Consider the following 57399-nt stretch of genomic DNA (forward strand, 5'->3'; position numbering starts at 1 on the left):
CGGCACTGGTCTCCACGCCCCCGCGCTTGCCCGATCCGGAGCTCTCCGAGCGGGCCCCCGTGCACCGCGAAGCGGCTTAGCGCCCTCGCGCGGCAGGCCCTAGCGGACGACCACGACCGTGCGGCCGATCGTCGCGAACGTCCACATCGCGTCGCCGTCCGCGCGGGACTCGCGGATGCCACCCGTACGGACCTTCGGGTCGGGTGCGGGGGCGGTCGGGCCGCCCACGGCCGCGCTGAAGCCGATGACCACGCCGTTCACGGCGGCGAAGCGCACCACGTGCTCGACGGGGACGCCGTCGGAGCCGGTGACCGCGTTCGAGCGGGACGTCACCGAGTAGCTGCCCGGCGCCGGGTCCACCGCGCTCGGCTCGACCTTGAACGTGCGGCTGACCGCCCCGTCCCCGGCGACCAGCCACACCCGGTCACCGCGCAGCGAGTACACGACCCGGGCGCCCTTGCCGGAGCCGTCGGGCAGCGCGGCGGGGTCCTTCGCGGCCCGGGGCGCCTTCGACGCACCGGCCGCCGGCGTGGCGCCCGCCTGCGCCGTCCGTCCCAGCCCGGCCGGGACGGTCTCGGCCGCCTGGTGGGCGAGGTAGCCGACCGTGGCGAGGGCCGCGGCGGTGAGCCCGGCCACGATTCCCGAGCTGCTAGCTGCCACCTGCGTCCACCTCACGTCGTACATCCCTGTCGTGACGGTAGGTGACGGTAGCAGCACGTGACGACCCGGCCGCCGCGACCGTGCCGGGCCCCGGGGAGCCGTAGGCTGTTTGCGTGCTCTTGCTCGCTCTGGATACCGCCACGCCCGCTGTCACCGTCGCGCTGCACGACGGACGCGATGTCATCGCCTCGTCCAGTCAGGTGGACGCGCGCCGGCACGGGGAACTGCTGCTGCCGGCGATCGACCGGGTGCTCGCCGAGGCCGGTCTGCGGCTCGACGCCGTCACCGGGGTCGTCGCCGGGATCGGTCCGGGACCGTACACCGGGCTGCGCGTCGGACTGATGACCGCGGACACCTTCGGGCTCGCGCTCGGTGTCCCCGTGCACGGCGTGTGCACGCTGGACGGCCTCGCCTACGCCGCCGACCTGGAGGGCCCGTTCGTCGTCGCGACCGACGCCCGCCGCAAGGAGGTGTACTGGGCCCGCTACGCCGACTCCCGCACCCGGGTCACCGACCCGGCCGTCGACCGGCCCGCCGACATCGCCGAGCAGGTCGAGGGGCTGCCCGCGGTCGGCGCGGGCGCGCTGCTGTACCCCGGCACCTTCCCCAAGGCGCACGAGCCGGAGCACGTGTCCGCCGCCGCCCTCGCCCGGCTGGCCGCGGAGAAGCTGGCGGCCGGCGAGGAACTCCCCGCGCCCAGGCCGCTGTACCTGCGCCGCCCGGACGCCCAGGTCCCCAAGAACTACAAGGTGGTCACCCCCAAGTGACCGAACCCGTGACGTGCACGCTGCGCGAGATGCGCTGGTGGGACATCGACTCCGTGCTGGCACTGGAGCGGGACCTGTTCCCCGAGGACGCCTGGTCCCGGGGCATGTTCTGGTCCGAACTCGCCCATGCACGGGGGCCCGAGGCCAACCGGCGGTACGTGGTCGCCGAGGCCGGCTCCCGGATCGTCGGCTACGCCGGCCTGGTCGCCACCGGTGAGCAGGCCGACGTCCAGACCATCGCCGTGTCCCGCGAGCTGTGGGGAACCGGTCTCGGCGGACGGCTGCTGGCCGAACTGCTGCGGGCGGCCACCACCTTCGAGTGCGCCGAGGTGATGCTGGAGTGCCGGGTCGACAACGTCCGCGCACAGAAGCTGTACGAGCGCTTCGGCTTCGAGCCCATCGGTTTCCGGCGTGGCTACTACCAGCCGGGAAACGTGGACGCCCTGGTGATGCGCCTGACCACCCCCGAGAACTCCGTACAAGGAACCGAGATCAATGGCTGACGAACCCCTCGTACTGGGAATCGAGACCTCCTGCGACGAGACCGGCGTCGGCATCGTGCGGGGCACCACCCTGCTGGCCGACGCCGTCGCCTCCAGCGTCGACGAGCACGCCCGCTTCGGCGGTGTCGTACCGGAGGTGGCGAGCCGCGCCCACCTGGAGGCGATGGTCCCCACCATCGACCGCGCCCTGAAGGAGGCGGGCGTCAGCGCCCGCGACCTCGACGGCATCGCCGTCACCGCCGGTCCCGGTCTCGCCGGTGCCCTGCTGGTCGGCGTCTCCGCGGCGAAGGCCTACGCGTACGCGCTCGGCAAGCCCCTCTACGGCGTCAACCACCTCGCCTCGCACATCTGCGTGGACCAGCTGGAACACGGCGCGCTGCCCGAGCCGACGATGGCCCTGCTGGTCTCCGGCGGCCACTCCTCGCTGCTGCTGTCCTCGGACATCACCTCCGACGTCCGCCCGATGGGCGCCACCATCGACGACGCGGCCGGCGAGGCCTTCGACAAGATCGCCCGCGTGCTGAACCTCGGCTTCCCGGGCGGCCCGGTCATCGACCGGTACGCGAAGGAGGGCGACCCGAACGCGATCGCCTTCCCCCGGGGCCTGACCGGCCCGCGCGACCCGGTCTACGACTTCTCCTTCTCGGGGCTGAAGACCGCCGTGGCGCGCTGGATCGAGGCCAAGCGGGCGGCGGGGGAGGAGGTCCCGGTGCGGGACGTGGCGGCCTCCTTCCAGGAGGCGGTCGTGGACGTGCTGACCCGCAAGGCCGTCCGGGCCTGCAAGGACGAGGGCGTCGACCACCTGATGATCGGCGGCGGCGTGGCCGCCAACTCCCGCCTGCGCGTCCTCGCCCAGGAGCGCTGCGAGGCCGCGGGGATCCGGCTGCGGGTGCCGCGGCCCAAGCTGTGCACGGACAACGGCGCGATGGTCGCCGCCCTCGGCGCCGAGATGGTCGCCCGGGGCCGGGCGGCGTCGTCCTGGGACCTGTCGGCGGACTCGTCCCTGCCGGTCACCGAACCGCACGTGCCCGGGCACGACCACGACCACGACCACGTGCACGAGGTCAGCAAGGAGAACCTCTACTCGTGACGGTCGCGTTGATGTGGGAGGCCCGGGCGCCCGAGGGACGGGGCGAGGAGCTGCTGGCCTGGGCGCGCGCCCAGGAGCTCCCCCGAAAGCCCCTGCGCCGGGAGACCTTCCGGGCGCCTCGGGACCGGGTCCTCGTCATCACCTGGTGGGACGCGGCCCACGACGCCGAGCTGCCCGAACTGCCGGAGCCGGAGGGGGGCCTGGTCACGCGGGCGGTGCACCGGTGGCGGTTCGAGTCGGTGGACGCCGGCTGACCGACAGCCGCCAGGGCTCGTCCGGGATGTGGCCCCGCCACAGCACCAGGCCGTTCCCGCGCTCCCAGCGGGCGGCCACCAGGGCATGGGCCAGCCAGTCCGATGCCAGCCACGGCGGGACGACGAGCAGCGAAGGCTCCGCGAGGAGGGCCACCAGCAGCGCGAAGACCAGGCTGAAGGCGAGGATCCCCGGGCTGAACGGGCGGCGCCGCAGGGAGACCGCTGCGGGCGGTGTCGCGCCCGTGTCCTCCACGAACGGCGCGGTGTCGAACTCGCGGACGACACCGAAGCCCTTGAGCCGGGACCTCCTCAGGAGCGCGGACGCGGCCACGAACGCGAGCCCGATGCCGATGACCAGCGGCAGTCCGTGCGGCCTGATCGGCAGGTGGCCGCGCACGCCGGTGAACACCGCGGCGGCGATCGCGGTGCCCGTGAACGCCGAGACGGCGCCCCGCAGTTCCACGTGGACGTACCTGTCCATCCCACCCCCGTGCTCCCGGCACGGGTCTCACGCCACCCCCGACACCTCCGTCTCGCACCGGAGCCGCCGATCGGGGCCGAGGACCCTGAGCGGGCCGGTGAGGGTGAGCCGTGCCGTGTGGCGTACGTCCGCGCTGGACGCCGCCAACCGTAGTTCCAGCGCGCCCGGTTCGACCACCCTTCGGCCCGAACGGTCGGTGAACGCCGAAAGGTCCGTGTGGAAACGGAACGTGACCCGGGCGGCCTCGCCCGGGGCCAGCTCCACCCGCTGGTAGCCGATCAGCCGGACGTCGGGGCGGGTCACCGAGGCCACCGGGTCGTGCAGGTACAGCTGCACGACCTCCGCACCCTCGCGCCCGCCCGTGTTCCGGACGGTCACCGACACGTCGTGGGAGCCGTCCGTGCCGAGCTCGGCCGGTTCGGTCGCGGAGCAGTCCTCCCAGGCGAACGCCGTGTACGAGCGGCCGTGTCCGAAGGCGTACAAGGGGGTCGGGTCGAGGTTGCTGACCTCGCCCGCGAGGCCCAGGGGCGGCTGGAGGTAGGTCCAGGGCTGGCCGCCCGGGACCTGCGGGACGCTCACGGGCAGGCGGCCCGAGGGGTTCACGCGGCCCGACAGGACACCCGCGACGGCCGGGCCGCCCTCCTCGCCGGGGAAGAACGCCTGGACGACCGCGCCGAGGCGGTGATGCCAGCGGCCCAGGGCGTAGGGGCGGCCGGTCAGCAGCACCAGCACCACGGGGACGCCGGTGGCGACCAGGGCGTCCAGCAGGTCGCCCTGGGCGCCCGGCAGGCCGAGGTCCGTCGCGTCGCAGCCCTCGCCCGAGGTGCCGCGGCCGAACAGGCCCGCCCGGTCGCCGAGGACCGCCACGCACACGTCGGCCTCGGCGGTGCGGGCGATCGCCTCCTCGAAGCCCGCGGTGTCCGGGTCGGTCACGTCACAGCCCTGCGCGAACGTCACCTTGGCGTCGGGGAGTTCGGTGCGCAGGGCGTCCAGGACCGTCGGGATCTCGATGCCGGCCGGCACCCCGGGGTGGTGGGTGAGGACGTGGGACGGGAAGGAGTAGCAGCCCAGCATGGCCAGGGCGTCGGCCGCCCGGGGCCCGACGACAGCGATCCGGGTGTCGGGGGCCAGCGGCAGCAGGCCGTCGGGGTTGTCCAGCAGGACCACCGACTCCTCGGCCAGGCGGCGGGCCAGGATGCGGTTGCCCGTCGAGTCGAGGTTGATCCCGGTGGCCGGCTCGGGGGTCCAGTCCTCGTCCAGCAGGCCCAGTTCGCACTTCTGGAGCAGGACGTGGCGGGCCGCCCGGTCGACGAGCTCCTCGGGGACCTCGCCCGAGCGGACCGCCTCCAGCAGCGGCGGGCCGTAGCAGCTGACGGTGGGGAGTTCGACGTCGATGCCGGCGGTGAGGGCCGCGTGGGCCGCCTCGGCGGGGGTGCCCGCGACCCGGTGGAGGGTCTGGAGGAATCCGATGCCGAAGTAGTCGGCCACGACCGTGCCGGTGAAGCCCCACTCCTCGCGCAGGAGACGGGTCAGCAGCCCGGGGTCCGCGGAGGCCGGGACACCGTCCGTCTCGGTGTAGGCGGCCATCACCGAGCGGGCGCCGCCCTCGCGCAGGGCCATCTCGAAGGGCGGGAGGGTGACGTCGGCGAACTCGCGGACGCCGGCCCGGACCGGTGCGAGGTTGCGGGCACCGGCCGAGGAGGCGTACCCGGCGAAGTGCTTGAGCGTGGCGATGACACCGGCCGACTCCAGGCCCCGCACATACGCGGTGCCGACCGTGCCGACCAGGTACGGGTCCTCGCCGATCGTCTCCTCCACCCGGCCCCAGCGCGGATCGCGTACGACGTCCAGCACGGGCGCGAGGCCCTGGTGGACACCGGCCGAGCGCAGGTCGGCGCCGATGCGCCGGGCCATCTCCTCGACCAGCGGCGGATCCCAGGTCGCCCCCCAGGCGAGCGGGACCGGGTAGGCCGTGGCCTGCCAGGCGGTGAAGCCGGCCAGGCATTCCTCGTGCGCGATCGCCGGGATGCCGAAGCGGCCGGCCCCGGTGATACGGCGCTGGGCGCGGGCCAGTGCCTGCGCGCCGAGCGCCGGGTCCACGGGCGCGGTGCCGAAGGAGCGGGTGAGCTGGCCCAGGCCGTGGGTGATCAGCTCGTCCCATTCCTCGTCGGAGCGCTCGACGGTCATGTCGTGCTGGTGCGGAGCGACTCCGCCGCCGTCCGTCGCGGCGCCCACCCACACGCCGTACAACTGGGCGGTCTTCTCCTCCAGGGTCATCCGCGCGAGCAGGTCGTCGACGCGGGCGGCGGCGGGCAGCGCGGGATCACGCCAGGGCGCGGTGGTCATGAAGCTCCTGTCGGGTGGACGGGACGGCCCTCTCACGAGCGCGTGGAGGCTCCTGCCGATCGTGTCCCGCGCCCGCTTCTACGAATGTTTCGATGTGTATGTCGAATGTTCCGGGAACCTATGGCGCCCTGAGGACTTCGTCAAGGGGGCCCGCAGGGTTACGATCGCCGCCATGACATCCCCGGAGCCCGTTGAAAGCCGGACGCAGAACCGGACGCAGGGGCGCACCGCGCAGACCGCGACGCTCGCCGAGATCGCCCGTGAGGCGGGCGTGTCGGCGCCGACTGTTTCGAAGGTCCTCAACGGCCGGGCCGACGTCGCCCCGGCCACCCGGTCCCGCGTCGAGGACCTGCTGCGCGCCCACGGCTACCGGCGCCGCCGCGCCGAGGCGACCCGTTCGCCCCTGATCGACCTGGTCTTCCACGAACTGGAGAGCGCCTGGGCGATGGAGGTCATCCGGGGCGTGGAGAACGTGGCGCGGGACGCCGGGCTCAGTGTCGTGCTGTCCGAGAGCGCGGGGCGGCTCACCCCCGGCCGGACCTGGGCCGACCAGGTCGCCGCCCGTCGGCCGCACGGCGTGATCCTGGTCCTGTCCGGCCTCGACGAGTCGCAGCGGGCCCTGCTGACCAGCCGCTCCATCCCGTTCGTGGTGATGGACCCGGCCGGCGACCCCGGCGCCGACGTGCCGTCGATCGGCGCGACCAACTGGCAGGGCGGCCTCGCGGCCACCCGGCATCTGGTCGAGCTGGGGCACCGCAGGATCGGCGCGATCAGCGGACCCTCGCAGATGATGTGCAGCCGGGCCAGGATCGACGGGTACCGGGCCGCGCTGGAGACGGCCGGGCTGCCCGTGGATCCCGAGCTGATCGCGACCGGAGACTTCCACCACGAGGCCGGCTACCGGCGGGGCCTGGAGCTGCTGCGCCGCCCGGACCGGCCGACCGCCGTCTTCGCCGGGAACGACCTGCAGGCGCTCGGACTGTACGAGGCCGCGCGCGAGCTGGGGCTGCGCATCCCCGAGGACCTGAGCGTGGTCGGGTTCGACGATCTGCCGGTGGCGCCCTGGGTCGGGCCGCCGCTGACGACCGTGCGGCAGCCGCTGACGGAGATGGCCGAGGCCGCGGCCAAGCTGGTCCTCGACCTCGGGCGGGACGAGGGGACCCCGGCGACCCGGGTCGAGCTGGCGACGAGCCTGGTGGTGCGCAGCAGCACGGCGGGGCCCGCGGAGGCGTAGCCGCTGCGTTGACGGGGTGTTCCGGACGTCCCCACACCGCACCGAAGCCAATCGGCTGCACCACCGAAACTTTCGGAGGTGCCCCGAACCCTGAGATCGGGCTGACCGGCATCCCTGCTGGCCGGAGTGGTCGCGGCCCGCTCCCCGCTGTTCGCGGCCCCCGCGTCGCACGCCGCCGACACGCCCCTGCGTGAACTCGGTGAAGCCCCCGACGGGAGCGCCGGGCCGGACGACGACCCCGCCACCGACGGGCGCCTGCCCGGCGACGTACGGCTTCAACGGCTCGTGGAACGGGAGCAATCCGGTGCCGGTGGTGACCCTGGGGTGAGTCCGGGCCCCGAAATCTGAGAATTTCCGAAGAAAGGGCGCCCTGAACTCCCTGCCCGTAATAATTCGGACTTATGTTCCTGCCCGTGACGGGACACCACGGGGACGAGGGCACGACAACGGGCCGGCGGTCGAGAGCGCTGAAGATCGCCGGCCTCACCCTGGCGGGGACACTGGTGCTGGGCGCGGGAGCGGCGGGCTGGGCCTACTGGCATCTCAGCGACAACATCACCGGCGTCGACATCGACAACGCGCTGGGCGACGACCGGCCGCAGAAGCCGGTGACCACGCCGTCGCCCTCGGCCCCCGCCCTGCCGAGCGAGCCCCTCAACATCCTGGTGCTCGGGTCGGACTCGCGCAGCGGCGAGGAGAACCGCAGGCTCGGCGGCGGCGACAGCTCCGGCGCCCGCTCCGACACGGCGATGGTCGTCCATCTCGACGCCGGGCGGACGAGTGCGACGGTGGTGAGCATCCCGCGCGACACCCTGGTCACCCGCCCGTCCTGCCCGCGCCCGTCCGGCGGCTCCACGGCGGTCGCCCACTTCTCCATGTTCAACAGCGCGTACGAGGTGGGCGGTCCGGTGTGCGCGGTGAAGACGGTCGAATCGCTCACCGGCATCCGCATGGACCACTACCTGGAGATCGACTTCTCCGGATTCGCCGAGCTCGTGGACGCGCTCGGCGGCGTCACCGTCACCACGGACGAGGACATCGCCGACGAGGACAGCCACCTGCGGCTGAAGGCGGGCACCCACCACCTGGACGGCACCCGGGCCCTCGCCCTGGCCCGCACCCGGCACGGCATAGGCGACGGCAGCGACCTCGGCCGCATAGGCCTCCAGCAGAAGCTGGTGAAGGCGCTGCTGGAGCAGATCGCCTCCGAGGACCTGCTGACCGACCCGGCCAAGCTGTACCGCGTCGCGGACGCGGTGACCGCCGGCCTCACCACCGACACGGGCCTGGACTCCCTCGCCGAACTGACCCGGCTCGGGCAGAGCCTGAGGGGCCTCTCGGCGAGCGGGGTGCGGACGGTGATGATGCCCGTGGTGCGGGCTCCGTCGGACCCCAACCGGGTGGTGGCCGAGGAACCCGAGGCGGGCAGGCTGTGGGAGTCACTGCGCTGACCTGCGCCGACGCGTCCCGGAAAAAATCTTCGAGGAAATCCGGCGAGCATGTCGATCCGGCGATCTCCCGATCGACGCAGGGGTGAGAGCGGGGAGAAGCCCCGCTCCGCACAGGCCGAGGAGTCACCATGCCGCGCTTTCTCACCCTGATCCGCGTCGACGAGAAGAACGCCCCCGCCGAGGGCCCGAGCCCCGAACTCATGGAGCGGATGGGCAAGCTGCTGGAGGAGATCACCAAGGCCGGGGTCATGCTCGACACGGCCGGGCTCACGCCCACCTCGGACGGCAGCCGGGTGACCTGGGAGGGCGGGCAGCTGTCCGTCACCGACGGGCCGTTCACCGAGTCCAAGGAGGTCATCGGCGGCTATTCGATCAGCCAGTGCAAGGACAAGGCCGAGGCGATCGAGTGGACCAAGCGGTTCCTGTCCACGCACGAGGACTACTGGACGATCACCGCCGAGGTCCGGCAGATCGCCGAGGACTGACCGGTCCCGCTTGGCCGGGCGGCACCACGGGTGTCTGATGGTGGGCTGTGACCCCGCAGCCCACCCCGGCATCCCGGCCCGACCCGACCGCCGAAGCCATCGAGACCGTCTTCCGCATGGAGTCGCCCCGGATCATCGCCGGTGTCACCCGGGTCGTCCGGGACGTCGGCATCGCCGAGGAACTCGCGCAGGACGCGCTGGTCGCGGCCCTGGAACAGTGGCCGCGGGACGGGGTGCCCGACAACCCGGGTGCCTGGCTCATGACCACCGCCCGCCACCGCGCCGTCGACCTGGTCCGGCGCCGCGAGAACTACGCCCGCAAGCTGGCGGAGATCGGCCGGGACCTGCCGGCCGCGGCTCCCCCGGAGGAACCCGCCGACCCGGACGGCATCGACGACGACCTGCTGCGCCTGGTCTTCACCGCCTGCCACCCGGTGCTGTCCACCGAGGCCCGCACCGCCCTCACCCTGCGCCTGCTCGGCGGCCTGACCACGGCCGAGATCGCCCGCGCCTTCCTGGTCCCCGAGCCGACGATCGCGCAGCGCATCGTCCGCGCCAAACGCACCCTCGCGACCAGGAACATCGCCTTCGAGGTGCCCCACGGCCCCGACCGCGAGGCGCGCCTCGGCTCGGTCCTCGACGTCATCTACCTGATCTTCAACGAGGGGTACGCCGCCACGGCCGGCGACGACTGGCTCCGCCCGTCCCTGTGCGAGGACGCCCTGCGCCTGGCCCGGGTGCTCTCGGCGCTCATGCCGAAGGAACCCGAGGTGCACGGCCTCACCGCACTCCTGGAGCTCCAGGCCTCCCGTACGACGGCCCGCACCGGCCCCTCGGGCGAGCCGGTCCTCCTGAAGGACCAGAACCGCTCCCGCTGGAACCGCATGCTCATCGCCCGGGGTATCGCCGCACTGGGCCGGGCCGAGGCCACCTCCTCCGGCGCCCCGGGCCCGTACACCCTCCAGGCGGCCATCGCCGCCTGCCACGCGCACGCGTACACCTACGAGGAGACCGACTGGTCCCGCATCGCCACCCTCTACGGCCTCCTGGCCGCCCGTTCCCCGTCCCCGGTCGTGGAGCTGAACCGCGCGGTGGCCGTCTCGATGTCCGAGGGCCCGGCTGCGGCCCTCACCCTCGTCGACGCCCTGGCCGGCGACCCGGCCCTGCGGGACTACCACCTGCTGCCCAGCGTCCGAGGCGACCTCCTCGCCCGCCTGGGCCGTCCAGGGGAAGCCCGGGCCGAGTTCGAACGGGCGGCGTCCCTCACCCGGAACGAGCGGGAGCGGGAGCTGCTGCTGCGCCGGGCCGCCGAACAGCCGTGACGGTCAGGCGGGGTGCCCGATGAGCATCGCCGGTGCCCCCGCGACCCGGGTCAGGAACACGGTGGCCGCGTGCGGGCCCTGCGGCTTGACCTTCCTGCGGAGCTCCTCCGGCTCCACCGCCGAGCCCCGCTTCTTGACGGTCAGCGTGCCGACCCGCCGCTCCCGCAGCAGCGCCTTCAGCCTCTTGAGGTTGAAGGGCAGATGGTCGGTGATCTCGTAGGCCGTGGCGTACGGGGTGGGGTGCAGGGCGTCGGCCGTGACGTACGCGATGGTCGCGTCGAGCAGCCCGCCATCAACCTCGTCGGCCACCTCGGCGACCAGGTGGGCGCGGATGACGGCGCCGTCGGGCTCGTACAGGTAGCGGCCGGGCGGGCGGACCTCCGGGTCGGGCAGGCCGCGGGAGAGCAGCGTCCGGGGGCCCGGCAGGAGGGTGGCCCGGACCGCCGCGGGCTCGGTGCCGAACCACAGCACCGCCTCCTTGACGTCCCCGCCGTCGGAGATCCACTCGGCCTCCGCGTCCTCGGGGACCGCCTCGTGCGGGATGCCGGGGGCGACCTTCAGCGCGGCGGCCCGGGGCGCCCGGCGGGCGGCGGAGACCGCCCAGGACAGGGGCGGTGAGTAGGCCTCGGGGTCGAAGATCCGGCCCCGGCCGCCGCGCCGGGCGGGGTCGACGAACACGGCGTCGAAACCGGCCGTGTCCACGTCCCTGACGTCCCCCTCGCGCACCTCGATGAGGCCGGCCAGGCCCAGCGCGTCGGCGTTGGCCCGGGCCGTCGCGGCCGTCTGCGGGTCCCGGTCCACGGCCAGCACCCGGATCCCGGCGCGGGCCAGCGCGATCGCGTCACCGCCGATGCCGCAGCACAGGTCGGCGACCGAGGTGACGCCCAGGCCGGCCATGCGCCGGGCCCGGTAGGCCGCCACGCTCGCCCGGGTCGACTGCTCGACCCCGTTCGGCGTGAAGAACATCCGGCCCGCGTCCTCGGCCCCGAACTTCACCGCCGCCCGCTGCCGCAGCCGCGCCTGGCCCAGCGCCGCCGACACCAGCTCGGCGGGATGCTCGCGGCGCAGCCGGGTCGCGACGGCCAGCTCCTGCGCCGGGTCGGTGTCCCGCACCTCGTCGAGGAGGGCGCGGCCTTCGGGGCTGAGGAGGGGAGCGAGGTCGTTCACCGGATCATTGTCGGCCACGGCGGCGGCCGGGGGGCGTGTGGGCCAGTCGGTGGATGGTGGGCCACCGGCCGCGGTGTCGGGGCGGGATCGGCCGGAGGGGGCTGCGAGGATCCGGCACCATGCGAGCAGTCGTACAAAATGACAAAAGCCGGGCATCGGGGCGGGCGTCCGCCGGCGCGCGGATCGTCCTGGGCGTGCTCGTCCTCGCCGCCATCGCCTCCGGCTGCGCGCAGGGCGGCGGCAGCGACCGGGTCACCCCGGCCGGCGGCCAGCAGCCCCTCGACGCGCCCCCGGCCCGCGCGCTCGACTCCTACGCCACCAAGCTGCGCGCCGCGCACGCCGCCCGGGTCGCCGCCGCACACCGCTGGAACCTGCGCAAGGTCCCCCTGGCCGCCCCGCCGCCTCCCGCGACGAAGCCCAGGATCAGGACCCGCAAGGGCTTCGAGGTGGACGGCCACCGGGAGCTGGACCTCCCGCCCGTCTTCACCGCGGTCCCCACCCGGGACAAGGTCGTCTTCCTCACCATCGACGACGGCGCTGAGAAGGACCCGGCGTTCCTGCGGATGACGAGCGACCTGGACCTCCCGTACACGGCCTTCCTCAGCGGCTACCTGATCAAGGACGACCCCCGTTACTTCCGGAGGATGCAGTCCCAGGGCGTGGTCCTGAACAACCACACCCTCCACCACCCCGACCTGCGGGGCCAGTCGTACCGGGCGCAGAAGCGCGAGATCTGCGGCATGCAGCGCTACATGGAGCGGCGGTTCGGCCACCGGCCCGCCCTCTTCCGCCCACCCTTCGGCAGCTACGACCGGGCGACCCTGCGCGCCGCCAAGGCCTGCGGCATCGCCTACGCGCCCCTGTGGAACGAAGAGGTCTTCGCCGACCACTGGGAGTACCGCGAGGCGGACCGGAAGCTGCGCCCGGGCGACATCGTCCTCACGCACTTCCGGGGTCGCGACCAGTGGAAGGGCACGATGGCCGACATGGTCCGCCGCTTCCTGAACAAGGTCACGGCCCAGGGCTACGCGGTCGGGCGGCTGGAGGACTACCTGTGAGGCGGCCGGCCGCCGCCCTGCTGTGCGCCGTCCTGCTCGCCGGCTGCGCCGGGGCGGGGCAGCGGCCGGGCACCGCCGACGGGCGGGCCCGGGACCCGGCCGGTGCGGTGGGCGGCACCCGCCGGCTGCCGCCCGTCGTGGACCACGTCGCCACCCGCGACCCGGTCGTCTTCCTCACCTACGACGACGGGGCCGAACGCGACCCCCGCTTCGTCGGCCTCGTGCGCGAACGGCGGCTCCCGGTCAGCATGTTCCTCACGGACAGCGTCGTGGGACCCGGCTACGGCCACTTCGCCCGGCTGCGCGCGGTCGGCGCGTCCATCCAGAACCACACGCTCGACCACCCCGCCCTGCGCGGCCTGCCCTATGCCGGCCAGCGCGCCGAGATCTGCGGCCAGCAGCACAAACTGCGCTCCCGCTTCGGCATCAGCCCCCGCCTCTTCCGCCCGCCCTACGGCACCTACGACACGACGACCCTGCGCGCCGCGGCCGACTGCGGCATCACGGCGGTCGTCCTGTGGCGGGCGTCCCTGAACGCCGAGGGCGAACTGACGTACACCCGCGGCCGCTCCGGGCTGCGGCCCGGGGACATCGTCTCGGTCCCGTCGGGCGAGACGGCCTCCCCGACCCTGACGGAACGGACCGTGCGGCTGCTGCGGGAGATCGAGCGGAGAGGGCTGCGGGTGGGGCGGCTGGAGGACCACCTGGAGAGAACACCCGGCCGACGCGCCGCGGGCAATTAGCAGTCCGCTTGACCGAGTGCTAATCGCAGTCATAGTCTCGGGTCTGGCACTCCCCCTAGGAGAGTGCCAACACAGCGACGGGCAGGTCCGGCACCCGCGACGACGGATCCACCTGGTCGCCACCTCAGACAGTTAACCCCGTGAGATCTCCGAAGGGGGAGGTCGGATCGTGACGACCACCAGCTCCAAGGTTGCCATCAAGCCGCTCGAGGACCGCATTGTGGTCCAGCCGCTCGACGCCGAGCAGACCACCGCCTCTGGCCTGGTCATCCCGGACACCGCCAAGGAGAAGCCCCAGGAGGGCGTCGTCCTGGCCGTGGGCCCGGGCCGGTTCGAGGACGGCAACCGTCTTCCGCTCGACGTCTCCGTCGGTGACGTCGTGCTCTACAGCAAGTACGGCGGCACCGAGGTGAAGTACAACGGCGAGGAGTACCTCGTCCTCTCGGCCCGCGACGTGCTCGCGATCGTCGAGAAGTAATTCACCCCAAGCACATTGCTTTGAACTGCGCCCCTGGCCCCCGCGATCGCTATGAAGCCGGGCGCCCGGGGCGCAGTGCCGTAACCCCTGATTCCGGAAGAGGGCTCACGCTCCCATGGCGAAGATCCTGAAGTTCGACGAGGACGCCCGTCGCGCCCTCGAGCGCGGCGTCAACAAGCTTGCCGACACGGTCAAGGTGACGATCGGCCCCAAGGGCCGCAACGTCGTCATCGACAAGAAGTTCGGCGCTCCCACCATCACCAACGACGGTGTCACGATCGCCCGCGAGGTCGAGATCGAGGACCCGTACGAGAACCTCGGTGCCCAGCTGGTCAAGGAGGTGGCGACCAAGACCAACGACATCGCGGGTGACGGTACGACCACCGCGACCGTGCTCGCCCAGGCGCTCGTGCGCGAGGGCCTGAAGAACGTCGCCGCCGGTGCTTCCCCGGCCGCCCTGAAGAAGGGCATCGACGCCGCCGTCGCCGCTGTCTCCGAGGAACTGCTCGCGTCGGCCCGCCCGATCGACGAGAAGTCCGACATCGCCGCCGTCGCCGCCCTGTCCGCCCAGGACAGCCAGGTCGGCGAGCTCATCGCCGAGGCGATGGACAAGGTCGGCAAGGACGGTGTCATCACCGTCGAGGAGTCCAACACCTTCGGTCTGGAGCTGGACTTCACCGAGGGCATGGCCTTCGACAAGGGCTACCTGTCGCCGTACTTCGTGACGGACCAGGAGCGCATGGAAGCCGTCCTGGACGACCCGTACATCCTCATCACGCAGGGCAAGATCTCCGCCATCGCGGACCTCCTGCCGCTGCTGGAGAAGGTCATCCAGTCCAACGCCTCCAAGCCGCTGCTGATCATCGCCGAGGACGTCGAGGGCGAGGCCCTGTCGACCCTCGTCGTGAACAAGATCCGCGGCACCTTCAACGCCGTCGCCGTGAAGGCCCCCGGCTTCGGCGACCGCCGCAAGGCGATGCTGCAGGACCTGGCCGTCCTCACCGGCGCCACGGTCGTCTCCGAGGAGGTCGGCCTCAAGCTCGACCAGGTCGGCCTGGACGTGCTCGGCTCCGCCCGCCGCGTCACCGTCACCAAGGACGACACCACGGTCGTCGACGGCGCCGGCAACAAGGACGACGTGCAGGGCCGCGTCGCCCAGATCAAGGCCGAGATCGAGTCCACCGACTCCGACTGGGACCGCGAGAAGCTCCAGGAGCGCCTCGCGAAGCTGGCCGGCGGCGTGTGCGTCATCCGTGTGGGTGCCGCCACCGAGGTCGAGCTCAAGGAGCGCAAGCACCGTCTGGAGGACGCCATCTCCGCGACCCGCGCCGCGGTCGAGGAGGGCATCGTCTCCGGTGGTGGCTCCGCGCTGGTCCACGCCGTCAAGGTCCTCGAGGGCAACCTCGGCAAGACCGGCGACGAGGCCACGGGCGTCGCGGTCGTCCGCAAGGCCGCCGTCGAGCCGCTGCGCTGGATCGCCGAGAACGCCGGCCTCGAGGGTTACGTCATCACCTCCAAGGTCGCCGAGCTCGACAAGGGCCAGGGCTTCAACGCCGCCACCGGCGAGTACGGCGACCTGGTCAAGGCCGGCGTCATCGACCCGGTCAAGGTCACCCGCTCCGCCCTGGAGAACGCCGCCTCCATCGCCTCCCTCCTCCTCACGACCGAGACCCTGGTCGTCGAGAAGAAGGAAGAGGAGGAGCCGGCCGCCGGTGGTCACAGCCACGGCCACTCCCACTGAGGCATGACGGCTGAGGGCTGACGACGTCGGTCCGCCCGAGCCCGAGCGAAGGCCCGGCACCCCGGAGACGGGGCCGCCGGGCCTTCGCCGTGCCGTCCTCCGCCGGTCGGGGAACCGCGCCGGGGCCGGCGACGGTCTACCCACAGGGCAGTCGGATCATGAGGGGGTAGGGATGAACCAGGTGCTCTACGGGGAACGGTCCCGCAACCCGCTGGCGCGGACGGTGCGGCTCACCGAGGACGGACTGCGCAGGGGCGGCAGGACGACCCCGCTGGACGAGCTGAACCTCGCCGCCATGGCAGAAGCGTTCCTGCGGGGCTGCTGGCTCGGCGGCGGGGGCACCGAACGCCCCTTGGGCGCGTTGCCGCAGGGCCCCGGCGTCGTCCCGGTCACCCGCGTGACCGGCACCACCACTCCCCTGAAGACCCGTCACGCTGCCGACTTCGCCCGCGCGCTGGGCGAACTGGCGGTACGCAGGTGCGGCGGGCCGGACCACGTGGCCGACCTCGCCGCACGGGCGCAGGCGGAAGGCGTACCGCTGTGGATCGCCCGCCGCCACGCGCCCGGCCCCGCCGGACGGGTGACCGTCGCCGTGGACCGGCGCTCGGTACGCGTGGACGTCTGGGGCCCGCACGCCCCCGCCGTGCGCCTGTGGGCACCGTACGGCTACCGCCCCGACACCGCCGACCGGGCCAACGGCCTGGTCATGGCCGTCGGTGACGTCACCGCACGGCTCGAACTCCGCAAGAAGGTGCGCAAGTCCAAGAGCAAGGTCGAGATCGGCCTGCCGGACCGGCTCTGGACCCTGCGCCGCGAGAACGCCGTGAGCTCGTGGCTGCTGCGCGACGACCAGCGGGTCGCGCTGCTGACCCGCCCCTCACGGCGATCCGGCCCCCCGCCGGGCTCGGTGCTGCTGCCGTTGGCCGACGTGCACCACGAGAGCCCCGACCCCCTGGACGCCGTGATGGCCCACGCGGTCGCGGTGTCCTTCGGCCTCGGCGACACCACGGGCCTGGCCAGGTTCCGCGCCGTGGGCTCCCGCCGGAACACGGGCGACGACATCTGGGAGCGCCCCTGGTTCAGCAACCTCGGCAGGGACCGCGACGACAACGAACCCGGCGGCGGCGACGGCTGGGGCAGCGACGGCGGGGACGGGGGCGACGGGGGCGGCGGTGACGGCGGCGGTGACGGCGGCGGTGGGGACGGAGGGGGCGGCGGCGGAGGCGACTAGCCGTCCGGCGGCGGCACCCTGCACATCTCCTGACACCCGCGGCTCACCGAGATGTGCTGCGGCCGAACTCCGTGATGTTGACCGGGCGCGGCTCGATCCGACCGGCCCCGTCTCCGAACCGGATGCCGACGACGGCCGACCGGTAGGGGGCATCGACCGCAAGATCTCATGATCCGGGCCTCGAAGCATGCGGATGGTGGCCATGCCATTGGCTTCAAGCCCTTGGGGACGAAGATGGTGGAGAAGGACCGGCAACCGGGACGACGGTCCCCATCCTGTCGAGGTGACGGGTTCGCGGGTGGCTGCTTGACCCTGATCGTGCTGCTCATGCAGCTGCCCACCGCGTTCTTGCTGGTCCTGGCGTTGGTGATACGGGGATGGGGCCGCACGGACGAGCATGCCGGGCCGCCCGCGATGGACTGGGCGCCCGTCCTGTGGCTCGGTGCCTTCACCCTGGTCACTCTCGTGATCGCCTGGGCGTTCCTGCGCTCGGCACACCCGTTCGCAGGGACGCTCCAACTGCTCATCGCGACCGTCGCACTGATCGCCACGCTCACCGTTTGGCACGAGGAGTACGAGCGCACGCATCCGCCTGCGCTGCCGCCGTGTCCGACGAAGGCCGGGATTCTGTGCGCCCCATCGGACGATGCGGACACCACACACCCCTGGTCTCCGGTGTGTGCGCACCGTCGCCCGCCGGGCCGGGCTGACCCATGGAGCGCCGAGGGGTCAGAGCTCCGTAGGCTCCAGCGCCCCCAGCTGCTGCATCAGCCCCAGCCGGTCGTACTGCCACCAGCCCTCGGCGATCTTCCCGTCGGGTGTGCAGCGGTGGATGGTGGTGCCGGTCATGGTGACGTCCTGCCCGGTCGGCGGGATCCCCAGGAAATCGCCGGTGTGGCGCCCACGGAAGGTCCACCGGGTGCACACCCGGTCGCCCTGCGCCATCTGGTCCTCGATGGTGAACGAGAAGTCGAACCCGCCCCGCCACACCTCCACCTCGCGCCGCATCGCGTCCAGCCCGATGGTGTCCTGCACATTGGCGGGATCGTGGTCGTGGTAGTCCTCGATGAACACGTCGTTCATCGGCGGCGCGTCCCCCTGGCCGGCCGCGAGCTCGAAGAACCTGCGCGCGGTGGCCGCGTACAACTGCTCGTCCCGCACCACGTCCAGGTCCGTGAAGGTCGGCGTCCCGTCGCAGAGCGCCACCATGTCCTGGAAGATCCGGTCGGTCTCCGGCAGCCCGGAGTTGCGCATCGCGTCCTCGTACGACGGGAACTCCACGATCTCCACGATGTGCGAGGCGTCGGACCGGTCCTTCGCCACCACGCTGTGCGACGCGGTCCGCTTCCCCTTGGTCTGCTCGACCCACCGGTCCATCAGCCGGTTCATCTCGTCGAGCCGGCTGGTCCTGCATTCGATGAGCTGTACGAAGGTCATGGCCTCGCCTCCGGCCCCCCTGGGTCCGGCTGGAACAGCCTCATTGTCCCAAGGGGAAGGCCCGGATGCCTCCCGGCCCACACGGGAGCGGAGCCGGCCGGGCCGGCCGGGCGGCACGCGGCCGACCGGCCGGGTGCGCCTACTGCGGCCCGTACTTCCGCCCCGTCCTGGACGACACCGCCCCGAGCATCCCCCGCGGCACCAGCTTCGCCGCCCCCATCAGCGCCTTGTAGCGCGGGTCCGGAACGGACAGCGTCTTGCCGCGCGCCAGGTCGTGCAGCGCCGCCGCCACCAGCTTGTCCGCGTCGAGCCACATCCAGCCCGGGATGTTGTCCGTGCCCATCCCGGCCCGGTCGTGGAACTCGGTGCGCACGAACCCCGGGCACAGCGCCATCAGCCGTACGCCGCTGCCCGCCAGGTCGCGCGCCGCGCCCTGGGTGAACTGCACGACCCAGGCCTTGGACGCGCCGTAGGTGCCCCGGGGGACGAACGCGGCCACCGACGCGACGTTGACGACGCCGCCGCGGCCGCGCTCGCGCATGGCCTCGGTCGCCGCCGACGTCAGCCGCAGCACCGCCTCGCAGTGCACCTTCAGCATCCGCAGCTCGTCGGCCATCGACACGTCGAGATAGCGGCCCTTGTTGCCGAAGCCGGCGTTGTTGATCAGCAGGTCGACGGGGCTCTTGCGGTCGCCCAGGCGTGCGGCCACCGCCTCGATGCCCGTGTCCTCGGCCAGGTCGGCCGTCAGCACCTCCGCCTCGATGCCGTGCCGGTCGTGCAGCTCGGTCGCCTGTTCCCGGAGCCGCTTGGTGTCGCGGGCCACCAGCACCAGGTTGTGCCCGTCCGCCGCCAGTCGCCGCGCGAACGCGGCCCCGATGCCTGCCGTCGATCCCGTAATCAGAGCCGTTGTCATGGCAGAAGGTTAGTGACCTGGAGCGTGTGCATCCGCTTCCCCGTAGGGCCGTCCGTGGTGAAGGGTCGGTGGAGACGGGCGTGGTGAGCGGCCGTCAGCCCCCGTACTTCTCCTCGTACTCCCGCGCCGTCCTCAGCAGCTCCGGGTGCAGCGCCTCGCCCGCCGCCAGCAGGCGCGGCAGCAGCGTCCGCTCGGTCGTCACCGCCCGGAACTGCAGGGCCACGGTCACGTCGTGGTCGGGCCGGTGCACGATCTCGACGGCATCGCCCGCCCGGATCTCCCCGGGCACGATCACCCGCAGATACGCCCCGGGTGCCCCCCGCTGCGTGAACCGCTTCACCCAGCCCTTCTCGTCCATATGGCCCTGGAACGTACGGCACGGAATCCGCCCGGAGGTGATCTCCAGCACCACCTCGGGCCCCACGCGCCAGCGCTCCCCGATCAGGGCCCCGGACACGTCCAGGCCCTGGGTCGTGAGGTTCTCGCCGAACGCGCCGTCGGCCAGCGTCCGGCCCAGCTCGCGCTCCCATGCGTCCATGTCCTCGCGGGCCATGGCGTACACCGCCTGGTCGTCGCCGCCGTGGTGCTCCAGCTTGCACACCGCGTCGCCGGCCAGCCCGCTGCCGCCGATGCCCTTGGGCCCGGGCGCGGACACCCGCACCGGCCCGTCCACCGGCCGCTTGTCGATCCCGGTCACGCCCTCCGGGTTGTCCGTGTACGGCACGGCCGCGGCACGGCCCAGATTCACTGACAGAAGCCTCATGCCCGCACGGTAGGCGACCGGCCCCCAAAGCGTCGACGCATTATCGGCAGCGGCGTCAAAGGGTCGCTTATCCTCGAAGAGTGATCGAAGCTCGTCATCTCCGTGTCCTGCGCGCCGTCGCGTCCACCGGTTCCTTCTCCGCCGCGGGCCGCGAACTGGGCTGCACCCAGCCCGCCGTCAGCCAGCAGATGAAGGCCCTGGAAGCCTCCGTCGGCACGCCGCTGCTGATCCGCACCGGCCGGGAGATGCGCCTGACCCAGGCCGGTGAGGCCCTGGTGCGGCACGCCGCCGGGATTCTCGCCGGACTCACGGCCGCCGAGGAGGAGGTCGCCGCCATCGCCGGGCTGCGCGCGGGCCGGGTCCGGCTCGTCTCCTTCCCCAGTGGCAGCTCCACCCTCGTCCCCACGGCCCTCGCCGCGCTCCGCGAGGCACACCCCGGCACCCGCGTCTCGCTGGAGGAGGCCGAACCGCCCGCGTCCGTCGGCCTGCTGCGCGAGGGCGACTGCGACGTGGCACTCGCCTTCCGCTACGAGGGGGCGGCGGGCGCCGAGGAATGGGACGACCTGGTGGTACGGCCGCTGCTGTCCGACCGGCTCGTCGCGCTCGTACCGGAGCGGCACCGGCTGGCCGGCGCGGAGTCCGTCGCCATCGGCGAGCTCACCGGGGAGCCGTGGATCGCGGGCTGCCCCCGCTGCCGCGGACAGTTGATCGAGGTGTGCGCGGCGGCCGGCTTCGCCCCGCGCATCGACTTCGCGACCGACGACTACCCGGCCGTCGTCGGCCTCGTCGGCGCCGGCCTGGGCGTGGCCGTGCTGCCCCAGCTGGCCGTCGAGTCGGTACGGCCCCGGGGGGTGCGCACCGTGCGGCTCGAACCGGCGGTGCGGCGGGAGATCGTCGCGCTCACGCTGCCCGACCTCGCACAGGTCCCGGCGGTGGCCGCGACGCTCGACCAGCTGGCCCGGGCCGCCCGCCGCTAGCGACCGCCCAGCGGCGTCAAAAACCAACGGCACGCGTGCGCGTGCCTGTTTGCAGAAACGTTCCTTCAGTTGTTCGAGGCGGAGTGTCCGCCCGATGCCGACGCCGACACCAGCCGGTTGCGCGCCCGCCCCATGAGCTCTTCGCGCTCGTCCTCGGTCAGCCCGCCCCACACGCCGTACGGCTCGCGGACCGCCAGGGCGTGGGCGGCGCACTCGGCACGTACCGGGCACCTCATGCAGACCTCTTTGGCCGAGTTCTCACGAGCGCTCCTCGCCGCACCGCGCTCGCCCTCCGGATGGAAGAAGAGCGAGCTGTCCACCCCGCGACAGGCAGCCAGCAGCTGCCAGTCCCACAGGTCCGCGTTCGGTCCGGGAAGGCGGGAGAAATCTGCCATTACGTGACCCCTTGTAGCCGTTCTGGGCGGATCCGGTGTCTACGACCGTACAACTACGATCTAAGGAGATGAAAATATGACTCATTGCGAATCTAGCTCCAGACACTGGCAAAGCGGAAGAAATGGGTCTGAATGGGGCATAGGTTGTGATGAAAGTTCGAGGGTCTGCTGCGCATATCTGCACCGTGTCCGCCCCCTCACGTAGAGTGCCGAAGATGGCAGCCACCCCCGTAACTCTTTCGAGTGACCGTCGTTGAGAGTGCGAGGCGGTTGAAGGAACAAGCGCTCGGGCGGGCGTCCGAGACGGTCGACCGCACAGGTGACGATTTCGTACCAGCCTGGAGGCTCAAGGTGACGTGCATCAGCTGCGGAGGGCGGTCATGACATCCGTCCTCGTCTGCGACGACTCCCCGCTTGCCCGAGAGGCGCTCCGTCGTGCGGTCGCGACCGTGCCCGGCGTAGAGCGCGTGACGACGGCGGCCAACGGCGAGGAAGTCCTCCGCCGCTGGGGGGCCGACCGCTCGGACCTGATTCTGATGGACGTGCGCATGCCCGGACTGGGCGGCGTGGAGACGGTCCGTCGGCTGCTGTCCGCCGACCCCGGTGCGCGCATCATCATGCTCACCGTCGCCGAGGACCTGGACGGTGTGGCCCTCGCGGTCGCCGCCGGTGCCCGCGGCTATCTGCACAAGGACGCCTCCCGCGCGGAACTGCGCGCGACGGTGACCCAGGCCCTGGCCGACCCGACCTGGCGGCTCGCCCCGCGCAGGCTGCGGTCGGCCGAGATGGGCGCCGCGCCCACGCTCACAGCGCGTGAGATCCAGGTCCTCGAAGGCATGAGCCACGGCCGCTCCAACGCGGAGATCGGCCGCGAGCTGTTCCTCTCCGAGGACACCGTCAAGACCCACGCCCGGCGCCTGTTCAAGAAGCTCGGCGCCTCGGACCGGGCCCACGCGGTGGCGCTCGGCTTCCGGTGGGGTCTGGTGCGCTAGGGCCTGTCCTTCGGATCGGGCCGGCTTCGACGCCGCGCGGCCTCCGGCCAGGGCCGGAGAGCGGGGGCACACGGATGCCCCCGCGCGAGCCGCACACGCGCGGACCGGAGCCGGCGGCCGACGGCAGCGCCGGCGGGGATCTGCCCCTGCCCGAGCGAGGTCGAGAGCTCGGGAGGGCGCAGGCGAGGGCCCACGTCCCCGGGATGATCCGAACGGCAGGCCCCAGCGGTCGTGGTGAGGGCACGGAACGCCAGGTGGGCGCGGGTGGACCGGGGGTCCGCCGGAGGCCCGATGCTCGTTTCGCCGCGGATGCCGCATCCTTGAGGGTGTGGAGTTCCTCGGGGACGAGTCGGTCGAGCGGAAGGGGAGGGCGCAGGGGATGAGTGCCGGCGCACCTGCTCATAACGCTTCGGTGCACAACAACGGGCGCGGTGCCACGGACCCGGTGGCCGCAAGGCACCATGGACCGATGCGCGACGACGAGGCGGCCCATGCCCAGGGCGCGATCGGTGCGCTCGTCCACCGCGCCGTCGACGGGGACGAGCAGGCGACGCACGACCTGCTCGCCCATGTCCACCCGCTGGCCCTGCGCTACTGCCGCACTCGTCTGTCCCGCCTCCCGGGCGATGCCCGGCACTTCGTGGAGGACCTCGCCCAGGAGGTCTGCGTGGCGGTGCTCCTCGCACTGCCCCGCTACCGGGACACCGGGCGCCCCTTCGAGGCGTTCGTCTTCGCCATCGCCGCCCACAAGGTCGCCGACCTGCAACGCGCGGCCATGCGTCACCCCGGCTCGACGGCCGTCCCCTCCGACGAGATGCCCGAGCGCCCGGACGACTCCCTCGGCCCGGAGGAGCGCGCCCTGCTCAGCAGTGACGCGGAATGGGCCAAGAAACTCCTGGCCAACCTGCCCGAGAACCAGCGGGAACTGCTGCTGCTGCGGATCGCGGTGGGGCTGACGGCCGAGGAGACCGGCCAGATGTTGGGAATGTCACCCGGTGCGGTCCGGGTGGCCCAGCACAGGGCGCTGAGCCGGCTGCGGGCGCTGGCCGAGCAGTAGCCCTGCTGCAACGACCCCTCTGTTGAACAGGCGGTGCGTCGCTTCCGTACGAACATACGAAGCCCGGAGCCAGACGGAACCGTGGAATGAGACAGCCGCGCTTCCCGTTAGCATGGACATCCGCACCGATCAAGGCCATTTGGGGAAGGTGTCATGACTGCCAACGTCGACGGAGTGCCCGGTAAATTCGCGACACTCGGGCTGACCTACGACGACGTGCTGCTGCTGCCGGGTGCATCCGAGGTGCTCCCCAACGCGGTCGACACCTCGTCCCGCATCTCCCGCAACGTCCGGGTGAACATCCCGCTGCTCTCCGCGGCGATGGACAAGGTGACCGAGTCCCGCATGGCGATCGCGATGGCCCGCCAGGGCGGCGTCGGCGTGCTGCACCGCAACCTCTCCATCGAGGACCAGGTCAACCAGGTCGACCTCGTCAAGCGCTCCGAGTCCGGCATGGTCACCGACCCGATCACGGTGCACCCGGACGCGACGCTGGGCGAGGCCGACGCCCTGTGCGCCAAGTTCCGCATCAGCGGCGTCCCGGTCACCGACGGCAACAAGAAGCTGCTCGGCATCGTCACCAACCGCGACATGGCCTTCGAGACCGACCGCACGCGTCAGGTGCGCGAGGTCATGACGCCGATGCCGCTGGTCACCGGCAAGGTCGGCATCTCCGGTGCCGACGCCATGGAGCTGCTGCGCCGTCACAAGATCGAGAAGCTTCCGCTGGTCGACGACGCGGGTGTCCTCAAGGGCCTGATCACGGTCAAGGACTTCGTCAAGGCCGAGCAGTACCCCAACGCGGCGAAGGACGGCGAGGGCCGGCTGCTCGTCGGCGCGGCCGTGGGCGCCAGCCCCGAGGCCCTGGAGCGCGCCCAGGCGCTCGCCGGCGCGGGCGTGGACTTCCTGGTCGTCGACACCTCGCACGGCCACAACAGCAACGCGCTCAGCTGGATGGCGAAGATCAAGTCGAGCGTGGGCGTCGACGTGATCGGCGGCAACGTCGCCACGCGTGACGGCGCCCAGGCGCTGATCGACGCCGGCGTCGACGGCATCAAGGTCGGAGTGGGCCCCGGCTCGATCTGCACCACCCGCGTGGTCGCCGGCATCGGCGTCCCGCAGGTCACCGCCATCTACGAGGCGTCCCTCGCGGCCCGTCCGGCGGGCATCCCGCTGATCGGCGACGGCGGCCTGCAGTACTCCGGCGACATCGGCAAGGCCCTGGCCGCCGGCGCCGACACCGTGATGCTGGGCAGCCTCCTCGCCGGCTGTGAGGAGTCCCCGGGCGAGCTGCAGTTCATCAACGGCAAGCAGTTCAAGTCGTACCGCGGCATGGGCTCGCTCGGTGCGATGCAGTCCCGCGGCCAGGCCAAGTCGTACTCCAAGGACCGCTACTTCCAGGCCGAGGTCGGCTCCGACGACAAGCTCGTGCCCGAGGGCATCGAGGGCCAGGTGCCCTACCGCGGTCCGCTGGCCAACGTCCTGCACCAGCTCGTCGGCGGCCTGCGCCAGACGATGGGCTACGTGGGCGCCGCCTCCATCGAGGAGATGGAGACCAAGGGCCGCTTCGTCAGGATCACCTCCGCGGGTCTCAAGGAGAGCCACCCGCACGACATCCAGATGACGGTCGAGGCACCGAACTACAGCCGCAACAAGTAGCGGCCCGGCCTTCCGAGGGCGGCTCCGGAGCATCCGGGGCCGCCCTCGCCGTGCCCGTCGGCGATACTGGAAGACGCTGCAACGCATCAGGGAAAGGCCACAGACGTGACTGAGATCGAGATCGGGCGCGGCAAGCGCGGCCGCCGGGCGTACGCCTTCGACGACATCGCCGTCGTCCCCAGCCGCCGTACGCGGGACCCGAAGGAGGTCTCGATCGCCTGGCAGATCGACGCCTACCGCTTCGAGCTCCCCTTCCTGGCCGCCCCCATGGACTCGGTCGTCTCCCCGGCCACCGCGATCCGCATCGGCGAGCTCGGCGGCCTCGGCGTGCTGAACCTCGAAGGTCTGTGGACGCGCTACGAGGACCCGCAGCCGCTGCTCGACGAGATCGCCGAGCTGGATTCGGAGACCGCGACCCGCCGTCTGCAGGAGATCTACGCGGCTCCCATCAAGGAGGAGCTGATCGGGCAGCGCATCAAGGAGGTGCGCGACTCCGGCGTCGTCACCGCCGCCGCGCTTTCCCCGCAGCGCACCGCCCAGTTCTCCAAGGCCGTCGTGGACGCGGGCGTGGACATCTTCGTCATCCGCGGTACGACGGTCTCGGCGGAGCACGTCTCCGGGGCGTCCGAGCCGCTGAACCTGAAGCAGTTCATCTACGAGCTGGACGTCCCGGTGATCGTCGGCGGCTGCGCCACGTACACGGCGGCCCTGCACCTGATGCGCACCGGCGCGGCCGGTGTGCTGGTCGGCTTCGGCGGCGGCGCCGCGCACACCACGCGCAACGTCCTCGGCATCCAGGTCCCCATGGCGACGGCGGTCGCCGACGTGGCCGCCGCCCGCCGCGACTACATGGACGAGTCGGGCGGCCGGTACGTGCACGTGATCGCCGACGGCGGTGTCGGCTGGTCCGGCGACCTGCCCAAGGCGATCGCCTGCGGCGCCGACGCGGTCATGATGGGCTCCCCGCTGGCCCGTGCGACCGACGGCCCGGGCAAGGGCCACCACTGGGGCATGGAGGCGGTGAACGAGGAACTGCCGCGCGGCAAGAAGGTCGCCCTCGGCACGGTCGGCACCCTGGAGGAGATCCTCACGGGCCCGTCCCACACCCCGGACGGCTCGATGAACCTCTTCGGCGCGCTGCGCCGGGCCATGTCCACGACCGGTTACAGCGAGCTGAAGGAGTTCCAGCGCGTCGAGGTGACGGTGGCGGACTCGCAGCACCGGCGGTAGGCCGGGAGAACGCGGAAGGGCCGGTCACCCGGGTGGGGTGACCGGCCCTTTTCGGTGCTCCGGACCACCTGGCCCGGCCCCGTCACAACCGGTGCGCCGCCCCCGTGGGTGCCGCGCCCCGTGTGTCGAGCAGGAGCTGGGCCTTCACCGACAGGCCCTGGAGGTCGTACGTGCGGTGCTGCTGGAGCAGGATGGTCAGGTCCGCGTCGGCGGCTGCCTCGTAGAGGGAGTCCGCGCGGGGGATGGGGCGGTCGAGGACGCTCCAGGCGGGGACGTGGGGGTCGTGGTAGCTGACCGAGGCACCCAGTTCCAGCAGGCGCAGGGCGATCTCCTGGGCCGGGGTGCCCTGGAGGTCGGCGAGGTCGGGCTTGTAGGTGACGCCGAGGAGGAGCACCCGGGCGCCGCGGGCCGACTTGCCGTGTTCGTTGAGGAGTGTGGCGGCGCGCTGGACGACGTAGCCGGGCATACGGCGGTTGACCTGCTGGGCCAGTTCCACCATGCGCAGGCCGCGGCCACCGGCGGCGGTCATGTCCTGGGGTACGGAGTGGCCGCCGACGCCGGGGCCCGGGCGGAAGGCCTGGAAGCCGAACGGCTTGGTCTCCGCGCAGCGGACGACGTCCCAGAGGTCGACGCCCAGGTCGTTGCAGAGGACGGCCATCTCGTTCACGAGGGCGATGTTCACGTGCCGGTAGTTGGTCTCCAGCAGCTGCACGGTCTCCGCCTCGCGGGGACCACGCGCGCGTACCACCTTGTCGGTCAGCCGTCCGTAGAACGCGGCGGCCGACTCGGTGCAGGCCGGGGTGAGGCCGCCGATGACCTTGGGGGTGGTGGCGGGCGTGACGTCGCGGTTGCCGGGGTCGACCCGGCTGGGGGAGTACGCGAGGTGGAAGTCGCGGCCCGCGCGCAGACCGGAGCCCTCTTCGAGAAGCGGACGCAGGAATCCCTCCGTCGCCCCCGGGTGCACGGGTGACTCCAGGATCACCGTGGTGTGCGGGCGCAGACGGGCGGCCAGGGTCCGGGCGGCCGCCTCCAGCTGGCTCAGGTCTAGCCCGCCGTCCGCCCCGCGCGGCGTCGGCGCGCAGATGACCGCGGTGCGCACCCGGCCGAGCTCGGCCGGGTCGGTGGTCGGCCGGAAGCCCCCCGAGAGCATCCGGCGCAGTTCGGCGGGGCTGAGCGAGCCCGCCTCGGGTCCGGTCCGGTAGCCGATGGTGGGGATGCCGGCGGCGACGGCGGCCTGGGCCAGGGGCAGGCCGTACGGGCCGAGTCCGATGACGGCGAGATCTGCGGGCATGGCGTGGCCGTCCTTCCCGATAGCCGAAGTGGGACAGGTACGCAAGCCCTGTGGACAGGACGGGCGAGCGCAATGTCAGACTAGGAGTAAATATGACCGATATGCGGGATTGCCCGGCCGAGTTTCGGTGAGTGTTCCGTGAGCGTTGTCCACAGGCTGCGGGCCCGTGGTGGCTGAAGTCGGGCAACGCGGTCAGAATTTGGGCAGGGGGATACGGACGGGGTCTCACCCGACGGGTGCGGCCGGCGCGACCGATGAGCGGGAGGCAGCGGTGAGGACAGCGACACTCGGACCGGCGCAGCGCGCCGAGTCACTCGCATCCATGGCCGAGCGCGAGCTGGACGTGCTGGTCGTGGGCGCAGGCGTGGTCGGTGCGGGCACCGCGCTCGACGCCGTGACCCGGGGTTTGTCCACAGGTCTGGTCGAGGCGCGGGACTGGGCGTCCGGCACCTCCAGCCGGTCCAGCAAACTCATCCACGGCGGCCTGCGCTATCTGGAGATGCTCGACTTCGCGCTCGTCCGCGAGGCCCTGAAGGAGCGCGGCCTGCTGCTGGAGCGGCTCGCCCCGCATCTGGTGAAACCGGTGCCGTTCCTGTACCCGTTGCAGCACAAGGGCTGGGAGCGGCTGTACGCCGGATCGGGCGTCGCGATGTACGACGCCATGTCCATGGCCCGCGGGCACGGCCGGGGCCTGCCGATGCACCGCCACCTGACGCGCTCTCACGCCCTGCGCGTCGCCCCCTGTTTGAAGAAGGACGCGCTGGTCGGCGCGCTGCAGTACTACGACGCGCAGATGGACGACGCCCGGTACGTGACGAACCTGGTGCGCACGGCGGTGGCGTACGGCGCGAAGGCCGCCAACCGCGCGCGGGTGACGGGCTTCCTCCGTGAGGGCGAGCGGGTCGTCGGCGCCCGGGTGCAGGACGTCGAGGCGGGCGGCGAGTACGAGATCCGCGCCAAGCAGGTGGTCAACGCGACCGGTGTGTGGACGGACGACACCCAGGCGATGGTCGGGGAGCGCGGCCAGTTCCACGTCCGCGCGTCCAAGGGCATCCACCTGGTCGTGCCGCGCGACCGGATCCACTCCACGACCGGGCTGATCCTGCGCACGGAGAAGTCCGTGCTGTTCGTCATCCCCTGGGGCCGGCACTGGATCGTCGGCACCACGGACACCGACTGGGACCTCGACAAGGCCCACCCGGCCGCCTCCAGCGCGGACATCGACTACCTGCTGGACCATGTGAACTCGGTGCTCGCGGTGCCGCTCACCAGGGACGACGTCCAGGGCGTGTACGCGGGCCTGCGGCCGCTGCTCGCGGGCGAGTCGGACGCCACCAGCAAGCTGTCGCGCGAGCACACCGTGGCGCATCCGGTGCCCGGGCTGGTCGTCGTGGCGGGCGGCAAGTACACGACGTACCGGGTCATGGCCAAGGACGCGGTGGACGCGGCGGTGCACGGACTCGACATGCGCGTCGCCGAGTGCGTCACCGAAGAGGTGCCGCTGCTGGGCGCCGAGGGCTACCGGGCGCTGTGGAACGCGCGGGCGCGGATCGCCGCCCGCACCGGTCTCCACGTGGTCCGGGTCGAGCATCTGCTGAACCGCTACGGGGCGATGACCGAGGAGCTTCTCGAGCTCATCGCCGAGGACCCGTCCCTGGGCGAACCCCTGGTGGCGGCCGACGACTATCTGCGCGCCGAGATCGTCTACGCGGCCTCCCACGAGGGGGCGCGGCACCTGGACGACGTGCTGACCCGGCGGACGCGCATCTCGATCGAGACCTTCGACCGGGGCGCCCGCAGCGCCCGCGACGCCGCGGAGCTGATGGCGCCCGTGCTCGGCTGGGACAAGGACCAGATCGAGCGCGAGATCGAGCACTACCAGAAGCGGGTGGAGGCCGAGCGGGAGTCGCAGCGCCAGCCGGACGACCTGACGGCGGACGCGGCGCGACTGGGAGCGCCGGACATCGTGCCGCTGGGCCCCTGACAGGTCCTGCCGGACACATCACCCGAACGAGTGTCGGGAAACGGGATCTCTGTTCGGAACCGGGTCGTTCTACGAGGTGCGGGGGCAGAACTCGGTTGCGAGCACCGCGGGTTCGAGACCGGGGTCTGCGATCGCGTCCGTGTTCACGCGGAAGGTGAGGACCCGCCGGCCGTCGACGGTGGCCGCGGTGCGCACATAGCTGCCGGATATGTGCCCGCTGTGCCCCCACACCGTGGTGCCGCACGGAAGTCTCTCGGGGAACAGGCCCATGCCGTACGCGCCGTGTGCGGCACGGGTGTCGAGCATCTCGCGCAGCCAGTGCGGGGGCAGCAGGCGGCCGCCGAGCAGGGCCGTGTAGAAGCGGTCCAGATCGGCGAGCGTGGTCACCAGCTCGCCCGCGGCACCGGCCACCCGCGGGTCGAGCTCGGTGACGTCGGTTCCGTCGGCGGCGTAGGCGCGGCCGTGCGGAGAGGGCAGCGAGGAGCGGGATCCGGGGAAGGAGGTGCCCGTCAGACGCAGGGGAGTGATGATGCGGCGCTCGGCCTCCGCGGCGTACGAGTGGCCGGTCACCTGCTGGACGACCAGGCCGAGCAGGACGTAGTTGGTGTTCGAGTAGGAGAAGCGGCCGCGTTCGGCTGGAGGGTGGGTGAGAGCGAGGTTCAGGGCCTGACGGGGGGTGACGGGCACGGTTCCGTCGGTGTCCGCGGTGAAGTCGTACAGACCGCTGGTGTGGGTGAGCAGGGAGCGCAGGGTCAGCGCCCGGCCGTCGTTGCCGGCTCCTCGCACCAGACCGGGCAGGTGCCGCTCCACCGTGTCGGACAGTGACAGCCGGTGCTCGGAGGCCAGTTGCAGCACGACCGTCGCGATGAACGTCTTGGTGATGCTGCCGGCGCGGAAATGGTCCGACCGGGCGATTCCCGAACCGGCGGCGGCGTAGCGGGAGGTGGTCCCCTCCCGGGCCAGCAGGGCCGCGGCCGGGGCTCGGCCCTGCGTCACCAGCAGCGGCAGCACCGCGTCGGTGGGCGGCATCGAGAGGGCCGACGAGTCGGCCGGGGGCAGACCGAACAGGGCGGCGGCCACCGGCAGGGCCAGCAATGTCCGAATCGGCGGCATACGGTTTCCTCCCTGGTGAGGGCCCATCATGCAAGGCCGCGCGGGGCGTGGCGCACCCGGGTTCCCGGGGGGCGGGGCCGCGGGTGTTCGCCAGGGGGCCCCTGGGCGCCGGGCACTTGTCGGGTGAGAGACAATGGAGGCTCTGTCAGGGCGGGTTGTATGAGGGGACGCATGTCGGAGGCGGAGCGGGCGGGCACATCTCGTCAGGACACTCGTCAGGACAACAGGGAGCGTCTCCTCGCGGGGCGTTACCGACTGGGCAAGGTGCTGGGCCGCGGAGGCATGGGCACGGTCTGGCGGGCGCAGGACGAGACCCTCGGGCGGACGGTCGCCGTCAAGGAGCTGCGGTTCCCGTCGAACATCGACGAGGAGGAGAAGCGGCGGCTGATCACGCGGACGCTGCGCGAGGCCAAGGCGATCGCGCGCATCCGCAACAACAGCGCCGTGACGGTCTTCGACGTCGTCCAGGAGGACGACCGGCCCTGGATCGTGATGGAGCTCGTCGAGGGCAAGTCGCTCGCCGAGGTCATCCGGGAGGACGGCCTCCTCGAACCCAAGCGCGCCGCGGAGGTCGGGCTCGCCGTCCTCGACGTGCTGCGGTCCGCCCACCGCGAGGGCATCCTGCACCGTGACGTGAAGCCGTCCAACGTGCTGATCGCCGAGGACGGCCGGGTCGTGCTCACCGACTTCGGCATCGCCCAGGTCGAGGGCGACCCGTCCATCACCTCGACCGGCATGCTCGTCGGCGCACCCTCCTACATCTCCCCGGAGCGGGCTCGCGGTCACAAGCCGGGCCCGGCGGCCGACCTGTGGTCCCTCGGCGGGCTGCTGTACGCGGCGGTGGAGGGTGCGCCGCCGTACGACAAGGGGTCGGCCATAGCGACCCTCACGGCCGTGATGACGGAGCCGCTGGAGGAGCCGAAGAACGCGGGTCCGCTGAAGGACGTCATCTACGGGCTGCTCACCAAGGACCCCGCGCAGCGGCTCGACGACGCGGGCGCCCGGGCGATGCTGAACTCGGTTCTGCGCGCGCCGGACAAGGCCGAGCCTGAGCCCATGGACGCGACGAAGGTCGTGCCGCTGCCGGCGCAGCCGGACAGGTCCTCGGGCAAGGGGAGTTCGGCGGGGGCCGGAGGCAAGCGGGGCGAGGAGGCCGGGGAGCGGCTGCGCGGAGCGCTGCGTTCCGTGCGCAAGGCCGCTGCGGGACCGGCCGCCCTCTCCGCCAAGTCCGGTACCGCCGCCGCCTCTTCCGGGGCGGCGGGCGAGGCCTCCTCCGAGCCGGACAGCGGTGCGGGCCGGACCGGGGACGCGGGTGCGTCCGTGGCGCGGTCGGGCTCGGGTGCGGCCGCCGGCGGCGCCGAGCGGGGCGTGACGGAATCGAAGACCGCTTCCGGGGGGCGGAGTTCGGGATGGCCCGTCGTGCCGCCGCCGGACCTGCCGCCGAGGCCCGTGCCCCGGGCGCCGCTCACCGACGTGGTGCCGCGGCGGACCCTGATGATCATCGCCGTGGTCGTGGTGCTGGCCGTGATCGGCACCATCCTCGCCCTCGCCCTCGGCGGTGACGACGAGGGCTCGAAGGGAGCCTCCGGCACGGGTGGCGGGAAGCCCGCCGCCACCGCGTCGGGCAGTTCCGACACCAAGGGCGACGAGAGCGACGGCACGCGCACGGACGGTGCGGAGACCCAGCCCGCGTCGTCCGGGTCCGCCTCGAACAGCACGCCGAGCGGCCGGACGAGCGGCTCGGCGGACGAGGGCGGCTCCGGCGGCGGGAAGGGCACCGCGGCGGAGTCGACTCACCAGGGGAACCAGGGGTACTCGATCGGTCTGCCGAAGGGCTGGAAGTACCAGTCCACGGGTGCGGCGGGCGACCGCTTCACCGGGCCCGACGGGCAGAAGCTGCTCATCGCCTGGACGTCCACGCCCAAGGGCGACCCGGTGGCGGACTGGAAGAGCCAGGAGCGCTACATGCAGCGCGCGCAGTACAAGAAGATCCGTATAGAGAAGGTGGACTACCGCGACTGGAACACGGCCGACTGGGAGTTCACCTACACGGACGGCGGCACCCGGTACCGGACGATCGACCGGGGTTTCGTGGTCGACGACCGGCAGGGGTACGCCCTGATGTACACGGCCAAGGCGGCACGCTGGGACGGCGAGTTGCGCAAGGAGACGTGGCGGACGCTCACGAAGACCTTCGAACCCAAGTCCTGAGCATGAGGCGCCCCGGGTTTGGGGAGTGAGATCTGGCATCCCCGCATTGCGGGTTGCCTGCGGCACGTATCGTAAATGTTTGCGGACCGTGCGCAGCCGAATCGGACCGCGGGGCGAACGGATGTGACCGACCGGGCTGCCGGGGGAGGCAACGTGGACGACTATGCGGGCCGGGTACTCGCCGACCGCTACCGCCTGCCGCTGCCGCCGTCCGACGAGTACGAACTCACCGAGACCCGGGCCTTCGACACCTACAGCGGACAGGAAGTCCTGGTCCGGCAGGTGCCGTTGCCGGAGGTGGTCGAGGCGGAGGTCCTGGACGCGGAGGGGCTGCCCGACGGCTTCACGGCACGTGACGGTGGTGCGCGGCGGCCCGGGGGGCGTGTGGGCGCACGTCCGGGCGTGCGGCGGCCCACGGATCCGGTGGTGCGGCGCGCGGTCGAGGCGGCGCAGGCCGCGGCGGCCATTCCCGATCATCCGCGACTCGACCAGGTCTTCGACGTGTTCGCCGAGGGCGGCTCGCTCTGGATCGTCAGTGAGCTGGTGGCGGCGCGTCCGCTGGCGGCGCTGCTCGCCGAGAAGCCGCTGACGCCGTACCGGGCGGCGGAGGTCGCCTCCGACGTGCTGATGGCCCTTCGGGTGCTGCACGCGCACGGCTGGGTGCACCGGAACATCACCGCGCGGACGGTGCTCGTCTGCGATGACGGCCGGGTGATGCTGACCGGGCTCGCGGTGGGCGCCGCCGAGGAGGCGCTGTGCGGTTACGACCCGGTGCCGGAACCGCCCTTCGAGGAGTCCGGACCGGTCCATGGCGTCGGGGGTCCGGGAGGTCCCGGGCCGGCCGGAGACATCGGTGGCGCGGGCGATCCCGAGGCCGCGCGGCGCGCTGCCATAGAGGCCCGGGAGTCCAGGGGACTGCCCTCGGCCGGGGGCGAGGGCCCCGGTGGTGGATCGGTGGTGCCGGCGCGCAGGGCGGTGGAGGAGAGCGGGGACCCGCGGGCGGCGCGTGCCGGGGCGATCGCGGCCTACCGAGCCGGTGCCCGGGCAGCGGCACGGGTGCAGGAGGCGCAGCAGGGCGAGCGGGCGGCACTGCCCGGCGCCCGGCCGGCCTCCGACGGCGGGGCCGCGCCCTACGGCAACGGATCGGCGCAGTCGCCCTACATCCCCGGGCAGGGCACGGCCCCCGGGGCCCAGCCGCCCGGGCGGATCGCTGACCCCTACGGCGTGGGCGGCGGCCCGCGGACGACCGGCTGGCACGGTGCGACGCCCCGTGGAGCGACCGGTGGCGGGCCCGCACCGCAGGACCGGGAGCAGGCGGCACTCCCGCCGGTCCCGGACACCGGAACCCACGGCGAGTCCACGCGATGGGACGACCTGGTCGCCGACACCCCCGCCCCCCGGCGCGGTCCCGCGACGGCGCTGGCCGCCGAGCGGGCGCGGCAGGCGCGGATGGCCGTGGTCGGGCCCGTCACCGAGCGCTGGGCGCCGGAGCAGGCCGGACCCGTGCACGAGAACTGGCAGTTGGCCGCGCCGATCGGCCCCGCGACCGACCTGTGGGCGCTCGGCGCGCTGCTCTTCAGGTCCGTGCAGGGACATGCGCCCTACCCGGAGGAGTCGACGGCCGAGCTGGTGCAGATGGTGTGCGCGGAGCCGCCCGCGTACGCCGAGGAGTGCGGTCCGCTGCGGCCGGTGGTGGAGTCGCTGCTGCGCCAGGACCCCACCGAGCGTCTCGACTTCGAGGAAGTGCGCGGCTGGCTGCGCTCGCTGGTGCGTTCGGCGCCCGAGCCGGAGGCCGGGCTGCACGTCGTCCCGGCACCGCCCGTGGACCCCGGCCGGCTGCCCGTCGTACGGCGCCGGGGTGAACTCGTGCGCAGGCGGAAGGCCGGGCTGCCCGCGCACCACGGGCGGCACAAGCGGGCGAAGAAGGAGTCCGGTTCGCCGCGCCGGCTCGGCCGCACCCTGCTCCTGCTGGTGCTGCTCGCGATGGCCGCGGCGATCGCCTACGCCATGCTCTTCATGCCCAAGTCGGGGACCGAGGGCGGGGGCGGCACGGACCGCACCGGTGCCGCCGGTGAGGCGAGCCGGGCGCCCGAGCCCGACGCCAGCAGCGAGCCCCGGCCCGATCAGACCTCGCCCGAGCCGGAGAAGAGCCCGTCGTCGTCGGCCGGCACCACCGAGACGCAGACCACCGGCCCCGACGTCGCCGACGGCTTCACGCTGCGCAAGGACTCGGCCGGCTTCCAGGTCGCCGTCGCCAAAGGCTGGGACCGCGCACCGCGCAACGGCAGCGGTCAGGTCGTCTACTCCAAGGGCGGCTTCGAGCTGATCGTCGTGGCGGGCCGGGACAGCGCGTCGGAGTACGGCAGCGATCCGATGGCCTACCAGCGGGAGTCGGAGCGCGAGTTGCAGCCGTACCGCGACTCCAGCTGGGCCACCTCCACCGGCCTGAAGAGGATCGAGGTGGGCGGGCGGACCATGGCCGAGGGACAGTTCACCTGGACCGGCGGCGGGGGCGACCTGTACGTCCGCAACCTCGCGATGCTGGTCGACGGGCGCTACCACGTGGTCCAGGTGCGCGGCCCGGAGTCCGAACGGGACGAGGTGACGCGGCTGTACGAGCAGGCGGCGGCGACGTACAAGGCCACGGGCTGAGCGACCGGCGCGCCGCCTGTGCGCCGCGGTTGTACCTCTGGTTGCCTCTCGTCCCGACAGGCACAACCGTCACAGTGCGGTCACCGTGGTACCCCGCTTGTTCCCTGGGTGAGGGCGGGTCCTTACGCTGACCCTGTCAAGACCATTGCGGGGCAACGTGAATCAGATGCAGGGCCTGCTCGTCGCGGGCCGCTACCGGCTGGCCGAATCCATCGGCAGTGGCGGCATGGGCCGGGTATGGCGTGCACATGACGAGGTGCTGCACCGGTCGGTCGCCATCAAGGAGTTGACGGCCGCCCTCTACGTCTCCGAGAGCGAGCAGGCGATCCTGCTGGCCCGTACCCGGGCCGAGGCGCGTGCCGCGGCACGGATCAACCACTCCGCGGTCGTCACGGTGCACGACGTGCTGGAGCACGACGGCCGCCCCTGGATCGTCATGGAGCTGGTCGAGGGCCGCTCCCTGGCCGACGCGGTCAAGGAGGAGGGCCGCGTCGAGCCGCGCGAGGCGGCGCGCATCGGGCTCTGGGTGCTGCGGGCCCTGCGCGCCGCGCACACCGCCGGCGTCCTGCACCGTGACATCAAGCCGGGCAACGTGCTCCTCGCCCGCGACCGCCGGGTGCTGCTCACCGACTTCGGCATCGCCCAGATCGAGGGCGACACGACCATCACCCGGACCGGAGAGGTCGTCGGCTCGGTCGACTACCTGGCGCCCGAGCGCGTGCGCGGCCACGACCCCGGCCCGTCCTCCGACCTCTGGGCGCTCGGCGCGACGCTCTACACGGCGGTGGAGGGCCGGTCGCCGTTCCGCCGCACGACACCGCTGACCACCATGCAGGCCGTGGTCGAGGAGGAGGCCGCCGAGCTCCGGCACGCCGGCCCGCTCGCGCCCGTCATCACCGCCCTGCTGCGCAAGGATCCGGGCACCCGGCCCGACGCCTCCGAGGCCGAGCAGATGCTCGCCGAGGCCGCGGAGGGGCGGCGGCCGAGCGCCGCACAGGCGTATGTGCCGACGCAGTACGGGGGCACTTCGCCGTACCGGGACGCCCCCAGCGGCACGGGGACGGGGACCGCCACCCCCACGGGAACGTCCGGCACCGGCCCGGTCGGCACGGGCCAGCTCAACACCGGCTCGGGTTCGCACACCGGCACACCGCTCCCGCCACTGGCCGGCACCCCGGCCACCGGGACGTCCCCGGCCGGCACTCCGCCCTACGGCCCCACCGTGGTCGGTGCGATGGCCACCGGCCCGCAGCCGGCCGGGCCGGGGAGGCGCCGCCGGCTGCGCACCCTCGCCCTCGTCGTCGCGCTCGCCGCCATCATCGGCGGGGGCACGGCCGTGGTGCTCCAGCAGTGGAACGAGAGCCGGACGTCGCAGGGTGACGGGTCCGGCTCACAGACGTCCGCGAGCACGGCGCAGCCCGGGGGATCGGTTCCGGCCGACTGGGTCCGCTACGACGACCCCGCCGGATTCAGCCTCCACCTGCCCAAGGGCTGGAAGCGCAAGCCCTTCGGCCCGCAGGGCGAGCTCAAGCAGATCGACTACACGCCGGACGGCGGCAAACACTTCGTCCGCATCGCCATCGACGAGTCACCGGACTTCGCCGACGCCAAGTCCCACCAGGAGGATCTCGAGCAGCAGGTCCAGAGGCTGGTCGACTACGAGCGGGTGACCATGGAGGAGAACACCTACCGGGACTGCAAGGGCTCGCTGTGGGAGTACACCTGGACGGCGCTGGCCAAGGATCCGCCCTACGTCGCCGGGCCGCGCCACGCCATCGAGGAGACGTACTTCTCGCGGGACGGCGCCGAGTACGCGATCTACATGTCGTCACCGGAGAAGGACTGGGCGAAGACGAGCAGGCAGTTCAAGTGGGTCCTCCAGGGCTGGCAACAGCCGCGGTAGGCGCCACGGCAGCCCGAAGCGCTGCCGAGCGTCGGGCGGCGACCGGATTTCGTGGGCGCTGACGACGTCTGCGGCATGATGGGGCGCATGGGGACCGAGGGGGCCAACTTCCGTGTGATCGCGGGGCGTTACCGCCTGGAGCAGAAACTCGGTCGCGGCGGCATGGGCGTGGTCTGGCGGGCGACCGACCAGCTGCTCGGCCGGGGCGTGGCCGTCAAGGAGCTCCCCTACGACCAGACGCTCTCCGCCGCGGAGGCGCGCCGGCAGCGGGACCGGACGCTGCGCGAGGCCCGGGCCGTCGCCCAGCTGAGCCACCCGCACATCATCGTCGTCCACGATGTCGTCGAGGACGACGAACGCCCCTACATCGTCATGGAGTTGATCGAAGGCGGTTCGCTCGCCGACCGGCTGGCCCAGCACGGTCCCGTCGACGCCGGCGAGGCCGCCCGCATCGGCATCGCCCTGCTCGGCGCACTGCGCGCCGCGCACGCGGCCGGGGTCCTGCACCGCGACCTCAAACCGGACAACGTGCTGCTGGAGAGCGGCACCGACCGGGTCGTCCTCACCGACTTCGGCATCGCCCAGGTCGCGGGCACCCCCACGCTCACCGAGAACGGGGCGTTCGTCGGCTCACCCGAGTACACCGCGCCCGAGCGGATGTCCGGGGTCAGGACCGGGCCCGAGTCCGACCTGTGGTCGCTGGGCGCGCTGCTGTGCGCGGCCCTCAGCGGGGAATCGCCCTTCCACCGCGATTCGCTCGGCGGCATCCTGCACGCGGTCGTCGTGGGCGATATCCAGCCGCCCGCGCAGGCCGGGCCGCTCCTGCCGGTCGTCCACGGCCTGCTGGAGCGCGATCCGGACCGGCGGCTGGACGCGGACCGGGCGGAGCGGATGCTGCGGGCCTTCCGTGACACGGGCCGTACGCCGCTGTCGCCGCCGCCCGGGTACGCGCCGGCGGTGGGGGACACGCCGCGCGGACGCCCGCAGGATCCGGAAGCGCCGCAATCCTCCCCGGCCGGCCCGGGCCGGCCGTACGAACCCTTCCTCCGGCAGCCCGCGCGGCGGGTGCTCATCGCCGCGCTGCTGGTCGCCGCGATGGCGGGGGCGGGGGTGTCCGCGGCGGCCCTGCTCAGGGGGGACGGCAACGGGGACGGCGGCCCCATGCCGACGAGTTCGGCGTCCAGGACACCGAAGACGGCGGAGACACCGAGGATGCCGGAGACGGCGGAGACACCGAGGGAGCCGAGGACGGTGGAGGCGCCGACGCCCGGGCCGGCCTCGCCGAGCACCCCCGCGCCCGCCCCGTGACCGCTGCGCCCCGAACCACCCCATAGGGGGAGAAGAGACCCACTCCGAAGTCACGGGTCTGTGACCGGCTCGCGTCCTTTGTGGCTACGCGAACGGTTGGCGCGATATGGGTGGACCATGAGCAACAGCGGGGGAGCCCGATCCGGGGCCGACGAGCCGACGAGTTTTGTATTGCAACCGCCTGACCGGCAGGTGCCGGTACCGGGCAATCCCTACGCGACGCCGTCCGCGTCGCCTGCCCAGGCCGTGCCGCCCCAGTCCGTCCAGTCCGCCCACGCGTCCGAGGGCCCCGGTGCCGGGCGGCTCATCGCCGGGCGTTACCGGCTGCTGGCCAAGCTCGGACACGGCGGCATGGGCACGGTGTGGCGGGCCAAGGACGAGACGGTGGACCGGGAGGTCGCCGTCAAGGAGCCCCGCGTCCCGGAACATCTTCCCGAACGCGAACGCGCCAACGCCTTCGAGCGGATGCGCCGCGAGGCCCGGGCCGCAGCCCGGCTCGACCACCCGGCGGTGGTCGGCGTGCACGACGTCGCGGTCGTGGCGGACCAGCCCTGGATCGTGATGGAGCTGGTCCGGGGACGCTCGCTGGGCGACGCGCTCCAGGAGGGCACCCTGTCGGCGCGCGAGGCCGCCCGGATCGGCCTGGAGGTGCTCGGCGCGCTGGAGGCCGCACACGCGGCGGGCATCCTGCACCGTGATGTGAAACCGGACAACGTCCTGCTCGGCCGGTACGACCGAGTCGTTCTCACGGACTTCGGCATCGCCCAGATCGAGGGCGAGACCAACCTGACCGACACCGGCGGCTTCGTCGGCTCGCCCGAGTACATCGCGCCCGAGCGGGTGCTGGGCCAGCGCCCCGGGCCGGCCAGCGACCTGTGGTCCCTGGGCGTGGTGCTGTACGCGGCCACCGAGGGCGTCTCGCCGTTCCGCCGCAGCAACACCCCCGCCACGCTCCAGTCCGTCCTCAACGCCACGCCGGCGCCGCCCGCCTCCGCCCAGGGCCCGCTCGCCGAAGCCATCAACGGCCTGCTGGACAAGGACCCGGCCCGCCGCCCGAACGCCGCGCGGGTGCGGGCCCTGCTGGAGGCGGCCGCCGACCCGCCCGCCGCCCAGCCCACCCAGGTCGTCCAGATCACCGGGCAGGGCGACGGCGGCCGGGGCGGCGTCCGGCTCGGCCGCAAGGCCTGGACCGGACTGGGTGCCGCGGTCGTCGCGGCGGCGGTGACGGCGTACCTGGTGATCGCCAACCCGTTCGCCGGGCGGCTGCCCGAGGGCTGGGAGACCAAGCAGGAGAAGGACCTCGCCGCGTCGCTCGCCGTCCCCGCCGCGTACCAGCGGACCGAACCGGACCGGAAGTCCGACAAGGGGCACTGGGTCACGTACACCGACTGGAGCGGCAGCATCTGGATCGGGCTGACCCTGGAGAAGAAGGCCGAGGACACCGGCGGCAACATCGCGGGGTCCGCCGCCGCCGAGATGTACGACGACGACACGCGGTTCAAGGAGAGCGGCAGTTACGAACTGGACATGGACGAGGGGCCGAAGAAGTCGGACCCCAGGGTGATCACGTACAGAGGCAAGAAGGCCGCTCAGAACACCGTCCCCTTCAAGACCGACGACAGCGAGAACCCGCGCCCCCGGGAGGCCGAGATCTTCTACTACCGGACCCCGGGCGGCGACATGTACAAACTCACCGTCAGCTACCCGGGCGACGGCGACTTCACCGACCGCGGCCGCGAGGTGGCGAGCACGGCGATCGCGAACCTGGACATCGACAAGACCTGATCCCGCCGCCCCAACGCCCCCGGAAACGACCCGCGTCGACAAGAAAGCGTCCCGCGGGGTACTGATGGGGCATGAGCAACGACGGGGGCGGGACGGACGACGCCCGGGGCCGGATCATCGGCGGGCGGTACCGGCTGATCGAGCGCATCGGCTCCGGCGGGACGGGCTCCGTCTGGCGAGCCCATGACGAGGTCGCGCAGCGCGAAGTCGCCGTCAAGCAGCCCCGGTTGCCGGGTGGGCCGGAGGACGAGAGCCACCGGCGGGCCGCGCACCGGCTCCACCGCGAGGCCCGCGCCGCCGCCCGCGTCGACCATCCCGCCGCCGTCACCATCCACGACGTGGTCGTCGAGGCGGAGCGGCGGGACGAACGTCCGGGACCCAAGGGCCCCGACGAGCTCGACGCGGCCGAGGCGCTGGACGGACTCCCCTGGATCGTCATGGAGTTGGTGCCCGGCGAGTCCCTGCACGAGACGCTCCGGCGCGGCCCGGTCGACGCGCCGGAGGCCGCCCGTATCGGCCTCGCCGTCCTCGGCGCCCTGCGCGCCGCGCACTCCGTCGGCATCGTGCACCGGGACGTGAAGCCCGCCAACGTGCTGCTCGGCCCCGACCGGCGCGTCGTCGTCACCGACTTCGGCATCGCCCAAGGGCAGAGCGAGGGCAGCCTCAGGGCGAGCGGGGGGTCCGCCGGCCCGCTGGAGTTCGTCGCGCCCGAGCGGATGTCCGGCCGCACCGCCGGGCCCGCCTCCGACCTGTGGTCCCTGGGCGTGCTGCTGTACGCGGCCGTCGAGGGTTCCTCCCCGTTCCTGCGGGCCACACCGGAGGCCACGCGGGCCGCGATCCTCGGCGCCGAGCCGCTCGAACCGGAGCAGGCGGGGCCGTTGGGGCCGCTGATCGCCCGGCTGCTGGTGCCGGACCCCGGCCGGCGTCCGGACGCCGAGGAGGTCGCGAAGGAGCTGGAGGCGGTGGCGGGACCCACCCCGACGCAGGCGGCACCACAAGCGGCCGAGCACCCACGGATGCCCGACGAGCAGACCGCGGCACCACTCGGCCCTGCACCCGCCGCAGCGCCCGGCATGCCCGCCGCGCGGCCCGGCGACCTCGCACCCGCCGCAGCGCCCGGCATGCCCGCCGCGCGGCCCGGCGACCCGGTGCCCGGCGGCCCTGCACCCGTCGCACAGCGCGGCGGCCCCGTGCCCGGCGGACGACAGCCCGTCGGCCCGGTGCCCGGCGCTCCGGCGCCCGCCGCACAGCCCAGCGGCCTGGCGCCCGCCGCGGGGCCCGGCGTGCCCGCCGCACAGCCCAGCGGTCTCGTGCCCGCCGCACAGCCCAACGATTCCGCGCCCGCCGCACAACCCGGCGTGCCCGCCGCGCGGCCCGATGACCCCGCGCCCGCCGCGCAGCCCGGCTCCATCAGCACCGCACCCCTCGCTCCCGCACTCACCGCACACCCCGGGCCTCTGCCCGCAACCTCGCCGGGCCCCGGCCCCGGCCCCCTTCCCGCCACCCCGCCTGCCCCCGCTCCGACAACTCCGCCCGGCCCCCCGTCCGCCGCCCCGTCGACCTCCCTCCCGCAGGCAGACCCCCCGCATCCCAAGCGCCAAACCCTCCTCCGCCCCGGCCCCCTCGCCCTCCTCGGCGCGTTGTTCTCCGGTGGCATAGGGGCCGTCACGCAGCTCGCCGAGACCAGCGGCGCGGAGGGCGCCGAACGGGCCGCCGATGCGACGGACACCTGGACCCCGCACCCCGAGCCGGACATGGCGGCCGTCCTCCACCTCCCGCGCCACTACCGTCCGCTCGACCGGACCGGCGGCGTTTCCGGCCGGCCCCGCACGGCGCTTTACGGCGACGAGCGGACCGGCGCGATCCAGGTTCGTCTCCTCTCCTGGGACGAGGCCCCGGCCTCCCCGATGGACCGGGCCCGCGAGGGGCACGAGGCCAGTGGGGAGACGCGGTACACCCGCACCCGCGTCCAGGGCTGGGAAGCCGCCCTCGCCGACACCACGTACCACCGGGACGAGACCCCCAGGCGGGTCCTGCGGATGGTGGTCCGCACCGGGGACGACCGCATGTACGAGCTGCGGGTCGACATGCCCAAGGGCACACCCGAGGAGGAAGAGGGCGCCTCGGTGTTCCAGGGCGCTCAGGACCGGCTCAGGATCGTGAAAGCCTGAATCACACCCGCCGGTCACCGCCCAAGGTCCTGATCAGCGCGTTTGTTGCCAGCAGTCACTGGCGGCGTGTGTGCACTCGGTGAAGTCGTGTTACCGACGGGTACCCAAAGTCTCCGTCGCGGCATACCCTGCGGCTCATGACGGACGCGCAGGCCGCCGAGAAGACGGCAGAGACCGGCACGGCACAGACCGGCACGAACCCCCTCGCCCCCGCCCCGGAGGGCGCCCGCACCGCCGCGGACGTGGTCACGCCCGAGCTGGTCGCCCAGCTCACCAAGGGCGTCGCCCACTCCGGCCGGACCGCCAACCACACGCCGTTCACCGGCGAGAAGCTGGCCGACCTCCCCGAGTCGACGCCCGAGGACGTGGCGAAGGCCTTCGAACAGGCCCGCGCCGCACAGGCCGTGTGGGCGCAGACCCCCGTACGGCAGCGTGCCGCCGTCCTGCTCCGCTTCCACGACCTGATGCTGGAGCGCCAGGCCGAGGTGCTCGACCTCATCCAGCTGGAGACCGGCAAGGCCCGCCTGCACGCCCACGAGGAGGTCCAGGCCGTCGCGGTCGCCGCCCGGCACTACGGCCGCAAGGCCCCGGCCTACCTCCGGCCCAAGCGGCACGCCGGTGCCATGCCGACCCTCACCAAGGTCACCGAACTGCGCCACCCGCGCGGCGTCGTCGGTCAGATCGCCCCCTGGAACTACCCCCTGGAACTGTCCGTCGGTGACGCGCTCCCGGCCTTCGTGGCGGGCAACGCGGTCGTCATGAAGCCGGACACCGAGACCTGCCTGACCGCCCTGTGGGCCCGCGACCTGCTCATCGAGGCCGGGCTGCCCGCCGACGTCTTCCAGGTCGTCCTCGGCGACGGCCCGGTCATCGGCCCCGAGGTCGTCCGGCACGCCGACTACGTCTCCTTCACCGGCTCCACCCGCACCGGCCGCGAGGTCGCCCAGGGCGCCGCCGCCCGGCTGGTCGGCGTCTCCCTCGAACTCGGCGGCAAGAACGCCATGCTGGTGCTGGAGGACGCCGACATCGAGAAGGCCGCGGCCGGTGCCGTCCGGGCGTGCTTCTCCTCCGCCGGGCAGCTGTGCATCTCCATCGAGCGGCTGTACGTCCACGAGTCCATCGCGGACGCCTTCCTGGAGCGCTTCGCCGCCCGCACGAAGGCGATCCGCCTCGGCACGTCCCTGGCGTACGGCGCGGACATGGGTTCCCTGGTCGGCGAACGCCAGCTGGAGACCGTCACGCGGCACGTCGAGGAGGCCGTCGCCAAGGGCGCGAAGGTCGTCGCGGGCGGGGTGGCGCGCCCGGACATCGGCCCCTACTTCTTCGAGCCCACGATCCTCGACGGCGTCGCCACGGACATGTCCGTCTGCACGGAGGAGACCTTCGGCCCGGTCGTCTCGGTCTACCGCTTCACCGACGAGGACGAGGTGATCGAGCGCGCCAACGCGACGGCGTACGGCCTGAACTCCTCGGTCTGGACGAGGAACGGCCGCCGGGGCCAGGAGGTCGCGGCCCGCCTGCGCACCGGCACGGTCAACATCAACGAGGGCTACGCGCCCGCCTACGGCAGCGTCCAGTCGCCCATGGGCGGCATGAAGGACTCGGGCCTCGGCCGCCGCCACGGCTCCGAGGGCATCCTCAAGTACACCGAGGCCCAGACCGTCGCCCACCAGCGTGTGCTCCCCATGGCCCCCTCGCTGGGCATGGACGACGAGAAGTACGCCCAGTTCATGAGCAGGAGCCTGCGCCTGATGAAGGCATTCCGGTTCCGGTAGACGACCTTCGCTTCAGACACTCACAGGGGAGACGGCACGTGCCTCAGGACGCTTACGACTACGACGTCATCGTCGTGGGTTCCGGCTTCGGCGGCTCGGTGACCGCCCTGCGCCTCACGGAGAAGGGCTATCGCGTGGGCGTCCTGGAAGCAGGCCGCCGCTTCACCCGCGAGACCCTGCCCAAGAACTCCTGGGACCTCAAGAACTACCTCTGGGCCCCGAAGCTCGGCATGTACGGCATCCAGCGCATCCACCTGCTGGGCAACGTCATGGTCCTGGCGGGCGCGGGCGTCGGCGGCGGCTCCCTCAACTACGCCAACACCCTCTACGTCCCCCCGAAGCCGTTCTTCGAGGACCCCCAGTGGCGTGACATCACCGACTGGCAGGACGAGCTGGCGCCGTACTACGACCAGGCCCGGCGCATGCTGGGCGTCCGGACCAATCCGACCATGACCCCCTCCGACGTGCATCTGAAGGCCGCCGCGGAGCGGATGGGCTGCAAAGACACCTTCCACCTCGCGCCCGTCGGCGTCTTCTTCGGCGACGGCAGGGACGCCGACGGCACGGTGAAGGCAAAGCCGGGCCAGGAAGTGCCCGACCCGTACTTCGGCGGGGTGGGCCCGGCCCGCAAGGCCTGCGCGGAGTGCGGCGAGTGCATGACCGGCTGCCGCCACGGCGCGAAGAACACCCTCAACGAGAACTACCTGCACCTCGCCGAGAAGGCCGGAGCGGTCGTCCACCCCATGACGACGGTCGTGTCGGTCACCGACGACTCGCGCGGCGGCTACGCCGTCGCCACCCTGCCCACCGACGACCGCGGCAGGAAGAAGGGCCGCACCTACACGGCCCGCCGGGTCGTCCTCGCCGCCGGCACCTACGGCACCCAGACGCTGCTGCACCGCATGAAGGCGGGCGGCCAGCTGCCGCATCTCTCGGACCGGCTGGGCGAGCTGACCCGCACCAACTCCGAGGCCCTGGTCGGCGCCCAGACCGACGACCGGCGCTACCGCAAGGCGCACGGCGCCCCGAAGGCCGACTTCACCCGGGGCGTGGCCATCACGTCCTCGATCCACCCCGACGCCAGCACCCACATCGAGCCGGTCCGCTACGGCAAGGGCTCCAATTCGATGGGCAGCCTGTCCATCCTTCAGGTCCCCTACGCCGGCGGGAACTCGGGCGCCTCGCGGGTCCTGGGCTTCCTCGCCCACGCGGCCAGGCACCCCTTGCTGGTGCTGCGCTCCCTGTCCAACCGCCGCTGGTCGGAGCGGACCATCATCGGCCTGGTGATGCAGTCGCTGGACAACTCCCTGACGACGTACGTGAAACCGTCGGGCCTGGGCCGCGGCCTGCTCACCGCCCGGCAGGGACACGGAGCCCCGAACCCCAAGCAGATCAAGGCGGCGACGGAGAGCGCGTCGGCACTGGCCGCCGAGATCAACGGCTTCGCCGGCTCCAACGTCGGTGAGCTGATGGGCACCCCGCTCACGGCCCACTTCCTGGGCGGCTGTCCCATCGGCGACTCCCGCGAGACCGGCGTGATCGACCCCTATCACCGCCTCTACGGCCACCCCGGCATCTCGGTCGTCGACGGCGCGGCGGTCTCCGCCAACCTGGGCGTCAACCCGTCCCTCACCATCACCGCCCAGGCCGAGCGGGCGATGTCGTACTGGCCCAACAAGGGCGAGCCCGACCCGCGTCCGCAGCAGGGCGCGGCCTACGAGCGTCTTCAGCCGGTCGAGCCGAAGTCCCCGGCGGTCCCGGCGGAGGCGTTCGGCGCGCTGCGGCTGCCGTTCCTCGGCATGCCGGCCGTACCGCCGAAGAAGTAGCCGCGGCCGTCGCGGAGAAGACGGCACAGAAGAGGGACCTGCGCCCCCCTCCGAGCGCAGGTCCCTCTTCTGCTTGGTGCGGCGGCCTGACGGCCGCCATGGCTTACGCCTGCACGCCGGCCTTGCGGCGACGCACCACGAAGATCGCGCCGGCACCGGCGACGACCGCGGCACCGCCGACGAGGCTGATCATCGGCAGGGCGGAGCTGGAGCCGGTCTCGGCGAGGCTGCCGGTGACCTCCGGCGTGTTGCCGCTCGGCTTCTCGTCGGTGACGGGCGCCTTGCCGCCCTCCTGCGGCTTGGTGCCGCCGGTGTCCGTACCCGAGGAGACGATCTGGAACTTGTACGACACGTCACCGAAGCCGGTGCACTCGGCGTCGTTGTCGCCGTAGATCGTCGCGCCGAGCGAGAAGCCGGCGCCGACCGGGGCGGACTTGCTGACGTTGAGGCGCAGCGGGATGTTCACCTCGTAGTCGGGCTTCAGCTCGTCGGTGTAGCCGACGTAACCGACCGCGTAACCGCCCTCGTTGAGGTCGACCCAGATCTTGTCCTGGGGGTCCCAGGCCTGGAGCTGGACCTGCTTGCTGGTGAACAGCTCCTCGCCGTTCTTGTCGGGGGAGGCCCCGGCGAAGAAGTCGAGGTCGTTCAGCGTGGAGTCGGAGTTGTTCAACACGTTCAGCGAGAACTTGTGCCAGCCGCTGCCCGCCGCGATCTTGCCGGGCAGACCGGAGATGCTGACGTCGACCTTGGTGTCCTCGCACACGGAGGGCTCGGGGTCAGGGGACTCCGACTCCTCGGGCTCGGAGGCGCTCGGCGCCGGGGAGGACTCGCTCGCGGACGCGCTCGGCGAGCTGGACGTCTCGGGAGCGGACGCGCTCACGGAGGTGCTCGGAGCCGGCGACGTCTCGGGAGCGGACTCGCTCGCGGAGGTGCTGGGAGCCGGCGACGTCTCGGGAGCGGACTCGCTCACGGACGCGCTCGGCGTGGGCGTGGTGTCGTCGGTCGCGTACGCGGCCGGTGCCGCGAGCAGTGCCACCGGGGCTATGACCGCCGTAGCGGCCGCTGCTGCCATGGCGCGGCGAAGCTTCATGAAGACCTCGGAAAGTCCGGCGTACCGCGTGATGCGGTACGAACGTTGGGGGAGGCCTCCGCGTGTGGGGCGCGGGAGTGGCCCTTGGTTCTGCAGGTTTGATCCGTGAAACCTGTGAATGGTTGTGCTGGCATTCACAGAATTCTTATGTGGGCTGAGTCACACACAGGACCTTCTTGTGAAGGCGCTTTCCGCTCGCTTAGATCTTGACTTTGTGCCTGAGAAGCCGTCCGACGATCAGCCGTCGGACTCGGAGATCCCCGACGACGTCTGGGAGCAGTTCACCCGCGACACCGAGCGGGACATCCGTTCCTCCGCCCCGAAGGAGCCGTCCGCGCGGGCGCGCATGGTGAGCGAGCGGCTGCGCGAGCAGGACGCCCGGGGCGAGCTGCCTCCCGGGTGGCGCACGGGTCCCGCCGTGGTGAACGGCCGTGCGGCCCGGCGCCGCAAGCTGTGGGCCGTCCTCGGCGTGCCCGTCGCGGCGGCCGTGGCCCTGGTCGCCCTGAAGCCGTCGCTGCTGCCCGGCGACCCCTTCGGCACCGGGGAGTCCCAGGCCTCGGAGGCCTCACCGCTGCCCGACGAGACGGCGCCACCCTCCGCCGCCCCGGGTGCGTCGGACCCCGAAACCCCCACGCTGGACCGGCCGTTCGCCGGCTCCCCGGCCGAGCGCTGGGCCGACGGCGAAGCCGGCATCGTCCTGCCCGAGGCCAGGGCCGTCGGCCCGGTCTCCGAGGACCGGGTGGAAGAGGCGCTCAAGCTGACGAAGAAGCTGCTGGTGGGGGCCAACCTCGACCCGAAGACGCTCCGCGGGGCTCGCCCCGGGGCCGCGCTGCTTGTGCTCGACCCCAAGCAGCCCGGACTCCTCGGTGACCTCGACACCGGACTGCGCTCCCCGAGCAAGGAGCACGACCCGGTCACCCTGTTCAGCCGCTTCGACCCCGACGAGGTGCGGCCCGCCGGCGACGTGATCAAGACCCGCGGCCGCATGACGTTCAAGAAGGGATCGCACGGGGGTGTGGCGGTGCGCGCCGACTACACCTTCGTCTACCCCGTCGTGCGAGCGGACGGCCCTCCCGAGGTCACCCGGACCATCGTGCGGCGGGTCCTCGACGTCGAACTCGCCGACCCCGCCCGGTACCAGGTCACGCCGGGCCGGATCCTCCTGCTGAACTACGACCAGGAGATCGGCAACTCCTCCTGCTTCGTCTACGACGGCTACCTGCACCCGGAGTTCCCGTCGAGCAGGTCCGCCGGCCCGGCCCCGAGCGGCCCGGCCACGGACCCGTACGACCGCAGCAAGGAGATCGACCACGGCGACGGCGACGACTGCGGCACGCTGACCCGCACCTGAGCAGAGCGAAGGGCCCCGCGGGGTGGAGCCGCGGGGCCCTTCTTCTCGTCAGCACCGACGTCAGGGCAGCGCCGGTGCCTGGAAGCGGCGCCGGGGGGTAGCGCCGCTGGTCTGTGCCTTTGGAAGTGCGGCAATGCGGGTGCCCGCGGGGGGACTTGGGCTGTGTACGCATCGTGCTGGATGAACGCGGCGCCCGCAACCGTTTGAACCCAGACTTGTGCATTTATGCAAGGTCCGCCGGTGGGCCCCGGGCGTCCCCGGGGCCCACCGGTCTCTTGGGTGACCGGGCTGCTGTCCCCTGCCGTCCGGTCACATCCCTGGAGCGAGGTCCCACGACGCACGGCACGATCCGTGCGTCTCATCGCCCCAGTGAGCCACGCGTGGTTCTCTCGGGCCCGCCCCTGGCTGGCACGGACACCGAGACCAACGAGGTCGTGCCCGGGCGGTCACGCGCCGTACGGGTGAGAGGGATGCGCACGTCTGTCCCGGGAACACCGGTCCCGGCCGCGGGGCGGCTTCAGATCTTGCCGCGGCACAGCTCCAGCAGGGTCATCGCGAGCGCGGTGCCCGGCTTGCCCAGCGCCTCCCTGTAGTGGCCGAGGACGTCCATCTCACGGGAGAGGTTCACACGCCGGCCGCCGGAGGCGATCCGCGCCTCCTGGATGACGGCGGAGACGGCCACCCGTTCCTGGATCAGGCCGATGATCCGGTCGTCGAGGGCGTCGATCCGCTCGCGCGCCCCGGTGATCACGCCGGCGGCCTCGGAGGTACGGGCGCCGGTCACGTCGATGGCGGTCATAGGGGGCTCCTGGTGGTCAGGGGCTGCCCCGGGGCGACAGGGCCCGGACGACGGCAGGCGCCCCGGGCCTTGTCGGCCCGGGGCGCCTGGGAAGTCGCTTGTCAGTAGCTCAAGCAGCACGACCATGGCGTCCGGCGGGCCGGATGCCATAGGTAAAGACGAACGTCTGGTGCTTGAACATGGGGGCAAGTATGCACCGCGTCGGGGAGGCGTCCAAGCCGGTTCGCATCCTGAGACGGGGCGGCTGCCCGGCACACGGAAACAGCCGCACGGCCCCCCGGTAGAATCGGGTGGCACAAGGACCCCCGCCCCACCGCCGGAAGGCACCCCGTGTCATCAGCGACTCCCGCTGCCAACGCCGCCGACACCGTCCTGGTCGTCGACTTCGGTGCGCAGTACGCCCAGCTCATCGCCCGTCGTGTCCGCGAGGCGCGGGTCTACAGCGAGATCGTGCCGAGCACCATGCCGGTCCAGGAGATGCTCGCCAAGAACCCCGCGGCGATCATCCTCTCCGGCGGCCCCTCGTCGGTCTACGAAGAGGGCGCCCCCAGCCTGGACCGCGCGATCTTCGAGGCCGACGTTCCCGTCTTCGGCATGTGCTACGGCTTCCAGCTGATGGCGCGGACCCTCGGCGGCACCGTCGACAACACCGGCGCCCGTGAGTACGGCCGCACCGACCTGCACGTCTCCAAGGTGTCCTCCACCCTCTTCGAGGGCACCCCGGCCGAGCAGGCCGTCTGGATGTCGCACGGCGACGCCTGCTCCGCCGCCCCCGAGGGCTTCTCCGTCACGGCCTCCACGGACGTCGTGCCGGTCGCCGCCTTCGAGAACGACGAGAAGAAGCTCTACGGCGTTCAGTACCACCCCGAGGTGATGCACTCCACGCACGGGCAGCAGGTGCTGGAGCACTTCCTCTACCGGGGCGCGGGCCTGACCCCGTCCTGGACCACGGGCAACGTGATCGAGGAGCAGGTCGCCGCGATCCGCGAGCAGGTCGGTGACAAGCGCGCCATCTGCGGCCTGTCCGGCGGCGTGGACTCCGCGGTCGCCGCGGCCCTCGTCCAGAAGGCCATCGGCTCCCAGCTGACCTGCGTGTACGTCGACCACGGCCTGATGCGCAAGGGCGAGACCGAGCAGGTCGAGAAGGACTTCGTCGCGGCGACCGGCGTGCAGCTGAAGGTCGTGGACGCGGAGGAGCGGTTCCTCAAGGCGCTGGCCGGGGTCTCCGACCCCGAGGAGAAGCGGAAGATCATCGGCCGCGAGTTCATCCGGGTCTTCGAGCAGGCCCAGGCCGAGATCATCGCCGACGAGGGCCCGGCCGTGGAGTTCCTGGTCCAGGGCACGCTCTACCCGGACGTCGTCGAGTCCGGCGGCGGCACCGGCACGGCCAACATCAAGTCCCACCACAACGTGGGCGGCCTGCCCGAGGACCTCGAGTTCAAGCTGATCGAGCCGCTGCGCAAGCTCTTCAAGGACGAGGTCCGCATGGTGGGCCAGGAGCTCGGCCTGCCGGAGGAGATCGTCCAGCGCCAGCCGTTCCCCGGCCCGGGCCTCGGCATCCGCATCGTCGGCGAGGTCACCAAGGAGCGCCTGGACCTGCTGCGCGAAGCCGACGCCATCGCCCGCGAGGAGCTGACGGCGGCCGGCCTCGACCGCGACATCTGGCAGTGCCCGGTGGTCCTGCTCGCCGACGTCCGCAGCGTCGGCGTCCAGGGCGACGGCCGCACCTACGGCCACCCCATCGTGCTGCGCCCCGTCTCGTCCGAGGACGCCATGACGGCCGACTGGTCGCGCCTGCCCTACGAGGTCCTCGCCCGGATCTCCACGCGGATCACCAACGAGGTCAAGGACGTCAACCGGGTCGTCCTCGACGTGACCTCGAAGCCGCCGGGCACGATCGAGTGGGAGTGATCCCCGAGCCCTACGTGCGCTTGATCGTGCGCAGGGGCGCGCCGGGCGTCCAGACCTGGACGACGAGGTACGTGTCGTCCTCGACGTAGGTCCGAACGACCTCCGTCAGCTCGGTGCGGAAGAGGTGGAACGGCTCCGGCGGTTCCACCTCTTCGACGTATCCGGCCTTGGTCTCCACATCGTCGACCTCGATCGCCCGGCCGCTGATCCGGACGTCGCCGCCGCCCATGCCCGTGCCCTCCCCGGGGTTCGCCTGGAGTGCGAAGCGCGGGTCGCGGCGCAGGTCGAGGGCCTTGAGCGAGCCCGGCATCATGCCCAGCCACAGCTCGCCGCCCAGGAACCGCACCTCCAGACCGCTGGTGCGGGGCGAACCGTCCTTACGGAGGGTGGCGAGGATGTGGTGGGTGAAGGCGCCGAAACGCTTCTCGACGGTGCCGGCCAGATCCGGTTCGGCGGTGGCGAAAGCCGCCCAGTTCGCTGTCATGGGGAGAGTGTCGCGCCGAAATCCGACATCTTCTGTCGGCTATTCGTGGGATTGGGGAGCCCGGGGCACACGCATGGGCACAGGGTGCTCGCAGGGGCGCTCGTGTCATCTTCACGAATCGCTTCTGTTCTTCCCGGCCTCACGGACGGTAACTTCCGCCCGTACGCACCAGCGCTGGAGGACCTATGCACGGGCCCACTCCGCCCCTGCCGCTGCCCACCGACCGGCTGCGGTTCGCCATGCCGCCGATGCACGAGTCGGCCGAGGACGAGCGCCGGCACCGCAAGGAGCGGCTCGCGGGCGCCCTGAGGATCTTCGGGCGGCTCGGCTTCGAGGACGGTGTCTCCGGGCACATCACCGCCCGCGACCCGGAGTTCACCGACTGCTTCTGGGTCAACCCGTTCGGAATGCCCTTCCGGCACGTCACCGTGAGCGACCTCGTGCTCGCCAACCAGGACGGCCAGGTCGTCGAGGGTGGCTACCACGTCAACCAGGCGGCCTTCACCGTGCACGCCCAGGTCCACGCCGCCCGGCCCGACGTGGTCGCCGTCGCCCACTGCCACTCCGTGCACGGCCGGGCGCTCGCGGCCCTGGGCGAGCTGCTGGAGCCGATCACCCAGGAGAGCTGCGCCTTCTACGAGGATCACGCCCTCTACGACACGTACACGGGCGTCTCCGTCGACGCCGAGGAGGGGCGGCGCATCGCGGCCGTGCTCGGCTCCCGCAAGGCGCTCGTGCTGCGCAACCACGGGCTGCTGACCGTCGGCGACTCGGTGGACGCGGCGGCCTGGTGGTTCGTGTCCATGGAGCGCTCCTGCCAGGTGCAGCTGACGGCGCAGGCGGCCGGGCGTCCGGTCCGGATCGACCACCGGATGGCGGTGGCGACACGGGAGCAGCTGGGCGGCGACCTGGTGGCGTGGATCAACTACCAGCCGATGTGGGAGGACGTCAGCCGCAGCGAGCCGGGTCTGCTGAGCTAGGGGCCCTCAGAAGCCCCGCAGCACCGCTGCCTTCGTCCTCGCGAACTCCTCGTCGGTGAGGACGCCGTCGCGGTGCAGCCGGCCCAGCTCGCGCAGCCGGCGCAGCAGTACGTCGTGGTGGTCCGCGGCGGAGGGCGGCACGTGGGCGCGGGAGGGGGGCTCGTCCTTGGCCGCGATGCGCGTGGACGGGTGCGGCAGCCGGGCGGTGACCGCCGTGGCGACGAGCGCAGTGAGCAGATCGCGGCGGGCGCTGCCCCACAGGTCCAGGGCGTACGGGTCCTTCTCCGGCGGCAGTTTCGAGAACACCGTCTCGCGGGTCACGAAGCGCAGGGAACCGTCCTCGTGGCCGGTGTTCGGCAGCCACTCGACCTGGACGAGGTCGCCCATGGTGATGATCCGGGGGCCGGTGGCGCGTTTGACCCTTTCGGAGGTGTCGGCCCAGTCGATCCGGACGCGGGCGCCGTCGAAGGAGACCGTCCCGTCCGAGGTGCGCACCGACACCGGAACCGGCGGGCCGGGCAGCAGGTAGGCCGTCGCCGGCTCCTTCGGAATCCGCTCCAGGAGCAGCGCGCGGCGGATCTCCTCGGCGAGGTACTCCGCGACCCCCGTCCGGTCGGCCTCCACCGTCAGCCGGTAGGGATCGGCCGTGTCCGGCAACCGCCCGCCCGTCGCCTGGAGCAGGGGGTCGGCGCCCTCGCGCAGCCGCAACCGCAGCCGTCCTCGCTTGCGTTCGGGTTCCAGGGCGACGCCCGAGACCGCCGTGAGCGGCACGGCGATCTCGCCGTACGTCTGCCGGAACAGCGGCACCGAGCGGTGCAGGCCGGGCGTGATCCGGATCGTGTCGCCGTCGAAGGCCCAGGTCCCGTCACGCTGGATGATCTCGGCCATAGGGGAATTCTCCCAGCCGGGTCAACACGGCACGCCGAAGTTCACCCGTGTTGACCAGACCGGTCGGACGCGAACCGGCTGGTGTAGGGCACAATTCGCTGTCGGCGCAGGGGAGTTGTACAGCGGTGTTTCCGGGGTCCGGAAGGCCGGCGGTGGTTGGGTCGCGGGAAGGGCGGGCGTCGGGCGTGGCGGTGCGGGAGGCGGGACAGGGCGGCGCGGACGCGGGCGGTTACGCGGGTGCGCGGGCGGGTGCCCATGCCGAGGGGTACTCGGGTGGCTACGCCGCCGGTCGGACCGGCGGGCACCCGGGTGGCTCCGGGGGCGACCACGGAGGCGGGTGCGCCTGTGGGGACTGCCCGCACGGTGCGCGCGAGGGACACCGGCGGGCCGTCGCCGCGTTCCTGCGCCGGCGGGACGAGTTCGCGGCCGGGCAGGGGCTGCCGGCCGCGGTGGCCCACTCCGCGTCGGCGTCCCGCCAGTGGGTCTCCGAGGAACTGGCGCAGTCCGCCGAGCACGTTGCCGAACGGGGGCGGGCCGAGGGGCAGGCCTGGCTGGCGGGCCTGTGGCGGCGCACTTCGGGTGTGGTGGGGGCGGCCGTGGTGCTGCTGCTCCTCGGGCAGGCCCTCACGGCGGTCGGGACGGGCTGGACGGCGGCGCGTACGGCCGGACTGGCCGCGGCACTGGTGACGGCCGTGTCGCTGATGGCCGCTTCGTGGTTCCACCGCGCCAAGGGCGGGGTGCTGGCGCCCCTGATCGGTGAGGACAACCGGCTCTCCACGTCCCGTACGGTCGCCGCGGCCTGGGTGCTCTTCGTGGCCTACGCGGTCCTCGTCCTCGCGGGGCGGCTGGCCGCCGCCTCCCGCCACCGGGAGCGGGACGCGCTGATCTCCGGGCTGGACCTCGCCCGGGGTGCCGGGGTCGTGACCGTGCTCGCCGTGGTGTGCGGGATCGCCGTGCTGGTGCGGCGGGTGGTGGGACTGCGGGTGCTGGGGCAACGGCTGCAGAAGGTACGCGCCGACCGGCCCCGGGCCGCCGACCTGCTGACCGACGACGCGGGGCGGGGCACCTTCGCCGACATCCAGTACGTCGTGATCAGCGGTGTCGCCCTGGTCTTCGCCGCGGTACGGCTGGCCAGGCGGCCGGAGCAGCTGCCCGATCTGCCGTGGGGCCTGGCGCTGGTGATGCTGGTGTCGGCGGCGACGTATCTGGCCGGCAAGTACGCGGAGGGCGGCCGGCCGGTCATCCTCTCCGTGGTCCGGGCCCGGGAGGCGGGTGACCTGGACGGGCCGATCCGCACCGGGGACGACATCGAGATCCGGGGCGCCGGGTTCGTGCCGCCGGGTGCACAGGGGGCCGACCGGCTGGCCCGGATGGTCGTGCGCGTGGGCGCCGTCCATGTCCACGTGCCGCTGGTGCCGGTGCCCGGCGGATTCCGCAACCCCACGGACACCCGGCTGACGGTCCCGGTGCCGGCGGATGTGGAACCGGGGAGGGTGGAGGTGCAGGTGGTCACGGCGGCCGGCGTGGAGACGAACCGGTACGCGGTCGACGTCACCGAGTGAGTGGGGGCGCCCCTGAGCGCCCCGCACCACCGGCGCGACACCACCGGCGCGCCGGAAAACCGTTCGCCCGGGGCTGAGCGCGGTTCGTTCGTCGTACGTATGGTCTGTCGAGGGGGCTCGGCACCGGCGGGCGAGAGGCGGCCACCAGCGATGACTCACGGTATGCGAACGGACACGCACACCCCGCACTTCGGCGAGGGAGGAGGCTGGCGGGACAACGCGACCCGCTACGCCCTGCTGCCCCTGCGCCTCTTCCTCGGCGTCACCTTCATCTACGCCGGACTGGACAAACTCACCGACAGCGCGTTCATGAGGGACTCCGGCGCCGGATCGATCGGCGACATGATGCGTGCCGTACGGGACTCCTCCGCCATTCCCGCCCTGGTCGACCTCTCCCTCAAGAGCCCGGTCGGATTCGGCTACGCCATCGCCTTCGGTGAACTGGCCGTCGGCCTCTGCACCCTGCTCGGACTGCTCGCCCGGCCGGCCGCGCTCGGCGGCGCGCTGATCTCCCTCAGCCTGTGGCTGACCGTGAGCTGGGCCTCCGACCCGTACTACTACGGCAACGACCTCGCCTACCTCATGGCCTGGACCCCGCTGATCCTGGCGGGCGCGCCCCTGCTGTCCGTCGACGCCGCGCTGCGGACGCGACGACGGCAGCGCGGCGGCGGCTACCGGTAGCGGGCCCGCTCACCGTCACGCCGGGTCGGCGCCCGAACGGCCTCCCCGGCGGCGCCGTACGAGGCCGGTCAGGAGCGCCACCGCGCCCGCCAGGCACAGCCCGCCCGCGACGAGGGGGATCGCCACGAACCAGGGGGTCTCCCAGGCGCCGCCCGCGTCACCCGCGTAGAGGACGCCCACCAGGATCAGGACGGCGCCGGCGATCAGCTTTCCGGGCCGGAATTCATGACGTAGCACGGGTCACCTCCGCCTGTCCCATACCGACCCGGAGGTCCAGGTCGATGGTGCCGGACTTCTCGGCACCCTCGGCGGGGGAGAAGGTGATCTCCTTGTGGCGGCCCGGCTGCACGTCCACGTCCTTCGGGTCGTCGCCCGGCAGCTGGAGGTCGCCGATGCCCACCTCGACGTTCAGCCGCACGGTCACGTCCTGCGGGACGAGCACCCTGATCCGGCCCATGCCGACCTCCGCCCGCGTCGTCACCGTCTGCTTCCCGGTCACGTCCAGCCCGCTCAGGTCCAGGGTGCCGACGCCCGTGCCCAGTTCGTAGCGCTGCCGTACGTCCGCCGCCGTGGCGGGCTGCCAGGTGGTGCGCGTCCAGTGGGTGTCGATGTCCTTGGGCAGGGCCGCCGCGCCGACGAGCAGTCCGGCCGTGACGATCGCCAGGAAGAGCGAACCGGCACCGGTCCGGCCCAGGAAGGCGCTGACGGCTATGCCCAGGCCCAGGACGGCGAGCGCGCAGGCCAGCCCCGTCTGGAGGCTGGTGCCGAGCGGGTGCCCGTCCCAGGTGCGGCTGGTGCCCAGGGCTCCCGCGAGCAGGGCCAGCAGGAAGACCCAGCCGCCGATCCAGCGGGGGCCGTGCGCACGGGGCGGCCGGGGGCGCGGGGCGGGTATGTCCTCGCGCGCGCCGGGCCGGGTGCCGAGGCTGATGTCGACGGCCGCGGCGACGTCCAGGTCGTGGGTGTCCCGGGGCCCCCACAGATAGCCCGTGCCGCCGATGTGGGTGCCGTCCTTGACGATCGGGTCACGCCACCAGGAGGGGGCGGTGAGGAACACCGGCGGCGCCTGGGGCTCCGGTGGGGCGTCGGCGACGGCCTGGGCGGCGATGGGATCGGGGCTGGGGACGCCGCGCTGGCGCGACCAGTATCCGGCGCCCGCGAGGATGAGGGAGAGCACGACGGCGAAGGTCAGCACCCCGCCGT

The 57399-nt window shown here is 72.6% G+C and carries 49 protein-coding genes and 1 pseudogene (2 of these 50 running past the window's edge); 34 read left to right on the forward strand and 16 right to left on the reverse strand.

All coding sequences use genetic code 11. The features are described 5' to 3' along the window. On the forward strand, positions 1–80 hold the final stretch of the coding sequence (locus tag ACFY9E_RS25390) for a hypothetical protein (protein ID WP_390987760.1). Its footprint begins 88 nt before the window's first position; 80 of the gene's 168 nt are visible here — the last part of the coding sequence; its start codon lies beyond the left edge, outside the window; it ends in the stop codon at positions 78–80. Positions 81–99: 19 nt separating this feature from the next. Here ACFY9E_RS25390 and ACFY9E_RS25395 read toward each other — a convergent pair whose 3' ends face one another. Beyond that, positions 100–660, reverse strand: a complete 561-nt coding sequence (locus ACFY9E_RS25395; RefSeq protein ID WP_390987762.1) for a hypothetical protein — start codon at positions 658–660, stop codon at positions 100–102. A gap of 113 nt (positions 661–773) precedes the next feature. Here ACFY9E_RS25395 and tsaB point away from each other — a divergent pair, with 113 nt between their 5' ends. From tsaB to ACFY9E_RS25415, 4 genes are read left to right on the forward strand one after another with little or no spacing between them, the layout of a single operon-like run. Continuing rightward, positions 774–1427 (forward strand): tRNA (adenosine(37)-N6)-threonylcarbamoyltransferase complex dimerization subunit type 1 TsaB, encoded by a 654-nt coding sequence (gene tsaB / locus ACFY9E_RS25400; protein ID WP_390987763.1) that lies wholly within the window; start codon positions 774–776, stop codon positions 1425–1427. Next, on the forward strand, positions 1424–1930 hold the full coding sequence (gene rimI / locus ACFY9E_RS25405) for a ribosomal protein S18-alanine N-acetyltransferase (protein WP_390987764.1): 507 nt from the start codon (positions 1424–1426) through the stop codon (positions 1928–1930). Before tsaB ends, rimI begins: the two co-directional genes overlap by 4 nt. Beyond that, positions 1923–3020, forward strand: coding sequence for a tRNA (adenosine(37)-N6)-threonylcarbamoyltransferase complex transferase subunit TsaD (tsaD, locus tag ACFY9E_RS25410; protein WP_390987765.1), 1098 nt, complete (start codon positions 1923–1925; stop codon positions 3018–3020). The genes rimI and tsaD overlap by 8 nt, the downstream gene beginning before the upstream one ends. Next, entirely contained in the window at positions 3017–3274 is a 258-nt protein-coding gene (locus ACFY9E_RS25415) for a hypothetical protein (RefSeq protein WP_390987766.1), read from the forward strand. The genes tsaD and ACFY9E_RS25415 overlap by 4 nt, the downstream gene beginning before the upstream one ends. Here ACFY9E_RS25415 and ACFY9E_RS25420 read toward each other — a convergent pair. Continuing rightward, positions 3225–3755, reverse strand: coding sequence for a hypothetical protein (locus tag ACFY9E_RS25420; protein WP_390987767.1), 531 nt, complete (start codon positions 3753–3755; stop codon positions 3225–3227). The genes ACFY9E_RS25415 and ACFY9E_RS25420 overlap by 50 nt on opposite strands. 27 nt (positions 3756–3782) lie before the next feature. Next, positions 3783–6101 carry a glycoside hydrolase family 3 N-terminal domain-containing protein gene (locus tag ACFY9E_RS25425; RefSeq protein ID WP_390987768.1) on the reverse strand — a complete coding sequence of 773 codons (2319 nt, stop codon included), beginning with the start codon at positions 6099–6101 and terminating at the stop codon, positions 3783–3785. Between the two features lie 172 nt (positions 6102–6273). Between ACFY9E_RS25425 and ACFY9E_RS25430 the strand changes: the two genes are divergently transcribed. The 4 genes from ACFY9E_RS25430 (at position 6274) to ACFY9E_RS25445 (ending at position 10593) form a co-directional block, all read left to right on the forward strand. Further along, entirely contained in the window at positions 6274–7335 is a 1062-nt protein-coding gene (locus ACFY9E_RS25430; protein WP_390987769.1) for a substrate-binding domain-containing protein, read from the forward strand. Positions 7336–7736: 401 nt separating this feature from the next. Continuing rightward, positions 7737–8786, forward strand: coding sequence for an LCP family protein (locus ACFY9E_RS25435; RefSeq protein ID WP_390987771.1), 1050 nt, complete (start codon positions 7737–7739; stop codon positions 8784–8786). Between the two features lie 128 nt (positions 8787–8914). Then, positions 8915–9271 carry a YciI family protein gene (locus tag ACFY9E_RS25440; protein ID WP_390987772.1) on the forward strand — a complete coding sequence of 119 codons (357 nt, stop codon included), beginning with the start codon at positions 8915–8917 and terminating at the stop codon, positions 9269–9271. A 47-nt stretch (positions 9272–9318) separates the two neighbouring features. Then, positions 9319–10593 (forward strand): sigma-70 family RNA polymerase sigma factor, encoded by a 1275-nt coding sequence (locus ACFY9E_RS25445; RefSeq protein ID WP_390987774.1) that lies wholly within the window; start codon positions 9319–9321, stop codon positions 10591–10593. 3 nt (positions 10594–10596) lie between these two features. Here ACFY9E_RS25445 and ACFY9E_RS25450 read toward each other — a convergent pair whose 3' ends face one another. Further along, positions 10597–11760 (reverse strand): methyltransferase domain-containing protein, encoded by a 1164-nt coding sequence (locus ACFY9E_RS25450; protein ID WP_390987775.1) that lies wholly within the window; start codon positions 11758–11760, stop codon positions 10597–10599. A 119-nt stretch (positions 11761–11879) separates the two neighbouring features. Here ACFY9E_RS25450 and ACFY9E_RS25455 point away from each other — a divergent pair, with 119 nt between their 5' ends. The 6 genes and pseudogenes from ACFY9E_RS25455 to ACFY9E_RS25480 all read left to right on the forward strand — a co-directional run. Continuing rightward, entirely contained in the window at positions 11880–12818 is a 939-nt protein-coding gene (locus ACFY9E_RS25455; RefSeq protein ID WP_390987776.1) for a polysaccharide deacetylase family protein, read from the forward strand. Further along, positions 12815–13561 (forward strand): polysaccharide deacetylase family protein, encoded by a 747-nt coding sequence (locus ACFY9E_RS25460; protein ID WP_390987777.1) that lies wholly within the window; start codon positions 12815–12817, stop codon positions 13559–13561. Before ACFY9E_RS25455 ends, ACFY9E_RS25460 begins: the two co-directional genes overlap by 4 nt. Before the next feature lie 169 nt (positions 13562–13730). Then, positions 13731–14039 (forward strand): co-chaperone GroES, encoded by a 309-nt coding sequence (groES, locus tag ACFY9E_RS25465; RefSeq protein ID WP_003974211.1) that lies wholly within the window; start codon positions 13731–13733, stop codon positions 14037–14039. Between the two features lie 115 nt (positions 14040–14154). Next, complete coding sequence (groL, locus tag ACFY9E_RS25470; protein WP_352117670.1) at positions 14155–15780, forward strand: chaperonin GroEL; 1626 nt, start codon at positions 14155–14157, stop codon at positions 15778–15780. 172 nt (positions 15781–15952) lie between these two features. Beyond that, entirely contained in the window at positions 15953–17011 is a 1059-nt protein-coding gene (locus ACFY9E_RS25475) for a hypothetical protein (RefSeq protein WP_390987779.1), read from the forward strand. Between the two features lie 327 nt (positions 17012–17338). Then, positions 17339–17632 (forward strand): annotated as a pseudogene (locus ACFY9E_RS25480) (DUF6234 family protein); the annotation flags it as partial. 108 nt (positions 17633–17740) lie between these two features. On the opposite strand, the gene ACFY9E_RS25485 reads toward ACFY9E_RS25480, so the two are convergent. The 3 genes from ACFY9E_RS25485 to ACFY9E_RS25495 form a co-directional block, all read right to left on the reverse strand. Beyond that, the gene (locus ACFY9E_RS25485) at positions 17741–18448 is read right to left on the reverse strand and encodes an ester cyclase (RefSeq protein ID WP_390987780.1); all 708 of its coding nucleotides are present in this window, start codon (positions 18446–18448) and stop codon (positions 17741–17743) included. Positions 18449–18587: 139 nt separating this feature from the next. Further along, complete coding sequence (locus ACFY9E_RS25490) at positions 18588–19361, reverse strand: SDR family NAD(P)-dependent oxidoreductase (RefSeq protein ID WP_390987781.1); 774 nt, start codon at positions 19359–19361, stop codon at positions 18588–18590. A gap of 94 nt (positions 19362–19455) precedes the next feature. Further along, positions 19456–20124 (reverse strand): MOSC domain-containing protein, encoded by a 669-nt coding sequence (locus ACFY9E_RS25495; RefSeq protein ID WP_390987782.1) that lies wholly within the window; start codon positions 20122–20124, stop codon positions 19456–19458. Positions 20125–20204: 80 nt separating this feature from the next. On the opposite strand from ACFY9E_RS25495, the gene ACFY9E_RS25500 reads away from it, so the two are divergent. Beyond that, positions 20205–21101, forward strand: coding sequence for a LysR substrate-binding domain-containing protein (locus tag ACFY9E_RS25500; RefSeq protein WP_390987784.1), 897 nt, complete (start codon positions 20205–20207; stop codon positions 21099–21101). Between the two features lie 65 nt (positions 21102–21166). Here ACFY9E_RS25500 and ACFY9E_RS25505 read toward each other — a convergent pair whose 3' ends face one another. After that, complete coding sequence (locus tag ACFY9E_RS25505) at positions 21167–21496, reverse strand: WhiB family transcriptional regulator (RefSeq protein WP_352117699.1); 330 nt, start codon at positions 21494–21496, stop codon at positions 21167–21169. A gap of 380 nt (positions 21497–21876) precedes the next feature. Here ACFY9E_RS25505 and ACFY9E_RS25510 point away from each other — a divergent pair, with 380 nt between their 5' ends. From ACFY9E_RS25510 to ACFY9E_RS25525, 4 genes are all read left to right on the forward strand, one after another. Continuing rightward, entirely contained in the window at positions 21877–22488 is a 612-nt protein-coding gene (locus ACFY9E_RS25510; protein WP_003948568.1) for a response regulator transcription factor, read from the forward strand. Positions 22489–22957: 469 nt separating this feature from the next. Further along, positions 22958–23545: a sigma-70 family RNA polymerase sigma factor gene (locus ACFY9E_RS25515; protein WP_033311556.1), complete on the forward strand. Its 588-nt coding sequence runs from the start codon at positions 22958–22960 to the stop codon at positions 23543–23545. A 153-nt stretch (positions 23546–23698) separates the two neighbouring features. After that, positions 23699–25204: an IMP dehydrogenase gene (gene guaB, locus ACFY9E_RS25520; RefSeq protein WP_390987788.1), complete on the forward strand. Its 1506-nt coding sequence runs from the start codon at positions 23699–23701 to the stop codon at positions 25202–25204. A 105-nt stretch (positions 25205–25309) separates the two neighbouring features. After that, positions 25310–26434, forward strand: coding sequence for a GuaB3 family IMP dehydrogenase-related protein (locus ACFY9E_RS25525; protein ID WP_390987790.1), 1125 nt, complete (start codon positions 25310–25312; stop codon positions 26432–26434). Between the two features lie 82 nt (positions 26435–26516). On the opposite strand, the gene ACFY9E_RS25530 is transcribed toward ACFY9E_RS25525, so the two are convergent. Then, the gene (locus ACFY9E_RS25530; RefSeq protein ID WP_390987791.1) at positions 26517–27725 is read right to left on the reverse strand and encodes a nucleotide sugar dehydrogenase; all 1209 of its coding nucleotides are present in this window, start codon (positions 27723–27725) and stop codon (positions 26517–26519) included. A gap of 271 nt (positions 27726–27996) precedes the next feature. Here ACFY9E_RS25530 and ACFY9E_RS25535 point away from each other — a divergent pair, with 271 nt between their 5' ends. Continuing rightward, a complete protein-coding gene (locus ACFY9E_RS25535) occupies positions 27997–29709 on the forward strand; it encodes an FAD-dependent oxidoreductase (RefSeq protein ID WP_390987793.1) in 1713 nt (570 codons plus the stop codon). A 69-nt stretch (positions 29710–29778) separates the two neighbouring features. On the opposite strand, the gene ACFY9E_RS25540 is transcribed toward ACFY9E_RS25535, so the two are convergent. After that, complete coding sequence (locus ACFY9E_RS25540) at positions 29779–30822, reverse strand: serine hydrolase (protein WP_390987795.1); 1044 nt, start codon at positions 30820–30822, stop codon at positions 29779–29781. Between the two features lie 171 nt (positions 30823–30993). Between ACFY9E_RS25540 and ACFY9E_RS25545 the strand changes: the two genes are divergently transcribed. The 8 genes from ACFY9E_RS25545 to ACFY9E_RS25580 all read left to right on the forward strand — a co-directional run bounded on the left by ACFY9E_RS25545 (position 30994) and on the right by ACFY9E_RS25580 (position 46453). Beyond that, positions 30994–33033, forward strand: coding sequence for a protein kinase (locus tag ACFY9E_RS25545; RefSeq protein WP_390987796.1), 2040 nt, complete (start codon positions 30994–30996; stop codon positions 33031–33033). A gap of 153 nt (positions 33034–33186) precedes the next feature. Then, the gene (locus tag ACFY9E_RS25550) at positions 33187–35685 is read left to right on the forward strand and encodes a protein kinase (protein ID WP_390987797.1); all 2499 of its coding nucleotides are present in this window, start codon (positions 33187–33189) and stop codon (positions 35683–35685) included. Positions 35686–35851: 166 nt separating this feature from the next. Continuing rightward, positions 35852–37588 (forward strand): protein kinase, encoded by a 1737-nt coding sequence (locus ACFY9E_RS25555; RefSeq protein ID WP_390988380.1) that lies wholly within the window; start codon positions 35852–35854, stop codon positions 37586–37588. Positions 37589–37675: 87 nt separating this feature from the next. After that, positions 37676–38896, forward strand: coding sequence for a protein kinase (locus tag ACFY9E_RS25560; RefSeq protein ID WP_390987799.1), 1221 nt, complete (start codon positions 37676–37678; stop codon positions 38894–38896). A 117-nt stretch (positions 38897–39013) separates the two neighbouring features. Further along, the gene (locus tag ACFY9E_RS25565; protein WP_390987801.1) at positions 39014–40681 is read left to right on the forward strand and encodes a protein kinase; all 1668 of its coding nucleotides are present in this window, start codon (positions 39014–39016) and stop codon (positions 40679–40681) included. Between the two features lie 71 nt (positions 40682–40752). Then, positions 40753–42852 (forward strand): protein kinase, encoded by a 2100-nt coding sequence (locus ACFY9E_RS25570; RefSeq protein WP_390987803.1) that lies wholly within the window; start codon positions 40753–40755, stop codon positions 42850–42852. Between the two features lie 137 nt (positions 42853–42989). Beyond that, the gene (locus ACFY9E_RS25575) at positions 42990–44627 is read left to right on the forward strand and encodes a succinic semialdehyde dehydrogenase (protein ID WP_390987805.1); all 1638 of its coding nucleotides are present in this window, start codon (positions 42990–42992) and stop codon (positions 44625–44627) included. Positions 44628–44665: 38 nt separating this feature from the next. Continuing rightward, positions 44666–46453: a GMC family oxidoreductase N-terminal domain-containing protein gene (locus ACFY9E_RS25580; RefSeq protein WP_390987807.1), complete on the forward strand. Its 1788-nt coding sequence runs from the start codon at positions 44666–44668 to the stop codon at positions 46451–46453. A gap of 103 nt (positions 46454–46556) precedes the next feature. Here ACFY9E_RS25580 and ACFY9E_RS25585 read toward each other — a convergent pair whose 3' ends face one another. Continuing rightward, complete coding sequence (locus tag ACFY9E_RS25585) at positions 46557–47543, reverse strand: LAETG motif-containing sortase-dependent surface protein (RefSeq protein WP_390987808.1); 987 nt, start codon at positions 47541–47543, stop codon at positions 46557–46559. Between the two features lie 214 nt (positions 47544–47757). Between ACFY9E_RS25585 and ACFY9E_RS25590 the strand changes: the two genes are divergently transcribed. Then, positions 47758–48894, forward strand: coding sequence for a hypothetical protein (locus ACFY9E_RS25590; RefSeq protein ID WP_390987810.1), 1137 nt, complete (start codon positions 47758–47760; stop codon positions 48892–48894). A 517-nt stretch (positions 48895–49411) separates the two neighbouring features. Here ACFY9E_RS25590 and ACFY9E_RS25595 read toward each other — a convergent pair. Then, on the reverse strand, positions 49412–49843 hold the full coding sequence (locus ACFY9E_RS25595; protein WP_390987811.1) for a chorismate mutase: 432 nt from the start codon (positions 49841–49843) through the stop codon (positions 49412–49414). Between the two features lie 180 nt (positions 49844–50023). Here ACFY9E_RS25595 and guaA point away from each other — a divergent pair, with 180 nt between their 5' ends. Beyond that, the gene (guaA, locus tag ACFY9E_RS25600; protein WP_390987813.1) at positions 50024–51604 is read left to right on the forward strand and encodes a glutamine-hydrolyzing GMP synthase; all 1581 of its coding nucleotides are present in this window, start codon (positions 50024–50026) and stop codon (positions 51602–51604) included. Positions 51605–51614: 10 nt separating this feature from the next. Here the strand turns inward: guaA and ACFY9E_RS25605 are convergent, their stop codons facing one another. After that, the gene (locus ACFY9E_RS25605; protein ID WP_390987815.1) at positions 51615–52088 is read right to left on the reverse strand and encodes a pyridoxamine 5'-phosphate oxidase family protein; all 474 of its coding nucleotides are present in this window, start codon (positions 52086–52088) and stop codon (positions 51615–51617) included. A 185-nt stretch (positions 52089–52273) separates the two neighbouring features. Here ACFY9E_RS25605 and ACFY9E_RS25610 point away from each other — a divergent pair, with 185 nt between their 5' ends. Next, positions 52274–53068, forward strand: coding sequence for a class II aldolase/adducin family protein (locus ACFY9E_RS25610; RefSeq protein WP_390987816.1), 795 nt, complete (start codon positions 52274–52276; stop codon positions 53066–53068). Between the two features lie 6 nt (positions 53069–53074). On the opposite strand, the gene ACFY9E_RS25615 is transcribed toward ACFY9E_RS25610, so the two are convergent. After that, positions 53075–53956, reverse strand: coding sequence for a DUF4429 domain-containing protein (locus ACFY9E_RS25615; RefSeq protein WP_390987818.1), 882 nt, complete (start codon positions 53954–53956; stop codon positions 53075–53077). Positions 53957–54141: 185 nt separating this feature from the next. Between ACFY9E_RS25615 and ACFY9E_RS25620 the strand changes: the two genes are divergently transcribed. Continuing rightward, complete coding sequence (locus ACFY9E_RS25620; protein WP_390987820.1) at positions 54142–55518, forward strand: hypothetical protein; 1377 nt, start codon at positions 54142–54144, stop codon at positions 55516–55518. A 150-nt stretch (positions 55519–55668) separates the two neighbouring features. Then, a complete protein-coding gene (locus tag ACFY9E_RS25625; RefSeq protein WP_390987822.1) occupies positions 55669–56199 on the forward strand; it encodes a DoxX family membrane protein in 531 nt (176 codons plus the stop codon). A 15-nt stretch (positions 56200–56214) separates the two neighbouring features. Here the strand turns inward: ACFY9E_RS25625 and ACFY9E_RS25630 are convergent, their stop codons facing one another. Further along, positions 56215–56436, reverse strand: a complete 222-nt coding sequence (locus ACFY9E_RS25630; RefSeq protein WP_390987824.1) for a hypothetical protein — start codon at positions 56434–56436, stop codon at positions 56215–56217. Further along, a protein-coding gene (locus ACFY9E_RS25635; protein ID WP_390987825.1) for a PspC domain-containing protein crosses the window boundary here: on the reverse strand, positions 56423–57399 show its 3' portion. It continues 475 nt past the right edge of the window; the window shows 977 of its 1452 coding nt (coding positions 476–1452); the start codon falls outside the window, past its right edge; its stop codon occupies positions 56423–56425. The genes ACFY9E_RS25630 and ACFY9E_RS25635 overlap by 14 nt, the downstream gene beginning before the upstream one ends.

It is taken from the genome of Streptomyces sp. NPDC012466, assembly GCF_042955215.1.
Taxonomy (GTDB): Bacteria; Actinomycetota; Actinomycetes; order Streptomycetales; family Streptomycetaceae; genus Streptomyces.

Excerpts from the sequence above, each read along its gene's own strand:
- tsaD (WP_390987765.1), top strand. The coding sequence starts at position 1,923 with ATGGCTGACGAACCCCTCGTACTGGGAATCGAGACCTCCTGCGACGAG.
- ACFY9E_RS25420 (WP_390987767.1), bottom strand. The coding sequence starts at position 3,755 with ATGGACAGGTACGTCCACGTGGAACTGCGGGGCGCCGTCTCGGCGTTC.
- ACFY9E_RS25425 (WP_390987768.1), bottom strand. The coding sequence starts at position 6,101 with ATGACCACCGCGCCCTGGCGTGATCCCGCGCTGCCCGCCGCCGCCCGC.
- ACFY9E_RS25430 (WP_390987769.1), top strand. The coding sequence starts at position 6,274 with ATGACATCCCCGGAGCCCGTTGAAAGCCGGACGCAGAACCGGACGCAG.
- ACFY9E_RS25435 (WP_390987771.1), top strand. The coding sequence starts at position 7,737 with ATGTTCCTGCCCGTGACGGGACACCACGGGGACGAGGGCACGACAACG.
- ACFY9E_RS25440 (WP_390987772.1), top strand. The coding sequence starts at position 8,915 with ATGCCGCGCTTTCTCACCCTGATCCGCGTCGACGAGAAGAACGCCCCC.
- ACFY9E_RS25455 (WP_390987776.1), top strand. The coding sequence starts at position 11,880 with ATGCGAGCAGTCGTACAAAATGACAAAAGCCGGGCATCGGGGCGGGCG.
- groL (WP_352117670.1), top strand. The coding sequence starts at position 14,155 with ATGGCGAAGATCCTGAAGTTCGACGAGGACGCCCGTCGCGCCCTCGAG.
- ACFY9E_RS25475 (WP_390987779.1), top strand. The coding sequence starts at position 15,953 with ATGAACCAGGTGCTCTACGGGGAACGGTCCCGCAACCCGCTGGCGCGG.
- ACFY9E_RS25485 (WP_390987780.1), bottom strand. The coding sequence starts at position 18,448 with ATGACCTTCGTACAGCTCATCGAATGCAGGACCAGCCGGCTCGACGAG.
- ACFY9E_RS25490 (WP_390987781.1), bottom strand. The coding sequence starts at position 19,361 with ATGACAACGGCTCTGATTACGGGATCGACGGCAGGCATCGGGGCCGCG.
- ACFY9E_RS25495 (WP_390987782.1), bottom strand. The coding sequence starts at position 20,124 with ATGAGGCTTCTGTCAGTGAATCTGGGCCGTGCCGCGGCCGTGCCGTAC.
- ACFY9E_RS25505 (WP_352117699.1), bottom strand. The coding sequence starts at position 21,496 with ATGGCAGATTTCTCCCGCCTTCCCGGACCGAACGCGGACCTGTGGGAC.
- ACFY9E_RS25510 (WP_003948568.1), top strand. The coding sequence starts at position 21,877 with ATGACATCCGTCCTCGTCTGCGACGACTCCCCGCTTGCCCGAGAGGCG.
- ACFY9E_RS25515 (WP_033311556.1), top strand. The coding sequence starts at position 22,958 with ATGCGCGACGACGAGGCGGCCCATGCCCAGGGCGCGATCGGTGCGCTC.
- guaB (WP_390987788.1), top strand. The coding sequence starts at position 23,699 with ATGACTGCCAACGTCGACGGAGTGCCCGGTAAATTCGCGACACTCGGG.
- ACFY9E_RS25530 (WP_390987791.1), bottom strand. The coding sequence starts at position 27,725 with ATGCCCGCAGATCTCGCCGTCATCGGACTCGGCCCGTACGGCCTGCCC.
- ACFY9E_RS25540 (WP_390987795.1), bottom strand. The coding sequence starts at position 30,822 with ATGCCGCCGATTCGGACATTGCTGGCCCTGCCGGTGGCCGCCGCCCTG.
- ACFY9E_RS25545 (WP_390987796.1), top strand. The coding sequence starts at position 30,994 with ATGTCGGAGGCGGAGCGGGCGGGCACATCTCGTCAGGACACTCGTCAG.
- ACFY9E_RS25555 (WP_390988380.1), top strand. The coding sequence starts at position 35,852 with ATGCAGGGCCTGCTCGTCGCGGGCCGCTACCGGCTGGCCGAATCCATC.
- ACFY9E_RS25560 (WP_390987799.1), top strand. The coding sequence starts at position 37,676 with ATGGGGACCGAGGGGGCCAACTTCCGTGTGATCGCGGGGCGTTACCGC.
- ACFY9E_RS25565 (WP_390987801.1), top strand. The coding sequence starts at position 39,014 with ATGAGCAACAGCGGGGGAGCCCGATCCGGGGCCGACGAGCCGACGAGT.
- ACFY9E_RS25570 (WP_390987803.1), top strand. The coding sequence starts at position 40,753 with ATGAGCAACGACGGGGGCGGGACGGACGACGCCCGGGGCCGGATCATC.
- ACFY9E_RS25575 (WP_390987805.1), top strand. The coding sequence starts at position 42,990 with ATGACGGACGCGCAGGCCGCCGAGAAGACGGCAGAGACCGGCACGGCA.
- ACFY9E_RS25585 (WP_390987808.1), bottom strand. The coding sequence starts at position 47,543 with ATGAAGCTTCGCCGCGCCATGGCAGCAGCGGCCGCTACGGCGGTCATA.
- ACFY9E_RS25595 (WP_390987811.1), bottom strand. The coding sequence starts at position 49,843 with ATGGCATCCGGCCCGCCGGACGCCATGGTCGTGCTGCTTGAGCTACTG.
- ACFY9E_RS25605 (WP_390987815.1), bottom strand. The coding sequence starts at position 52,088 with ATGACAGCGAACTGGGCGGCTTTCGCCACCGCCGAACCGGATCTGGCC.
- ACFY9E_RS25610 (WP_390987816.1), top strand. The coding sequence starts at position 52,274 with ATGCACGGGCCCACTCCGCCCCTGCCGCTGCCCACCGACCGGCTGCGG.
- ACFY9E_RS25615 (WP_390987818.1), bottom strand. The coding sequence starts at position 53,956 with ATGGCCGAGATCATCCAGCGTGACGGGACCTGGGCCTTCGACGGCGAC.
- ACFY9E_RS25625 (WP_390987822.1), top strand. The coding sequence starts at position 55,669 with ATGACTCACGGTATGCGAACGGACACGCACACCCCGCACTTCGGCGAG.